Raw genomic sequence first — 56326 nt, forward strand, 5'->3', positions numbered from 1 at the left:
TACCAAAATTTTAAGAAATATCTGATGCAACAGATTTTTACACAGAAATTAAGATAATTATGTTTTACTATTTAAAGAATCGAATTTTTAACTGTTCAATTTTAGGAATCTTTTTCTATTTTTAAAATCCATTTTATAATTTAATTTTATGAATTCTAATCATTTTTTAATTTATATCAAATATTTTACTTTTTCATATCATATTTTCTTAGTATTATTAAATATTTTTTAATTTAGATATTTTTAGCAAATTATTATTTATTTTCGGTTTGTTTAAAGTGTATTATGAAAACTAGGATTATTAATAAAATTAAGTCAAAAATGAAATTGTATTTGGATGAAACTCAATTAGTAATATTGGATGAAACTCTAAGAAATATTCTTAAAGATTATGAATTGGTAGAAACTAAAAGTGAATTTACAATAAAAGAATCTAAGGAGAATTCTATTTTATTAATGAATTTTCTTGCATCTAAACATGTTGAGGGTTGTTCGGAGAGAACAATTAGCTATTATCATACAACAATTGCAAAAATGTTAGAATCTATTAATAAAAAAATTGAATATATAACAACCGATGATTTAAGAAAGTATCTTGCTGACTATAGAAAAGTTAATGGAGCATCTAAAACCACAGTTGATAATGTTAGAAGAGTTCTTTCAAGCTTTTTTAGTTGGCTTGAGGATGAGGATTATATTTTAAAAAATCCTGTTCGCAGAATTCATAAAATAAAAACTAAAAAAGTTGTTAAAGAAGTTATAAGTGATGAAAATTTTGAAATTTTAAGGGATTCCTGTACCAATATAAGGGATCTTGCAATGATTGAACTTTTAGCATCAACTGGTATACGTGTAGGTGAACTTGTAAATCTAAATATTGATGACGTTCTGTTTAATGAAAGAGAATGTGTCGTATTGGGCAAGGGGGACTCTGAAAGGATTGTTTACTTTGACGCTAAAACAAAAATTCACTTGTTAAAATATTTGGAGTCAAGAAAAGACAGTAATTCTGCACTTTTCGTATCTTTTAAAAAACCATATAAAAGACTTGGGATTAATGGGGTTGAGCGAAGAATCAGGGAACTTGGTATTGATGCAAATATTAAAAAAGTCCATCCTCATAAATTTAGAAGGACGATGGCAACCAATGCAATTGATAAGGGAATGCCTATAGAACAGGTTCAAAGACTTTTAGGTCATGTGCAGATTGATACTACTATGCAATATGCAATGGTCAATCAGAGTAATGTAAAAATAGCTCATAGGAAATTTATTGGATAGAAAATCAATTTTTGATGCAATATAATAAAATTTTGATTAATTCTTTGGTTTGAACATTTTTTACCAATTTTTATTATTTGTAAACTTAATTCAAGTTTTTTGATTTTTGCAAAATAAAATAGGTATGTATTTATACATTAATGAATATAATAATAAGCATCGACTTATTGATTTAAATAAGTTTGATAAACAAAATTATTTGGATTTTTGTTTGATTTTTTTTTACATTCAGGTCTAATTAAGAAAGCTTATTTAAAGAGGTAAGTTGAATAAAATTAGGTGATATTATGGCAACTTTTAAAGGTTTTGCAATGAAAAGACTAAATGAAACTGGTTGGGTTGAAAAAGAAGTTCCTGAATGTGGACCACTCGATGCTATTATCAAACCTACATGTGTATCTCCATGTACTTCAGATATTCATACTGTATGGGAAGGAGCAATTGGGGACCGTAAAGACATGGTTTTAGGACATGAAGCTGTAGGTGAAGTCGTTGAAGTTGGTAATTTAGTACAAAACTTCAAACCAGGGGATAAAGTAATTGTACCGGCTATTACTCCTGACTGGGATGATGAAGCTGCACAAAGAGGTTTCCCATCACAAACCACCGAACCGTTAGGTGGATGGAAATTCTCAAACTTTAAAGATGGTGTTTTCGGTGAAAGATTCCATGTGAATTTAGCAGATGCAAACTTAGCACATTTGCCTGATGGTTTGTCTGATGAAGGAGCTTGTATGCTGGTGGATATGTGGTCTACAGGTATGATGGGTTCTGAAAACGCCAACATTCCATTAGGTGGAAGCGTACTTGTCATAGGAATTGGAGCTGTAGGTCTTTCATCTATTGCAGGATCAAAGCTATTGGGTGCTGGAAGAATATTGGCAGCAGGAACAAGACCAATTTCTGTAAAAGTGGCAAAAGAATACGGTGCTACTGACATAATCAACTATAGGGAAGGTGCAATTGACGAGCAAGTAAGGGAACTGACTGATGGTGTAGGAGTTGACTCCGTTATCATCGCAGGAGGTAACCTTGAAAACACATGGAAAGAGGCAATTGCAAGTGCAAAAGCAGGAGGAACAGTTTCTAATGTAAATTACTTAAGCGGAGCAGATAATGTTTTAATACCTCGTGTAGAATGGGGTTGCGGTATGTCTAACATAACCATTACCAATGGACTATGTCCTGGTGGCCGTGTTAGAATGGAAAGACTGGCAGACCTTGCTTTATACGGTAGGCAAGATCCAGAGCTTTTAGTCACTCACAGATTTGACGGTTTAGAGAAAATTGAAGACGCTCTTTATTTAATGAAGGATAAACCAAAAGATTTAATCAAACCTGTTGTAAGACTTGATTTGGACTGAATCAGTTCTAGAAAGGCAAAATAATCTATTTATTTGCCATTTTCTTTTTTTTAAGTGATGGCGAATATTACGGAGGAGATAGGAAAATAGATGATGATTCTATTAATAAAACCGTAGTCGCGTTTAAACAGATTATGACATTCTTTTAATTGGGATTGGATGTAAAATCCCATGTGGAGGACTTAAAATAATTTTTAAGAGAGTAATAAAATGATTATTGTTCAAGCAAAAGCTATTCCTAAGGATGAAACAAGCAAAAATGAGATAATTGGATTTGCACAGGATCTGATTGAAAAATCAAGAGAAGAAGCAGGCAATGTAGATTATAATCTCCTGGTCAATACAGATGACGATACGCTGCTGTTTGTCGAGCAATGGGATTCTATCGAAATTCTAAACAATCACCTGAAAACAGAACACTTTATAAAATTCGGTGAAAACATAGGGGATTTGGTTGCAGAGGATTTAAAAATCAGTGTGTTTGATGCAAATCCGACATCTCTTTAAAAACGTCTTTTAAATGGAGATTTGAAATCTCCAATTCTATTTTTTAAAATTTAAAAAAAGCGGATAAGTGAAATCTCATTTTTAAGTTAACTAACCGTTCAATATATATATTAATTAAAAACATAACTTAAATCACTTACAACTTAATTTTAATTAAATGCAGGTTTGATAATATGGTTCGATTTTCACAAACTCTTGATGATGGCCAATCAAAGAATGGGGAAAAACATTACGAACAGGCAGGGAGGGATTCCTATTACATGAGGGACAACAGACGACCTCCTGAAGACAATAGCAGATTCTATAGTCAGCCTCCAAGACCTCCTCAGATTCAAAAACCTATTTATCAGGAAGATAATTTCTACTCACAGCCTCAAAGAGATGAAGTTATTTATGAAAGGCCAGTAATTGAAAAGGAACCTGTCAGACCCGACTATTCAAAACCTGAATTAGATTTTCCAAAGGACCAGAACATTCAGTTCGGTGTTGAATACTCTCCAAATTCAAAACCTCCCGTAATAGGTAGAAACCACACGATCAGATCAAATTCAATTATCTACAATGATGTGGTTATCGGAGATAATTTCAGAACCGGCCATAATGTGGTTATCCGTGAAAATACTAATATTGGCGATGATGTTTTAATTGGAACCAATACAGTTATTGAGGGCGACGTGATAATCGGAAACGATGTTAGCATTCAGTCTAATGTATACATTCCGACCAATTCCGTAATTGAAGATAATGTGTTTATCGGACCATGCGCCTGTTTTACCAATGATAAATATCCTGTCAGAATTAATTATGAACTTCAAGGACCTAAAATAAGGCGTGGAGCTTCAATAGGAGGCAACACAACATTTTTATCTAATGTTGAGATAGGTGAAGGGTCTATTGTTGCAGCAGGAGCTATCGTAATACATTCAGTTCCTCCCTTCTATCTGGCTATCGGAACACCTGCCCGTATCAAACCCCTTCCGGATTACCTGAAGGTTCCAAATAAATTTTAGATAATGGAGACTTGTTTTATGGCTAAGTATAAATGCAATATTTGCGGTTATGTTTTTGATGAAAATGATATTGAAGAAGGATTGAACATTCCTGACGGAACTAAATTTGAAGATTTGCCCTCTTCATTTAAATGTCCGAAATGCAGAATGCCGAAATCAATGTTTCAGAGAATAGATTAGTTTTATATATTACATCATGTAAACTATTAATTATTAAATTTTTAGGAGATTGTTAGAAAATGGCAAAATTTAAATGTAAAGTCTGCGGATATGTGACTGACGAATTTGAAGAACTTCCTGAGGATTATAAATGTCCTATGTGCGGCGCAAGCGCTGACATGTTCGAAAAAATTGAGTAGGTGTTGCAAATGGCTTTTTTATGTAAAGTATGTGGATTTGTTCTTGAAGAAGACGAATTGCCGGAAGATTACGTTTGTCCGGTCTGCGGAGTGCCTGCAGCAAACTTTGAAGAACAGTAAGTTCTTCCTTTTTTATTTATTTTTCTAAAAATTCATTATTTTTAAATTCAGCACTGATTTTAGGGTATTTCTCAAATATTTTTAAAATATCTCTGTTTTCTTTTGATACTACACTGTAGATGACCCTGTCTGAATAATCTTTATTTGTGACTTCTAGATTGTTGTTTCTGACTTCACCATCTACTGTTTTTATATCGCTGTATTCAAAAATAAGATTATATATGCCATATTCTTCGATTTCAAGTATTTCAGCCTCGCCGATAGCTTCCATAACCGATTTTGAATATGCTCTTACAAGCCCTCCTGCACCAAGTTTAATTCCGCCAAAGTATCTTGTAACAACAGCGGTTACATTGTGAAGTTCATTTTTCCTTAAAACATTTATCATAGGCTTTCCGGCTGTTCCTCCAGGTTCGCCATCATCATCAAAGCCTTCCCCGTCACTTACAATATATGCGGTGCAGTTATGCGTCGCGTCGCTGTATTGCTTATTTAATTTCTGAATTACCTTTTTTGATTCGGCTTTTGTTTTTGTTGGAACCAGAGAACAGATAAATTGGGATTTTTTAATGTTGGTTTCACTTTGTATTGCTTTTCTAATTGTTTTCATTGTATCAATATCTATTTATATTATTGTAGACATATTAGTTTTAGTTAATTTTTTTTAAAGGTGATATTTTGTCTAGTAGATCTGCTAAGGTTTTAGTAATTTTCATTGTGGCTATTGTGGCTTTCTGCTTTGCCTGTGTTTTTGCTTCTATGACCGGACCGATATCAATTTTACCTAATGAAAGTGATTCTGGAAGCATATTGGACAATATTTCAACCATTAACAGTGATGATAATGATAATGTAGAAACCTACAGTTATCAGGACTATAAGGATACTTCATCACGCCAGGCATCCTCTTCAGAGGACTCTGATGTGGAAACTATTGTTGATGATTCAGGAGATAATGCTGATGAGTCTGGTGAGGAGTCCAACAGTAAGGAGCCGGCAAATCCGAATCCCGGCAACCAGACATGATGATTTAGAAGTCCAACAGCTTTTCAACATCAAGTATTACGGAGTTGATTGATAGATTAAACAGTCTCTCTCCGTATTCTTCATCTACATAAACGCCGTTTTCCTCAATATCGCAAGCCCCTTCCTCAATATTCGGGTCATCACTGCGCGCCTGCTTAAAGCCATAGAGGCCGACCTCTTCGTATTTATCGATATTTGCCTGATTTTTGACTTCATCTTCATTGACGATGCCTAAAACTTTAGCCATTGACAACTCGCCGCTTCCTCCGTGAGGGCCTTCAGATGAGATTACCTTGTTGTTGAATATGATGACTAAATCGGTTTTATCTTCAATATCCCATAATTCAGTCATTAATGGAATATTTCCTCCATGGGCATTGACGATAACCACTTTTTCTATATTTAAAAATTTTTTAGCATTGTTAAGTGTGTCGATAACGTTTTCCTTTAATGTTTCAAGGGAAACATGCACTCCGTGGTCAATTGTATCTAATTCGTAAGCAGGAAATATTATTCCTAAAAACTTTGCTCCTGTCTGGAGGGAAGATTGAAATGCAATATGGGCTCCGATTTTTGCATCAATATCAATTGGAAGTGCGGGGCCGTGGTTTTCCAAATGGGAACCCAGAGCTATGATGCCTATTTTATGAACTGTCGGATTTTGGATGTTTCCAGCTCTATATCTTAATTCAGCCATATTATCACTTCATAATTCAAAGTTCCATATATCATCGCCGACATAATGTTTGGTTTCAACCGCCTTTCCGGAATCATTTTCAACCATTTCCTCACCGCTGATTAAACTTATTCCAATAGCCAGAGGTTTTCCGTGGGTTTCATCAATAATTAAAACAATGTCTCCTGATTCAACCCCTTCTGAAGCATCTACAATGCCGGGACTCATTATATCGGCGCCATTGCTTACAAATCTGATTGCTCCCATGTCTACTGTTACGGTTTTTGCATCAATTTCATTGGCCAGCGCCGCCTTAAGTGTTGGAAATGGTTTTTCATTAATTAATATGATGTATGGTTCACCATCTACTAAAATAAATGAATGGGGTTCTGCTTCAAGTATTTCCACATTTTTCTTTCCCTGAAGTAAGTTGCCGTATTCTCCCAGTTCATCTCGTATTTCTTTTATTTTCTTTTTTTTCAAGAAATTTCTTTTTTTAATCTTTACGACCATATTAATCCCAGTTAGTGTTTTGTTAAATAATGTTTATTATTTAAAATAAATAAACTTATTTATTTAATCTGATTTTTATTATGGAATATTTATTATTTCTTGAAAAAACATATTTGCAGTCTATATCCTCTCCAAAATCAGCCATAAGTAATGGAGGATCTTTTATGATATATTTCATTATTGTGCTTGCGTTTTTATCCCTTAGCATTCTGATTGAAAAATCGATAATCTCAAGTTCCTTTTCACTGAATCTGTTTTGGGGAATTACTGTGAGGTAATATCTGTGGAGGGTTCTGTGATAATAGGCCTCTTTTCTTAAAAACAGCTGTTTTTTTAATATTAGCTCTTCTGTTATTTCTTTAAAATGTTTTGGTTTTATTCCCTTTTTGGACTTGATGTATGTTTCTCTGGTGAGCAGTTCTCCGTAAAGTTCATAATGGTTAAAGTCAACTGAATATAATATGCTGCAAAGAACGGTTTTTCCCAGATTTGATTTTGTGTAGCATTCAGACAGTATATACATTATTAAGTCAATATATTTTTCACGGTTAAGTGTCATGATTTTTGCCTGTGATGGTTGGATAATGTTATTTTTAGCGTTATTTATTTTTAAGCAATGTCTAAGAGCATTTGAAAATTAATTTAAATAATTTTTTTGCTAATAATCGGTATTGCTGTTATTTTTCTATTCTCTTTACCTAAAATAAAGTAACATTTATATAGTAGGTTAATTATAATTAATAGTATTAGTTTTAATTAGGTTTTGTCTTATCTTAACTTGATTATATTATGTCTAATAATGAGTATATTACTCAATTCATATTAAAAACTAAAAATTGTAATAATATAAGGTGATATAATGAGCGGACAAAATGTTCAAAGACCACTTGACGCATTAGGAAAATCTGTGGATACTCCTGTTTTAATCAAACTTAAAGGAGATCGTGAATTTAGAGGTATACTTAAGAGCTTTGATTTGCACATGAATTTAGTTCTTAATGATGCAGAAGAGTTACAAGACGGAGAGGTTACTAGAAGACTCGGTGTTGTGCTCATTAGAGGAGATAATATTGTTTATATCTCACCGTAAATATTATTCGATACTTTGAGATTATATTTTTCACGAAAAAATTAAGGAGGTGTATCAATGTCAAAAGGAACTCCATCAATGGGTAAAAAGAATAAAAAAACCCATATCAGATGTAGGAGATGTGGTAGAAACACTTACCACGTACGTAAAAAAGTCTGTGCTTCTTGCGGATTTGGTAAATCTAAAAAAATCAGGAGATACAGTTGGCAAAATAAAAAACCAACTACCAGACAAAGATTAGTATAAATGTTATATTAATTACTTAAATTATTTGAGATAATAAACGCATATTATCTCATAAATCAAACTATTTTTAATCTAATTGCTTTTCACTTAAATTAGGATTTTGCAGATATATTTATCTAATTAAATGAACAATAAATATCTTTAGTTATTCACATGTTCATCTGAATAACGTTCGAGTTTTTTTTAGCTTTATGGAAGTGAAAAAATGTTTGATTTGTCAAAGGACAGGATGGAATCAATAGAAACAATTAAGAAAATTACTGATTATGACGATTATAATGTCTATTCCATTGAAATAAAATATGACTATAATATTGATAATGTAACTCCTGTTATCGAAGGAAACCCCGACAGTCAGCAACTGATGGAACTTGCATTTGCAGATGCTCTTCCAGGAGTAGATGTCGAATTTGAAGCGCCCGATTACGGATGTTCAGCCTTTACAATGCCTAATGATGAAAAATTTTTATTTGGAAGAAACTACGATTTCGCATTTGATTCATCAGCAATGCTGGTGAGGTGCACACCCAAGAAAGGATATAAATCAATAGGATTTGCTGCATTAAGTCATATTTATGATAATGATCCTGAAATAAGCATGAAAACAAAGGCTTCATGCTTGATTGCACCATATATCTGCTTAGACGGAATCAATGAAAAGGGACTTGGAATAGCGGTACTGACAGAAACAAGCGAACCAACCGTTCAAAAAACGGGAAAACCTGTTCTGTTAACAACAGTCCTAATCAGATTAATTTTGGATAATGCATCAACAACAGAAGATGCAGTTGAATTAATCAGACAGTATGATGTTTTTGCTTCAAGCGGAAGGGATTATCATTTCTACATAACAGATAAAACCGGTGATGGCATGGTAGTGGAATTTGACCCGGAAAAAGAAGAAAGGCCAATGGTCGTAACTAAATTTAAGGCGGCAACAAATTTCTATGGAATGCATATTGATAAAGTAAAACCGAACAGAATAAATGGGATATATGGAAAAGGAAAAGAAAGATATGACTCCATAATGGATATAATAGATAATGGCGGAAATGGAATGGCTGACACCTGGAAAGCATTAAAAGCATCAGCACAAGATCCAAATCCTGAGGATATTACAAGCAATACCCAATGGTCCATTGCATATGATTTGGACAAACTGGAATGTGAAATGACACTGAGAAGACACTGGGATGATATATTAAAGTTTAAATTAGATGAATAACCGCTTTATATTTCAGTTTATATTGATATTTGCAATATTCCACTTCTGTTCTAGCAGATATTGTTGCCATATCCTGAACATGGAGTATCTGAAATATTAAAGATGGTTATTGACGGATTTAACCATTTCATGATTAATCCATCTGCAAATCAAAAAATCAGATAAACAAGTCTGTTACCTGACCCAGAAGTGATTCAAAGTTTACGCCACGGTCCTGAAAGTCAGGCTGTTTTGATGAAACCAACATTGCATCGTGGGTAATGTTTCCTGCAAATTCAACTGCTTCTGCAAGGTTTTTACCTACCATAACTGCCGCTAAAAGCGCACTTGCATACAAGTCTCCGGTACCGTGCAGCATATATGGCAAAAATTCGTTTGACGCTTCAACAATGCCCATGTCTTTTCCACCAACGAAATTGCGGATAATGCCGTCTTCACGTTGGATACCTTTCAGCACAACATATTTTGCTCCACGGTCTAAAAGGGCATTTACAATGCGATGCGCTTCTGCATCATCAATATTTGCACCGCCCCATTTCTCACCAATCGGTTCGCCTAAAATAATGGCTGCTTCTGTAAGGTTGGGAGTAAGTATGTCCGCTTCACATGCAAGGTCTGCCATGGCCTGACATAATTCATCATTGTAAGTCGGGTATACTTCTCCGTGGTCTGCCATAACCGGATCTACGATTTTAAGAGCATGGGGATATGTTTTATAAACGCTTTTGATTACATCAACCTGTTCTTTGGAACCTAAAAATCCTGAATAAATCGCATCTGCATCAACACCGATTTCTTTCCAGGTATTTAAGTAATCGTTAAGTATTTCTGTGGTGTCGTGCATGTACCAGTTAGGGTATGCAGTATGATTGGAAAATAAGCCTGTCGGAACCGGGCAAACATCACAGCCTGCAGCTGAAAGTACTGGAATGGCAATACCAAGTGAACATTTGCCGTATCCACACAAATCGTGAATAGCTACTACACGAGGAATATAGTCATCTTTTCTATTATATAAAATTATTTCATCTTTTTTAATATTTTTGTTTTCCTTATTCATTTTTTACCTCTAGTAAACTATTATCTAGTGTTAATATTCATATTAATGTAATTTATAATTTTTGTCCGATGGTTATCTAAAAACATTGGTCTGATTTATTTCAGATAACTTTAATAAGTAGGGTTATAAATAAATTTTTAAGAAGCATTATGGCAGTTTTAAATGATATGGCCTGATGAAATGACCTGTGTGGGAGATGATAATATGGTTTATCCGCAATTTTCAAATTATATTACAATAACAAGCAAAAAAACTAATGAATCTCTAAAACTGAATCAGAAAAGAGTAAAAATCAGAGAAAATGAAAACGGATTAATGGCTATAAGCTATATCGGACAGGTATTTGAAATGATGGATTTGGAGAATTTCTTTGCAGATATGCTTTCTTTTGAAAAATTAATTATGGATATTGGAAAAACAGGGGAGTTTACAGTCAGTTTTAGAGGAATAATCGATGGTAACGGGAAGAATTTCCCTCAAAATTTAGACCATAAAATTATTCTATTGCAGGAACCGACTTGTCTGGATTCAAGAATCAACGTTCAGGAAACCGGATTTTCAAAATTTAAGAAACGGGAATAAACATCTATTTAAAGTTCATCTTCAACAGCTTCCCATAAATCAACAGCCCAACCCTGAGCACCATCAATTACCATATCAAGGAGCCTTACTTTGCCGTCTCTAAAGCGGAATAGCCTGTAGTCCTGCTGAGGTTTTTTAGCGCTGCCTTCCTTGTTGCAATCAAGATATAGTCCTTCACCATATTCTTCTTCAAAGTCTCCTGCTTTAACAAACTCTCCAACAAGTGAAAATCCATTTTTAACGCTTTTATCCAGCTGTTCAACGGTTTTCAACCATCCTCCCTGAGACCTAAATTTTATCTCAGGGTCAATTTTTGTTATTTCTTCTTGCCAATTTAAAATCATAGCTATCAAATCCTTGTTTTTATTTTATATTGGAATTTATAAATAAATAAGAAAAGTGCAAGAGAGCATTTGAAAATAAATGTTGTAGGTTAGTTATATATAAGTAAAAATTCATAACTAATTATTGTATTAATTAATTTGGGCTGGTTTATGAATTTATATGAAAAATTTGGTATAAAAACTGATAATGAACATTTATATGATATTGCATTTACTCATGGTTCCTACTCCACCAATCATAATCTGGATTATAATTATGAACGTTTGGAGTTCCTGGGAGATTCTGTTTTAGGTGTAATAGTTTCGGAATATTTGTATAAGTTGTATCCTCACTATGAGGAAGGTAAATTAACAAAACTGCGGGCAAACTATGTCTGTCAAGTTGCATTAATCCATTATTCTCATGAATTGGGGCTGGATGAATATCTTAAAATAGCCAGTGTTGAATCGAATTTAACAAAAAATGAGATATTGTCCATAACTGCAGATATCTTCGAATCATTTTTAGGAGCAATATTCCTTGATCAGGGATGGGATTTTGCAAAGCAGTTTGTGGCAAATTCCATTTTTAAATATATTGACGAGCATAAGATATTCTTCGCAGATTATAAATCTGCAATGAAAGAATACGGAGATGTTAAAGAGTTGGATATTTCCTATAAAATTTTAGAGGAATACGGAGTGCCTCACGACAAAACATTCATCATAGCAATCATGATTGATGATGTGGAAATGGGTGTTGGAAAAGGTAAAAATAAAAAAGAAGCAGAACAAGCAGCTGCAAAAATAGCTATTGAAAAATTAAATATTAAGGTGTTTTAAATGAATAAGGAATCTGTCGGTATTGTTGAAACTGAATATCTTAGTATATCAGACCCAATCAGATTAGATAGTGGAGAAACACTTGAAGAGATTACTGTTGCTTATGAAACTTATGGGGAACTCAATAAAGAAAAATCCAATGCCATTTTAATTTGCCATGCTCTGACCGGTGATGCTCATGCTGCAGGATGGCACGAGGGAGATAAAAAACCCGGATGGTGGGAAATGGTAATCGGCCCTGGAAAAGCGTTGGATAGTGAAAAATACTTTATAATATGTTCTAATGTACTTGGGGGATGTAAGGGAACAACAGGTCCAAGTTCAATCAATCCCAAAACAGGTAAGGAGTACGGTCTTGATTTTCCGGTAATTACAATTAATGACATGGTTAAAGTTCAAAAAGAGTTAGTTGCTTCTTTTGGAATTAATCAGTTGTTTGCGGTTATCGGAGGGTCTATGGGTGGAATGCAGGTTCTTGAATGGATGGTATCCTACCCGTCAATGATGAAAAAGGCAATACCTATAGCTACAGCAGCAAGGTCTTCACCTCAGCAGATAGCCTTTAATGCGGTAGGCCGTCAGTCTATATTTTCAGACCCTGAATGGAACAACGGAAATTACTATGAAACCGGAGAAATCCCTAGAAACGGTCTGTCTCTGGCACGTATGATTGCTCATATTACCTATTTAAGCGATGAATCAATGGATATTAAATTTGGACGCGGCCTTCAGGACAAGGATGAAATAAGCTATGACTTTACACTTGATTTTCAAGTTGAAAGCTATTTAAAACATCAGGGCGAAACTTTTGTAAAACGTTTTGATGCGAATAGCTATCTGTTCATAACAAAAGCAGTTGATTTGTTTGACCTTTCCATTAATGACTCTTTAATTGATGGATTTAAAGGCATTGAATCCAAAATTAAAATTATTTCTGTTGATTCAGATTGGCTATATCCAACCGAGCAGAGTATGGACATTGTAACTGCCCTTAATGCTAACAATGTTGAGGTATCCTTTTCAGAAATAAAGTCCAACTATGGTCATGATGCCTTTTTACTTGAAAGAGGACAACTCAATTATATTTTCTCCAATTTCTTATCAGAAAATGTTGTTGGGGATTTGATGATGGAAAAAGTCGCCACAATTAAGGAAAATTCAAATGTTGTAGAAGCGGCTAAACTAATGCTGGACAAGCATGTAACTCATATTCCGGTTGTTACTGACAGTTGCCAACTTATCGGAATTGTTACAAGCTGGGATCTGTCTAAATCCATTGCGACAAAATCCAATCATCTAAAGGACATAATGACAAAAGATGTCCATTACTGTAATGCAGATGATCCTATTGAGGAAATCTCACGTAAAATGCGTAAGTTTGACATATCCTGTCTTCCTGTAGTTAATGAAGACATGAAGGTTGTAGGCATTATTACAACCGATCAGATTAGTAATTTAATAAGTTAAATTACTTCTTTTTTTATTATTTCAATTTTTTGGAGTCGTTTATTATTTCTCGTAAATCTAAGTTTATTGATGGCGCTAAAAAGGCTATTCCAATCACATTTGGATATATTCCAATGGGGATTGGCTATGCTGCTATAGCTATTAAGGCAGGTATGACTCCTCTGCAGACAGTTTCAATGTCTTTTTTAGTTTATGCAGGTGCAGGTCAAATCATTGCCGCTTCAATGGTTTTAGGCGGAGCCAGTGTGATTGCAATTGTTTTAACTAACTTTGTAGTAAATTTAAGGTATTTTGTAATGTCAACATGTGTTTTAAATAAAGTTGAGAAATCAAGTTTGCCTTTAAATATCCTGTCTGCTCATTTGACTGTTGATGAATCCTTTGCAATGTTTTCATTAAGCGAAGATTCAAGCATATGGATTTATCTGGGAATTGCACTAACAGCATGGCTTTCATGGTGTTTGGGGGCAGGAATAGGTGTGGTTATATTGGATATGCTTCCTGTTATCGTTACAAATAGTTTTAATATTTCCCTTTATGCATTATTTGTTGCAATTCTGATTCCTGCCATAAAGGAAAGCAAACAGATTGCACTTTTAGTTGCAGTAACTGCAGTTTTAAATGTGGTCTTATCACAATTTCTGGGAAACTGGTCACTGATTGTTTCAACACTTCTTGGTGCGGCAGCTGGAATGCATATTGTCGATGATGGATATCTGCTTTCAGGTGATGCCTAATGAATTATGTGGATCTGGTTGTTTTAGGCTGTGCTATTGTAACATTTGTTCCAAGGTTAATTCCGGCTTTGTTTATCGATAAACTTAATTTCTCACCAAAAGTTGAGAAGTTCTTAAATTTAATCCCGTATACGGCTCTTGCAGCTTTAATATGTCCGGGAGTACTGACTGTTGATAATCAGTTGTGGTATATTGGATTGATTGGAGCTGTTGTGGCTGCAGGACTTGCCTGGAAGAAAGTTCCCCTTGGGGCTATTGTAATTTTAACTGTGGCTGTTTTGATAATGGTTTATTCAATTGTTCCATTTTTCTAATTTTTAAGATTCCAAGTAAAACAGATAAAAGGATGCTTGCTTAAACATCCTTGAGGCTAAAGTAAATATATGAGATGGCTATTCCAAATAGAAAGGTTATGGCTATTGCAAGTAATGGTGTGGTTATTCTGCAGGGATATTGGGATACTGTGTTTGAACTAACAATATATGAAGCCATCCACGGCAAATATGGACCCCAACTGCAACTATAACTTAATAAGTTTGCAAGGATTAACACTGATCCAGCAATCATCGATGGAACAATATTTTTCATAATCATTGATAGGAATATAAAAGGGGTCATCACTAAAGAGAGCAAAAATCCGCCAAATAACATTTCACCAAGATAATGCAGTGCCATATTTAAGGTTAGGCCGACTCCACCTCCTAAAAAACCGAAGATGAGAGTTCCTATAAAAGTAACGCCAAACAATAATAATGTCCAAATTAGGAATACTATATATTTTCCAATCAAATACTCAAAGTCAGATATTGGGCTTGTTAATACCAATTTTAAGGTGTGTTCGTTGTATTCTCTGCCTATTAAATAAGAAATAATGATGCATAGGATAAATACTGCAAATAAACCTGTCATATATAGATTTGTTTCAATGAACATTTCTGAAAACTTTAAAATAAAGCTTGGAGTGTCTGATCTCATTTCTAAAACTCCCATATACATTAGAAAGGGAGGTATAAGTCCGCTTAATAAACTTAAAAAGAACAGTTTTGAATTTTTTAGTTTTATAAATTCAGTTTGAATAAAAATTAACATTAAAATCACCTATAACCTAAGATCTTTTTTTGTTAAATAAAGATATGATAAACTTAAACCTACAATGAAAGTTGCTGAAATAATAAAAAAGACAATAAACGGATCAGTTGTATAATTAGCTATTTCCCCTGCAGATGCGATAGCCGGAAGAGTCCATGGCCAGTATATTGCTTGACTGTGGCCATATGCGATTATATTTCCAAATGTTAAAATTGCAGCAGCAATCATTGCCGGAACCATATTCTTCATCAGCATTGAAATAAATATCAGTGGGCTCATAACTAGGAATAATAAAAACCCTCCAAATATCATTTCACTAAAATACTTTAAAATCAAATCAACACTTATTCCAACTGTTCCAGTAATATATGAAAGCAATAATGAAGCTATAAAGCATACGGTACATAATATTAAAATCCAAATTAAAAATGCAACTGATTTACCCAGCAAATATTTAGCTCTTGAAATCGGAGTAGGTAAAACTGATTTTATTGTATGTTCACTGAACTCGCGGCTAAAGAGATAAGCTACTGCAATTGTTATAAGAAGAACTCCGAAAATACATAGCATATATAAATTTGTTTGACTTGAAAGGAGTGCAAAAGTAATAGGCTCTCCATAATCCAGCCTTCCGGATAATCCTAAATGAACAAGTAAAGCTGGAGTTATTGAAGCAAGCAGGCTTAATAAAAATATTTTGGAATTTTTCAATTTAAAAAACTCCATTCTAACAAAGTTAAGCATAAATTTCACCGTATCTTTCTTTTTTCTCAATCAATTTTGTGAAGTATTCTTCTAGACTTTCTTCAGATATGGACACTTCATTTACTTTAATTCCAGATTTTACAAAAGCTTCGTTAAAATCAGACCTTAAATCTAGATTAGTAAATAAGCTGATTCTATTTGAAATGGAATCAACTGAATAGTCAATGCCTTCTTTCAAGTCTAACTTCTTCATTATATGATAAGCCGAATCAATGTCTGAAACTTCAAATTCAACATGTTTATCTAATTTTTCATGCAGTTGGTTCATGGATACTTCTTCAATTAATAATCCATCATCCATTACTCCAATAACATCTGCAATAGCTTCAATTTCACTTAAAATATGGCTTGAAATCAGTATTGTAGTTTCATATTCTTCAGACAATCTTTTTAGTAGTTTCCTTATTTCTTTGATTCCTATGGGATCTAAACCGTTAATCGGTTCATCAAGAATTAAAATCTCTGGATTATGCATAATAGCTGCAGCTATGCCTAATCTTTGTTTCATGCCCAATGAAAAGTTTTTAAATTTTTTGTCTTTTGCATGAGATAGAGAAACAATTTCTAATGCCCTGTTTATGTCTTCTTTTTTGTAGTTTCCTCTAAGTTTTGCAAAGACTTTCAAATTATCGAATGCAGACAGATTTTCATAAAATCCTGGTGTTTCGATAATGGAACCGATTTTTGAATAAATTTCCTTTGGATCTTGTTTGTAATGCTTGCCAAAGAAAAATATCTCGCCATCACTAGGTTTTGCAAGATTTAAAAGCATACACATTGTAGTAGTTTTTCCAGCTCCATTTTTCCCAAGTAATCCGTAGATTTTTCCTTTTTCAATTTTCAGGTCTAGAGAATTTACTGCATACTGTTTTCCAAATTTTTTTCTAAGTCTTTTTGTCTCAATTATATATTCAACCATTTTAATAACCTCTAACTGATAAAAGATAGCTTTAAATTAAGAATTCAAATATTAAAATAGGTTTTATATAATTATTTATGCGCATAATAATTTTTTTTTAAACCTGTGCAATATATCATTATCATCTTGTTAAGTATTGTTTACAAAAGTTATAAATACATTGCATATGTTAATCATTATTTACATAGTATATAAATCTTTCTATCAACAATTTTTTAATAAATCCTTAATAAAATTACATTTAATTTTAAATAATTAATTAGTAGTCTATTTAATAATTAAATAATAATCTATAATTAATATTTATTTAAACTAATGTTGTTAATACTGTTTTTAATGATTTTATTTAATATTATTAAATAAATAAAAAATAGTAACCTTTATATATTAGGTAATATAACATTAACATAAGTAATAATGTTTTAACATAATTGCTTAGATACTTAAATACATTTAATTAAATTAAATTAATTTGTGGATTATTATGAGAACCATGATTAAATATTTAAGACAAGAGCTCAAATTGAGCCAAAAGGAACTTGGGGATAAAGTTGGTGTTACTCGGCAAACCATTAATGCACTTGAAAATGGCAGGTATAATCCATCTTTATTTTTGGCTTATGAAATAACCCAAGTGTTCAATAAAATGTTATTCAAAGCAGACAGAGAACAATACTTTGTCATGGAAGACATATTTATTTTTGACGATGATTATTATTAGGGAGATAAGAATATGATTTTAGATATATATAAAGATGCATTTGAATATTCGGCAAAAGACTGGAAAACATTAATATTATTGGGTTTAATGTGTCTACTTAGTTTTTTATTGGTGCCTGCTTTTTTAATTGCAGGATATAACTACAGAGTTATTAACAATGCAGTACACGGCATTATTAATGGAAATGATCCCTTGCCTGAATTCGATGAGCTAATAGAAATGTTTATTGATGGAGTAAAAGTATTTATTATTCAAGTTGTTTATCTGATTGTTCCTGCAATTATTTTTATTGTATTTGTAACTATTGCAGGAGCTTTATCCGGTATTTTGGCCTCAGCAGTAATGATTATTGGAAGTTTAATTACTTTTATTATGGGAATCATTGCATGTTTAATGGCTCAAATGGCAATAAGCCACATGGCATATAATGAATGCGCATTTTCAAAAGCATTTGCATTAGGTGAAATAAAAAAAGTAATTGATGAAATAGGATGGTTAAAATGCATTATGACCTATGCCGGATTGATAATTATAACTGTATTGATATATTCTGCCATTACTGCAATTATATGGATAATATTTACAATATTTGGAATTTCAGGTGCTATTTTAGGCGTTAATGCAGGAGGAATATTTATTTTCGGAGCATTAATTAATTCATTAGTTACAATGTTTATTGTTGGTCCTTATTTGTCAATATTTAATGCAAGGTCTCTTGGATTACTATATACTATGCAGATATAAGGTGGGATTATGGTAAGTATAACAGATTGTATTGGCGAAGGGTTGAAATATCCTTTCAACGACATAAAAAAACTTTTAGGTTTTGGAGTATTGTTCGCATTAGCTAATTTGATATCATTAGCCATTAGTATAAAGGCTGTTGATGTGCTAAGAGCTTTTGGACAATTGAATCATTACGGAAGTTTCATGTTTAATGTATCCAGGTTGCCTTCTGGGGATGTCAATATGCTAATCGGATTATCCATTGTTAGCTTTATAATATTGCTTCTTATTATGGGATATGAATGGAGTATTGTTAAGTTTTCAATCGATAAAAGGAACGATTTGCCAGGACTTTTTAATGTATTGGAATTATTCGGAAATGGAATAAGGTATTTCATCGTAACTTTAGCATATAATATTGTCCCAATTGCAATGCTTATTATGGGTTTGGAATTCATTAATGAGCCATATGGAATATGTCTCGTCTTAATTTCATTATTATTGTTCATAATAGTCTATTTTATTCTTATTATGGCATTAAATAATATGATTGCACATGATAAGTTTAAAAAAGCATTTGATTTCAGCGAAATAATTGGAAATATCTCTAATCTTGGATGGATAAAATATGTCGGTATAATTGTATTCACATTTATTGTATATCTTATTATAATTGCTGCTGTAAGCTTTATACTGTCTTTTGCAGCTGTATTTATTGCAGGATTTATTAATAATCAAGTTATAGTAGTGTCAGCTATTTTAACAACTATCAATGGTTTACTTGTATCTTCATATCTCGGTGCATTCTACAATAGAGTATTTGGATCAATTTATAGAGAATCACTTAAATAATTAGAATGTTTCTAACATTCTCCTTTTTTTATTTTTAAGCATGCAGTGATTTTTCATTCTATTTTTTCATTTTTACCGGTTTTAAAATCCTTTTTTAATAGCATGGTTCAAAATCATGACTCATTTTTAATTTGCAAATTTAAAAAATAAACATTCAGTGAAAAAATCACTTTTTAGCATTTATATTCACTATCGCTTTTCAGATAATCTTTAAAACATTTCAAAACATGGCATTAAGTTTAGATGACTGGGATTTTCTAATTAACTGACAATCCCCATTTATTTGCATATTGTCATATGCATCTCAGGTGTGATTATTGGAATAGTCGGTGCTGTTATCGTTAGTCAATTTAATGGGAAATATTAAGTATCATTGAAATGTTAATTAATCATAAGGTGAAACTAATGAATTTTGAAAATCAGAAATTCTGCCAATCATGTGCAATGCCATTGGATAATGATGAACTTTTTGCAACCGATGCAGATGGAAGTAAAAACGAAGACTATTGTATTTACTGTTATAAGGATGGTGAATTTACATCGGATATGTCTATGGAAGAAATGATGGATTTCTGCATAGATAAAATGGTCGAAGTCCACCCGGAAATGGATAAAGAAGATGCAACAGCAATGATGCGTGAAGCGTTTCCAAAATTAAAAAGATGGGCAAAAGATTAGCTGTTTAAAGTCTGTTTTTCACATATTCTATTCGTGAAAATCTAAAATATATTGTATACTTTTTTATTTATTAAAACCTTAAATTTTAACTAACAAAAAATTCTAATAGATTAAACAAGGATAAAAATTATAGGATAATTCTGATAATATGTGTTCAATAGCAGGTCTACAGGGAAATGTAAAAGCAGGCAATATAGTTAAAATGTTAAAATCCTCCAAAAACAGAGGACCTGATTCCTCAGGAATTTATTTGGATAAATGTTATAATGACATTAATTTGGAGGAATTTAAAGATGATGATACTTACCCCATTGCTTTTGGTCATAATTTACTTTCTGTTTATGATTCGAATGACAGATTTTCAAAATCACAGCCAATAGCCAATGATAATCTTGTTCTGGTTTTTAATGGAGAAATTTACAACTTCCAGACTATGAGAAATTTCCTAAAAAGAGTAGGGGTGGAATCTCAAATTACATCAGACGGCGAAGCACTGTTGTATTTGATAGATTTTTATGCTAAAAAATTGGATTTGCTAAAAGCAACACAAGCAGCAATCAGATTAATTGATGGGGATTACGGATTTGCTGTATGGGACGGGGAAAACTTAGCTATTGCACGTGATCAATTAGGTGTTAAACCATTATTTTATGGTGAGAATGATGAATTCAGAGGATTTGCATCAACAAAACAGTCATTAAAAGAAGTTGGAATAACTGAAATTAACACATTAAAACCTGAACACATCCTTTTCAACTGGCAGGATATAGCTCCTGCCCAGCCGATTTATGAAAAAATCTTTGAAGGGGACGTAGCTAAAATAGACAAGATGTTAAGATTAAGTGTTCTTAAAAGAATTGAAGGATTGCGGGAGGTTGGTGTAATATTCTCCGGAGGCCTTGACAGCTCCTATCTGGCATTATTACTCAAAGAAATATCTGATAATGTGCCTTTAAAAATTAAACTTTATGCAGTAGGCGTTGAAGGGTCTCACGACGTTGAAGCTGCAGTATACGCTTCAAAATTCTTGAATTTGGATTTAGAGATTTGCAGCCTTACAGAAGAATTGGTGCGCAAAGCACTGCCTGATGTAGTCAAGGCAATTGATGATGATAATCTGATGAAGGTCGGAGTTGGTCTTACAACTTACTTTGCAACAGAAATGGTGGCTCGTGATGGCATAAAGGTAGCTATTTCAGGTCAGGGTGCCGATGAGCTGTTTGGAGGATATAAAAGATATCTGCAAAGCTTTGTTGAGGGAACACTAAATTATGATTTGAGATGCGACATGTCTAATATGTATCATGTTAACTTAGAAAGAGACGATGCATGCTCTATGCTTAATGGAGTTGAATTGAGACTGCCATTTTTAGATAAAACTCTTGTCGAACTTGTTTTAAACATTCCTGATAATAAGAAAATTGTTTCAATGCATGATGACATGAGAAAAAGCATTTTAAGAAAATTGGCTTTTGAAGAAGGTCTTGATTATGAAATTGCATATAGGCCTAAAAAAGCGGCTCAATACGGAACAGGCATCGATAAGATTTTGCGAAAAAAGATTTTAAAAGATACTGATATTTCCCAATATTTATTTTAAAATCGGACACTTCAAACAGTATGATTCATCTTAGATATTAAATCCAGTTCTAAACAGGTTACTAAAACAATTTTTAAAATTCAAAAAAATATTAAGATAATTGGTTCTAATGCTAAAAAAGTATGAAACTAAGTTCAAGTTATTCTTATGTTAAGAAAAAAATTTTTCATGTCAAAAAGAAAGTGACAAGTTATGTTAAAAATTCGTAGGATTAGTAGCCTTCAAATTTATCGGATAATTAGCTGATTTTTGAAACTTTTTTCATATTAGATTTATTTTTGATATTCTTAATTACTTTGCATATTCAATAAATTATTTTTCCCGTTAATCTTGAGGAGAGTTTATTCAGTGATGATATATTTGTTGAAATGGAAGATAGTGGTTGTTATTGTAGTTTGGCTCTAATTTAGTTGTAGGCTTTAGGTCTGTCTTCAATACGTCCAATATAAAGGCAATTGTTTTCTACTTTAAAGCATATTCGATATTTGCCTTTTCTTGCTCTTTTATATTTTGGATACTTTTTTACTTTTCCCCAGCGAATATCATTAGGGTTTTCCATTATTTCCTCTAGTTTTTCATAAATCATTTTGTAAACTTTTGGGTTTTTCTTTTTATAGTATTTTAACTGGTTAAAAGCAGATCTTTTGAATTCAATTTCCATAATTAATCATCCAAATATGCATCAAGTTCTGATAGTGAGGAAAATCTGATTCCTTCTCCGTTTTCAAATTCTTTGTCTGCTTCAACTAAATCCTTAATTGCCTGGTATTCATCATAATCGTCAAGGACTTTAGAGATGATGTCATTGAATGAATCGTTCTTGTGACCTATATCTGCTAGTCTTTCATGATTTATTAAACTGACTCTGATAACTTTTGTTTGCATTTTTTTATCACCGGTTATATTTTTTATTATTTGAATTATATAAAAGTTGTCAACAAAGTTTACAATGTAGATAATATCAACAAGGTTAACATATGATCCATGGTAATTTTAGAAAGGACACAAATTAAAAAATGGCTTTATAGAAATCCTTATTTTTATTGAATTTGTGTTAATCTGTAAATGTTATAAATTGTATTTTTGAGTTTTGTTTCTTTATTTGGTGGTTTTAAGCTTATGCTTCGATTAGTTCTGTTGAATATTCTTTTTATTACATTTAATGTTGATTCTGCATTGTTTCTTCTGGAATATATGTTGTCGGAAAGTTCTAATAAATCAGTTATTTGCCGGTATGTGTTTCTTGTGTAGATTTTATGGATAAAATTGTGAATGATGATGGTTGTGTGAAGCTATGCTTTGAAATGGATTGAATGCTTGTTTAACACTATTTTTGAGTAGTCAAATGTATATTTAATGAATTTTAACAGTTTGTTTGGTTTTATCTCTTTGTCAATTTCTTTATTTTTTTTGAGTGCGGACTTTTCAAAACCAAAATCCGAAAGAGTTAATTGTTTTGAAAACAAACTACTAACTGAAGAATAGGTATTTTTGCAGTTCATAATAATATTTATTATCTGTTTTACGATATATATAACTATATATTGTTTTTTTTTCCAATTGATGTGAAATTTCAAGTGTAAAAATAAAAATACTAAATTTAAAGTTATTTATCGAAAATTAAAGTAAAAATAGAAAAGAAAAAAATGTTTTGAAAAATTTTTTGTAAAATCAAATAGGATTTCTACTAATCCAATTATTTAAATCATCAGATTAAAAAGTTTATATTTTGGTAAAAGGAGGTAGTTATTATGGTTAAATTAAATCCAGAATTTATTAAGGAAGAATTATTTAAAAAATATCATGAACTTGATTCTTATTTGGAGATAGAGAATTTAGATGTGCTTCGTAGAGAATTATGTTCATTTAGAAAAAATGACAAATTTATTTTTGTTTCTAAAAAATTTAATGAAAGAAATAATATTTATCGTTTTAGGAATAAAATTAAAATTTGTTCGGATGCTGATGATATTTTTGGTACTTTTAGTTTAGTTACTTCAAACTCTAAATTAGACGTAATTCATGTAGAGGCAATTTTTGGGATTATTGAATATAGTTGTGCTGCTGAACTTCAAAGAAAGTTATCAATGGATGAAAAAGAAAAAATTTATTATTGTGATTTAGTTTATAAATTAAGCTGCGGTCAGGAAAATTTTTTACAAGTTACTGATTATGATTTTGTTAATAAAAATTTTTTCAAAAAACTTAAGGATATCAGATGGGGAAATAATGCAAAGGATTTGCATAAAAAGATTACTAATGGATTATGGCTTTTTATTTGTTCGGATTTAGATACTGGGCCTGGAGTTGGTAATTCTTTTTCTGCTTCTTCTAAATATTTTGCTTGTTGTAGAGCATTAACTCATAATCGTTCGGAGATTTCGGTCGAAGATGTCGTTCAGTCATGGTTATTTACCTTAAAATTATTTTCAATGGATTTGCGTCCATTAATCAAGGATTTTCCATTAGAAAATAATTTGCCACAATCTATTGATGAAAAAAACACTGAACCACAAATTAATGAAGGTGATGTTCATAAAAATAATCCTTCATTAATAAGAAAAGTATTCGCGGCAGTAGTGTCTGTTGTACTTATGGTATTGATTCTTCTTGCAATAAGTATAGTATTTTTATTAATTGTAGGTGATTTTGACTATCATGTATTGCCAAGATCTGCTGGTTTGTTATGTCTTGCAATATGGGTTGCATTAACAAAAAAATTCTATGACTACCTAATTCAAAAACTATCAAAATAAAAACAGTTAATTTACAATAACTAAAAATAGTTTCCAGACAAGAATTAATCCTATAAATTAATAAATGTATTTAAGCATATATTTACAAAATATATTATTATATTTAGGAGTTTATTATTATGACAATCGAAAAAGATGCAGAAGACATTATAAAAAAATTTTCAGAAATTTTAGAAGATATTCCTGACTCAGATGAAACATGGTATATTACTGATAATTTAAATTTAACTCGTGATGATGGATCTCAAGAAAAAGATCCTGAAAAAATATTGAGAAATGCTAGGATTGATAAAGAAGGAAATCTCATAGTTAAAAAAGCAGATTGGACTGGTTAGAGGGGTTTAAATGAGAATTAACTTAGTTCTAGAACTTTTAGATAGTCCTGGACAATTAGTTAAAGCGTTGGCGCCGGTAAGTACTTTAGGTGCTAATTTAGTGACTGTTATCCACAAAAGGGACTATAAAAATGAAAATGGCATGGTTCCTGTTCAACTTACTATTGAAGGAGAACATGAAGAACTTAAAAATGTTGTAAATAGATTTGAGGAATTAGGTTTTACAATAATCGAAATTGATGGTGTTGTTAAAAAAGAAAAAATCACTACAATACTTTTCGGCCACATAGTTGATCGGGATTTAAGAGACACAATGGATAGAATTAACGAACTTGATGGTGTCGTGATTAGTGCATTTGACATTAAATTAAATGGCGAAGAAAAATCCACTGCATTAATTAATATTGAAGCTGATGTTGGTTTAAAACAGAAAGTATTTGACAGAATTGCAGAAATTGCAGGGGAAAAGGAATTATTAGTGATTAATGAAGTTTAAGTGATGATTATTATGGATGAATGCAAAGTCATTATCATGGGTTTTGGTTCTGTAGGCCAAGGTGTAGCTAACGCACTTTCCATGAAAAAGGATTTAATTAAAGATAAAACTGGAATTGGTATTAAAGTAGTTGCTGCAGCCGATTCATCTTCATCTGCAATCTCACAAGATGGTTTGGATGAAGCGTTACTTGTAAAAACTAAAAAGGAAGAAGGAAAATTATCATCATATCCGGAATTCGGGTCTGATAAAAATGGTGAGGATGTTTTAGATGCAGTTGAATATGATTGTCTTATTGAAGCAACTCCAACAAATATTGTAGATGCACAGCCTGCACTTTCACTAACTCTTAAAGCATTTAAACAGGGAAAAGATGTGGTAACATCTAATAAAGGACATTTGGCTCTTAAATTTAAAGAAGTAGTTGGTGCTGCTGAAGAAGCCGGTGTGGAATTTAAATATGAAGCCAGTGTCGGTGGATCAATGCCTATTATTAATTTTACAAAAGATACATTATCATCATGTGAAATTAAATCAATAAAAGGTATTTTAAACGGCACCACCAATTATATTCTCTCAAGAATGACCTCTGAAGGTTCTGAATATGAAGTTATTCTTAAGGAGTCACAGGATTTGGGAATTGCAGAAACCGACCCTACCCAGGATGTTGAAGGTATTGATGCTGCATGTAAAACAGTAATTCTTGCCAACTCCCTTTTGGGAATTGATGCAACTTATAGCGATGTTAAAGTTGAAGGTATTTCAAATATTAATTCACAGGCTATTGAACTGGCTAAAAAAGATGATTATTTGATAAAATTGATAGCTGAAGTGTCTCCTGATAATTTGCAGGTATCTCCACGTTTGATCAAGAGGGGAAGTTCCTATGATGTAAGCGGAACTTTAAATATGGCTACAATCAAAACCGATTTGGCTGATGAAGTATCTGTAATCGGACTTGGAGCGGGATCACTTGAAACCGCTTCTGCAATGTTGACTGATTTAATTAGTATTTTAAAAAATAAAAGCTAATTGAATTTTTTATTTTTTTATTCTTTTAGATAACATGAAATATGTAATTTTTATTCCAGACGGGTCTAGCGACCTTCCGCTAGATGAAATTGATGGTCAAACTCCACTAAAAGTAGCTAGGACTCCAAATATTGATAAATTGGCTAAAGAAGGTTATGGTGGATTAACTAATAATGTTCCTGAAGGTTTCACTCCAGGTTCAGATGTTGCCAATATGAGTATCTTCGGATATAATCCTGCAGATTTCTATACTGGCAGGGGACCTCTTGAAGCAGGCAGCGTTGGGATTAAAACCACTCCATGTGATGTGATATTTAGATGCAACACCATTTTCGAAAAAGACGGTAAAATGGAAAATTTCAATGCAGGCCACATCACAACACAAGAAGCAGATGTGCTGATGAATGGATTAAATGATTATTTTCAGGAAAAATATCCTGACTTTAAAGGGAAATTCTATACTGGAATTAGTTATAGGCATCTATTTGTGTATTCCTGTGATAATATTGAGGATGCGGAAATTCTGGCCAATATAAAAACAGTTCCTCCTCATGATATTTCAGGCGAGAATCTTTTGGATAATCTTTTCGGAGATTGTGAACTTGCCCGTGAAATCCAAAGCATCATGCTTGAGTCAAAGGAATTTTTAGAAACTCAGGAAGTTAATCAAAAAAGGGAAATTCCTGCAAATATGGTATGGCTATGGGGTCAGGGCGTAACTCCAAAATTACCTAACTTCAAAGAGACCTATGGTCTTGATGCGGCAGTAATTACTGGGGTGGATCTCCTTAAAGGAATTGGAGCGTTTGCAGGTATGGAAATCATTGATGTGCCTGGGGCTACAGGATTTTTTGACACTGATTATGAGGCAAAAGGAAAATACGGAATCGATGCATTAAAAAGAAATGATGTATTATTTATCCATATAGAATCTCCTGATGAAGCAGGACACGCCCAGTTACTTGATGAGAAAGTAAAAGCTATTGAACAGATTGATAAATTCATTGTAGGACCAATTTTAGACAGTCTGAAAGGTCAAGACTACAGGGCGGCGATATTGCCTGATCATCCAACTCCGATTGATGTTGGAACACATACCCGTGATGATGTGCCGATGATTATCTATGCATCAGATATGCCTGGAGATGACTGTGGGGCATTCAATGAAAAAGATGTTCTTGAAGGTTCTATTGCTAAAAAGGAAGGTTATAAATTAATACAAAGATTGATTGATGGAGATTTTTAAATGAAAGTATTGCTTGTAAATGGAAGTCCGCATAAAGAAGGATGTACTTATACTGCATTATCCGAAGTCGCAAAAACCTTAAATGACTATGATATTGAAACTGAAATTTTTTGGATTAAAACAAAACCGATAACTGGATGTATTGCCTGTTTAAAATGCGGAGAACTGGGTCAATGTGCATTTGATGGTGATGTTGTCAATGAATTTGTCAAAAAAGCATATGATGCCGATGCATTTGTATTTGGTTCACCGGTTTATTATGCAAGCGCAAACGGGTCAATGGTTTCATTTTTGGATAGGGCATTTTACTCAAACTCCCATGGAAAAGGAGCAGAAGCATTCAAACATAAACCTGGTGCTGTTATCTGTTCTGCAAGAAGAGGAGGTACAACTGCAACTTACGACCAGCTAATCAAATACTTGGGAATTTCACAAATGCCTGTTATTTCATCTTTTTATTGGAATATGGTTCACGGAAACACTCCTGAAGAAGTACTTCAGGATGAAGAAGGATTAGGTACAATGAGGCAATTAGCACACAACATGGCATTTTTCTTGCAATGTCTTGAAGCAGGAGCTAGAGAAGGTTTAGCTGTAATGGAAGAACCGAAGCCTCGCACAAACTTTATAAGATAAAATTATGAATGTATTTAAAACTCCTGAAAATTACCTTTACTCAAATAGGGCATTGCTAGTACTGTTTATTCCTCTGTTGATACAGTATGCTCTGGATTTCTGTGTAGGATTAGCCGATTCCATAATGGTTTCATCATTAGGTGAAGCTGCAATTTCAGGAGTTTCCTTAGTTGATTTTTTAATCCAGTTACTTATTTTTTCATTTTCTGCTCTTGCAACAGGCGGAGCCGTTGTGGCAGGCCAATATTTAGGTAATAATCAGGTTGATAAAGCTCAAAATGCATCGACACAACTTGTTTGGTTTTCATCAATTTTTTCATGTATGCTGATGATTTTTGTCATTATTTTAAGGCAGTTTCTAATAGCTTTTTTATTTGGCCAAATTGAAGCTGATGTTTGGCAAAATGTTGATAAATATTTATGTATTGTAGCATTGTCAATTCCTTTTATAGCTATTTTCAATGTAGGAGCAGCCATTTTTAGAATAACTAACAATGCGTCCTTACCAATGAAAATACTTGTTATTTGTGATGTGTTGAATATTATCGGCAATGCTGTTTGTATTTATTATTTGGGCTGGGATGTAAGGGGAGTTGCAGTTCCAACAGTAATTGCAAGGGCTCTTTCTGCAGTCCTGATAATGTACTTTGCTGTTGATGAGGATTATAAATTACACATCAAAAGGACACTGAGGCACAAATTCGATTTCAAAATTCTTAAAAAGGTTCTGCAGGTGGGTATTCCCTATGGAATTGAAAATGGCCTATTCCAATTAGGAAGAATTTTAGTCCTGAGTTTGGTTTCAACATTTGGAACAATGGCAATAGCTGCAAATTCGGTCGGATATACAATAGGGATATTTTCCGTTTTGCCGGGCTTTGCAATTAACCTGGGCCTAACTGCAGTTATTTCAAAATGCGTTGGTGCAAACGATTATGAGCAGGTCAGATATTATAATAAAAAATGTCTGATGATTGCATTTATTTCACATATAATCTGCAATGCAGTTATATTTGCCATATTGCCGTTTATACTGGGCATTTATAATCTGTCTCCTCAAACTGCAGCCATGACTGCACAAATGATTATCTGGCATGGCATATTTGCCATTATTATATGGCCTCTTGCTTTTACTCTTCCTGCCACTTTTAGAGGGGCTGGAGATTCAAAATCAGTAATGTATATAAGTTTAATAGTAATGTTTACATGCAGAATAGCTCTTTCATATATTATCGCAGACTGGATGGGTGTTGGCGTATTTGGAACATGGATTGCAATGTTTATTGACTGGTATGTAAGGGCGGGAATTTATATTTATAGATATTTTTCAGATAAATGGACAGAATACAGGGTGATTTAATTGGATGGTGTAATATATAAAAACACACACTATTTTAGTAAAAAGCAGTTAAAGGATTTGTTCTTGTCTGTTGAATGGTCTTCAGGCCATTTTCCAGATAAATTGGTAATTGCAATGAAAAACTTCGATATAGTTTTCTCAGCATGGGTTGGGGAAGAACTTGTAGGTCTGGTATGTGCAATGGATGACGGAATAATGAATGCTTATGTTCATTATTTACTTGTAAAACCTGATTACCAGCTAAAGGGTATTGGAAAAGAACTAGTTAAAAGAATTACAGAGCATTATAAGGATTATATGCGTATTGTTGTTGTTGCATATGATGATGAAGTTAAATTCTACGAATATTGTGGATTTGAAAAGGCAGAGGATGCGAGTGCGATGTTTATAACTAAATTATGGACTTAGGTGATTAAATGGTATTGTTTAGAGGAGATATTAAATGTAAAAGTCTGCAAAGACGCACATCCATTAGTGTGATACTGCCTGCAGACAATATCCATTTTCTCCAGGATAGTGAGGAAATAGTTCCGCAGCCATATAAAACGCTGTATCTGCTTCATGGACTGTACGGCAGCGATGATATATTCCTTGCAAATACTTCTATTCAAAAATTTGCAGAAGACTGGGGAATAGCTATTGTAATTCCATGTGGGGAAAATAGCTTTTATGTGGATAACGAAAATGCCCATGCTTATTACGGAGAGTATGTAGGTCAGGAATTGCTTGACATTACAAGAAATATTTTTCCGCTTTCCTCTAAAAGGGAAGATACTTTTATTGCAGGTTTTTCAATGGGAGGTTATGGAGCCATTAGAAATGGCTTAAAATATTCTAAAAACTTTTCAAAAATTGGAATGGTCTCAGCAGCACTGATAACTGATGATATTGTCAATTATACAGATGATAATAATGTTTTAAGGTCAAGTTCATTTTATGAATCTTGTTTTGGTAATTTGGATAAAGTTAAAAACTCAGATAAAGATCCAAAATATCTGCTTGAAAATTGCGATGATATTCCAGATATATTCATGGCTTGCGGTGTTGATGATTTTTTATATGGCAGGAATGTTGACTTTTATGAATTTTTAAAGTCTAGAAATATTGATGTTGAATTTATTCAGGATTCAGGAGAACATACTTGGGATTTTTGTGATAAGTATGTTAAAGAGTTTATTAAAAGATTATAGGTGATTTTTGATATGTCCGGTATGCTGTGATAAATTAGATGAAGACGGTTATTGCAGTGAATGTATGTTATTTGCAGTCAATCAGTAATGATATATGCCCTAAATGTGGTGGCGAACTGGTTAAATACATTTTTTGCTTTAGCTGTAATTTTTCTGATGAAGATGATGAAAGCAGCACTGACTGGGATGATGGCTATTCAGACAGTTCCGATTTATATTCCTATGATGATGAATATTACGATTCAATGGTTAATAATGGGGTGGAAATATGTCTAAAATGCACTTTTTGGTCTGCAAGTCATTATGGTGCAAATCATGGAATGGTTTGCAGAAAATGCCGGATTTCTGACGGTCCGGATGATTCCTGCGAATAGTTCATCCAATCGCATCATTATGCAAACTATGATGATTCAGGCCAATACCAGTTTAATGAAACAATCCGTGAAATCTCAAATAAACTGAGCCTTTGGAAACATTATGGATAATTTTCTAATCTGCGTAAAATTTAAATTTTTATATATCATGAGAAACTAACATTATACTATAAATTTTATTTATGGAGAGGATTTTTCTGACAAAGTATATTATTATAACTGGTGGGGTAGTTAGTTCCATAGGTAAAGGTATTACCTCCGCATCTATGGGAAGAATTTTAAGATCATATGGTTTAAATGTTTCAGCTATTAAAATAGACCCTTATTTAAATTGGGATTCAGGAACACTCAATCCGTATCAGCATGGTGAAGTATTTGTAACTAATGACGGTATGGAAACTGATTTGGATCTCGGTCACTACGAAAGATTTTTGGATGTTGAACTTAAAGGATTAGCCAACATTACTACAGGTAAAGTTTACGAATCCGTCATTGCCAAAGAAAGAGAAGGCGGATACTTGGGTGAATGTGTACAGGTTATTCCGCATATTACCAACCGTATCAAAGAAATGATTAGGGAAACTTCTGAAAGTGCCGATTATGATGTGGTTTTAGTTGAACTTGGAGGTACTGTCGGAGATATTGAAAGCCAACCTTTCCTTGAAGCATTAAGACAACTTAGAAACGAAGAAGGTCGCGAAAATGTTATGTTCGTCCATGTTACATTTATCCCCTACCTGAATGCAGCTGGAGAATTCAAAACAAAACCAACACAGCACTCTACAAAAGAATTGAGAAGTGTCGGTATCAACCCTGATGTTATAGTATGCAGATCACAAGAGCCAATCGACGATGGTCTGAGAGGAAAAATCGCTCATTTTTGTGACGTGGACTTTGAAGCAGTTGTAAATACTCCCGATGCAGATACAATTTATGAAGTTCCTTTGGTTTTGGAAGAACATAACATCGGTGAGCTAATCGTTAAAAGAATAGGATTGGATATTGAACCTGATTCTTCAAAACTTGATGAATGGGGAGAAGTTGTAAAATCCCTAAAAATCAAGGAGCCTAAAGTCACCATAGGTATTATAGGCAAATATGTCGAACTTGAAGATTCATATATCAGCATTAGAGAATCATTACTTCATGCAGCTGCAAGCATTGGAGTTAAAGCCAAAATCAAATATTTAAGTTCTGATGTTGAAGAATTGGACAAAAATGCTATGGGCGAATTTGACGGTATTTTAATTCCGGGAGGATTCGGTGAACGTGGTTTTGAAGGCAAATTAGATGCAATTGATTATGCAATTGAAAATAACGTGCCTTTATTTGGAATCTGCCTTGGAATGCAGTCTATGGTAACTCAATTTGCAAGAAGAAACGGCTATCCTGATGCAAATAGTTCTGAATTTGACGATAACTTGAAGTTCCCTGTTATTGATATGATGGAGGAACAAAAGAAAATTAAGAACATGGGCGGAACCATGCGTTTGGGATCTTATGATTGCAAAATCATTGAAGGAACTAAAACCTATGACGCCTATGGTGAAGTTGACATAGAAGAGCGTCACAGACACAGATATGAATTTAACAATGAATTCAGAGATGAATTGCAGGAAAAAGGTTTGATAGTTTCAGGTACAAGTCATAATGACTTTTTAGTAGAAATTATTGAATTGCCAAATCATCCATGGGCTATTGGTTGTCAATTCCATCCGGAATTTAAATCAAGGCCGAACAGGCCTCACCCATTATTCAAATCATTTTTAGAAGCTGTTCATGAGTATTCTAAAAATTAATTTTTTCTTTTTTATATTTAATTTCATATTCTAAAATCAATTTTACATACTTATTTTCTACTTAATTAATATTATTTAATGTTAAATAATATAATCATGATTATTAATGCTATATTTTTAATTCAAATAATAATAACAATACTGTTTTCCATTTCAGCTTCAATTTATGATATTAAAAAGAATATTGTACCTAACAGATTGAATTATGCTTTATTGTTTTTTGGACTGGTTTCGAATCTGATTTTGTCACTGGTTACAACTAACATTAAATTTATTTTAGCTTCATTAATTTCAATGGTAATCACTTATATTGTAACATATATGTTGTGGAAATTGAATATATGGGGTGGTGGTGATGTAAAACTATTTACTGCCATTGCTGCAGTAATACCATTTGGAATTAATATCAACTTTTTGAATATTTTTCCCCAACTTTCCATATATCCATTTTCATTTAGTGTTGTAATTAACAGCATTTTAGTTTCATTTCCCTTTTTGGTGATTTTCGTTGCTCATTTGGTTTGTGAAAATGAATTATTCGATGATAATGTCGATTTTTTAGTTAACATCTTTAATATTGAAGGTTTGAAATATATTAAAAACTCAATTCTAAATAAACTGGTGAAGGTTGAAGATTTAAAGGAGGGAATGATTGTCAATGATTGCTATTTTAATAATGAAGATATTGTTGTTCTTTTAGACGAAATAAACGGAAATTTAAAAGTCTATAATTCTAAGAGTAATGATTTTAAATACTACTTTAAGTCGCAAAGTGCAGGGGGAATAACCGACAGGGAAGTTTGGCAGCTTAAAATTATGAATGCGCAAAATCTAATTTCAGATGATATTTCAATTAAAATAGCTTTTCCCTTTACTCCTGCGATATCTCTCGGACTGTTGATAGCAATATTTTACGGTGATATGATGATGATATTTGCAAAAAATGTGTTTCTGGTGGTAAGATGATTAGAGAAGATTGCGGACAAATCTCCCTTGAATATATTTTAATTTTTACTGTTTTTCTGATTATTCTAATGGTTTTTACACTGCCTTTAGCTGAGGAATCGGTTAAAAACACATTGGATGTTTCAGATTACCTAAACGCAAAGTCGGATTTGTCAAAAATAGCTCAGGCTATAAAACAGGTTTATGGTGAAGGCCAGGGCTCAAGACACACAATCCGTCTTGATGATTCAAAAAGAATCAAGATAAACATTAAAAATAGCCATTTATCAACAAACTTTAAATTTAGGGATAATTCAAAAAAAGAAATTAGGGAATCTGTATCATCAAATATTAAAGAAACGTCCTTAACATTAAACAAGGGTGAAAATACATTAATTGTTGAATGGCCAGTAAATAGCAAAAACATGCGGATTTATTCAGTTTAATGGTTGATTATACAAAATTATTTTAACCATTATATTTTTAATATATAGTATTAATAATTAATAGGTGAATTTATGGATATATTAATTACAGTCATTTACCTCATTTTGTTTATTGTGATGATGGTATTTGTATTTTCAATTGGTATGTTAAAGCAGTATATGCCAAAAAGGGAAGTGGTTTTAGTACTTGTCGTTGCTTTTTTAATTGGTTCGATTGGAGGAGCATTCTTCCTGGATCCGATTTATGACGAACTTCCGAGTGTGATAAGTGCAATTGAAAAGACAATGCCCAATAACGAAGAAACTTTATATCTGGATTTGTCCTCTTCAGTAAATATTAATGAGTTGAAAAATAAGCTGAATTCAACTGACGGCTTTAAATCATTTGACGAGAAATCAATTACAATTCCGATGTGGTCGTTTAATGAGCGGGAACATGATTACTTTGATAGAATCGTCGGAAATATTGACTCTCATTATAAAAGCCATTATATAAACTCTTCAGAAATTCAGATAACTCTTGAAGAGAATTACACATCTGCTCAGGCTTTGAAATCTTTTTCAGACTGGTATAAATTAGTTTATGGAGGCACCATATCCTATGCTCAGGTTCATGCAGTGCTGGTAGTTGATTCATCAGCACTGGACAGGTTTGAAGAGATTTTACTTGAAGACGGTATTGTTGCTTCAAAAATTGAAGGTCCGATTCAGGACAGTATCAATAATACTAATTCCTCAATGTTGTCCAATATTGAATTCACATTAATATGTGGAGGAGTAGGTGTTGTTGTTGCGCTTATGGGAATCTATATTGATTCTGTTGTTCCAAAATATAGGAAATTCAGGAAAGTATTAAGAGAAAAACGAAAACGGTAATTTCATGAATGTTGCAATTTTATTTTCAGGTGGAAAGGACAGCACTATGGCTTTATATAGTGCTTTAGAGAGGAAAGAAGATGTTAAATATCTTCTTTCTATGAAATCCAGAAATGATGAATCTTACATGTTTCATGTTCCCAATATTCATCTAACTGATTTACTGTCACAGGCACTCGATATTCCGATAATTTCTGCTGAAACTAATGGGATTAAAGAAGAGGAACTTAAAGATTTAAAACTGGCATTTGAAAAACTTAAAAGTTTGGGTGTTGAAGCCATATACACGGGTGCACTTTATTCACAATATCAAAAATCAAGAATTGAAAAATTATGTGATGATGTTGGACTGAAGGCCATTTCTCCTTACTGGCATGTTGATGAATTGGAGTATATGAGAAAAATTGTCTCTTTAGGTTTCAAGATAATAATTTGCGGAGTCGCGGCATGGGGCTTGGATGAATCTTGGCTTGGAAGGGTTATTGATGATGAAGCCATTGACGAGCTAATAAAAATTCATGATAAATATTACGTGGATTTGGCTTTTGAAGGAGGCGAAGCCGAAACATTGGCTATTGACGGACCTATTTTCAAAAAAAGAATCAAAATTCTAAAAGATAAAAAAGAGTGGCATCTTGACAGTGGCGTGTATATTATCGAAGATGCTGTTTTAGAAGAAAAATGAGATTATAACTCAATTTCATCTAAAAATTCATTTATTTTTTCCACATAACCTTCTAAATCGCTTTCATTAATAATTATTTTATCTGAAAGGGATATGACATCTCCAATTCCGAAATCCAATTCCATCTGATCTCTTGATTTAAATTCACCGTAGTCAGCAGAGTCATCTTCTCTCATTCTATTTTTTAACCTTTCAAATCTTAAAGTCGGATTTGCAAAAATTGATAAGATAATGAAATCTTCGAAGTTTTCCTTAAACATGTCTACTTCATGAGGGCTTCTAATGCCTTCAACAATAATTTTGCTTTTAAGACCTTCGTCCTGCAGTCTTTTAATTTTTTTAATTGTTAGTTCAGAAACTATGTACTGTCCAAATTCAGCCCTTAAATTTTGGGCAGTTTCTTTAGAAGTTTCTCCTCTTTTTTTAGCTTCTTCACGTATAATGTCTCCCATACTTACAATAATTGCTCCTCTTTCAATAGCAATTTCAGAAACTAAACTTTTTCCAGACCCAGGTAAACCAGATATTCCCATCACTTGCATTGTTTCACTCTTTTATTCTAATTTGCTCTAAAGATTCTTTAAGGTTTTCGGCATTGTCAAAGTCATTAACCAGATCAATTAATACCAGTTTGTCCTGAGTTTTTAAATCATCGGCAATTTTTGTCATAAAGGGTATTGCTCTTACAATATTGTCCATAACTGAAACATCAGACATTTTGGAAGTTCTTGAAAGGGGATTCAAATCGATAGTGATTATATTTTTGCCGCTTTGCTTTAAGATTTCGGCACGGTCTCCATCTTCAAGAGGGATTAATATTGTGTCGGCTGAGTAAATTCCTGTTTTGCTGGCTGTTGCCCTGTTGTTTTCAATATCGCTGATGTATTCTATTTCATCATCAAGACCGCCAAGTATATTCTCATATCCATGGTCTTTGTATAGCTGGGTAATTATTTTAACTCTGCTGTCAGTTCTGTAAAATAAGTTAATTTCAATTTTCGCATTAATGGCATTTGCAAACTCAATTATTTCATCAATGGCCAGTGCAGTTGCATTTCCATTAACTGAAATTACAGGCTTTTCTGATAAAAGCAGTGCTGCAACGGCAACATACATTGCCCTTTTTGCAGGATATGTTGTTTTCTCACCGATTAGATAGTCATAAGCTTCTCCTCTGCCATGTGCAATCAATGCTGAATCTGCTAAATAACCATCCTGTGAAGCTTTAACCATCTTTTCTCTTAAAAGTAATGATTCGTATCTGGGGTGTGATTTTGGTATCATATTTTAATCTCCTTATTTTAAATCAATATTCATTTGAGCTAAATATCCTAAAAATGTGGTTATTAGTATGGTTAATACTGTCATTGAAATGAGGTGTAGTGAGAAATCTCCAATCATATAATCATTTTTTTGGGGTAAAATGAAAAATATGTAATCAAAGATGATGTCTATTATGACAAATAATATTCCAACTAAAAAACCTTCAATAATCTCATTTTCATCAATAGTTCTGATGTACAATATTCCGAAAAATCCGGTTACTATTATCATAATTATAGGTACTACTACGTCTATATTGCGCAATGTTGCTGTAAAAATCGGATTAAATACTGATGTGAGTACATAATTTAAAAACCATATTAATATTCCAAAAATTATTGCTAATCTGATTTTCATAGTAAAACCCTAAAAATTAATTATAGTTTTTAATTTGATTTAAAAATCATATAAATTTTTCTAAGTTGATTTAAAGTGGCGGTTTTTATTTAAGTTAATAATCTTGAAAAAAAGGGGGGGGTGGATTAGATAGCTAATTAAAGTTTTAGCTATCTAATGGTTTGTTTTAACAAGTTTTTAGAGAAATGAATTTTTTTAAATTTGGCTGTTTAATTTATCTCTCAGGCTAAACACGTAGCCAATTATATTATTTGACAGTTGCCATATATAAACTTTATTGTATTTTAGAAAAATTCAAGTATACTTTATTAAAAAATATATATTATGGCCGTTATAACTCTTAAGTGAATGAACGGTTATAGCGAACATGAACAATATTTGAAAAATGCATTACTTGACTTGAATTGTTCAACTTCAAAACAAAAAGAAAAAAAATTATCACCTCATTATTTTGAAGATTTAAAAGAAGACTTATTGGTCAGATATGCGGATAAATCCTTAAAGGAGGTAATGAACTGCAGCACTTGTCAAACATCTTTTGGAGATGCATTAAAAATAACTACAAAAGAAAAAATTGACTTTCGCCTTAGGGAAAATAATTTTAAAAATCAGATAAATAATAACCTTAAACTGCTTCCGAAAATAGGTCTTAAAACCGAGGAAAACCTTAAGAACAAAGGATTTAAAACCATAAAAGACCTTCAGAATCATGACAGGTACGGCGATAGTGCATCGAAATTTTTAAATGAGATTGATGAGATGTCTTTTTGCGAAATAGTAAACCTGCTTGACAGTAACAGATACTCTAAAAAATGTAGGAGTAATCTAATTAAATGCATAAGCATGACAGATGTTGAAAACTTTAAGTTTATGGATATTGAAACAAAGGGACTTTCAAATGTTCCAATAATTCTAATAGGCATTGCAGAGATTAAAAATAATAAAATTATTGCATCACAGTATTTCCTAAGGGACTACACAGAAGAATTAAATATCATTGATGCTTATCAAAATCATTTAGATGATGATTCAGTTCATGTAACATTCAATGGAAAAAGTTTTGATGTACCCTTTATAAAAAATAGATGTGCCTATAATGGAATTGAATCTAAACTGGATTTGCCTCATTTAGATTTGATGTATTTTGCTAAAGATTTATGGAAAGATACGCTTCCGAACTGCCAACTTCAAACAATTGAAAGGGAAATTTTCGGAATTGAGCGTGAAGATGACGTTCCTGGCCAGTATATTCCAGGATATTATGACACTTATCTGTCCAAGAAAAATATAGGTCCGGTTGTTCCGATAATAGAGCATAACTGCCAGGATATTATTTCACTTGCAAGCTTTCTTGAGAAAATGTATGAGGATGTAAATTAAAATGGGCTTTTTTGATAGATTTAAAAAAAATGATGAAAAAGAGAAAAAAGTTAATCTTGATAATCTTGAAATTGATGAAGAAGAATTGCTTTTAAAGAAAATAGCCACAACAGACAAAGACAGGATTAAAAGAGCAGAAGCGGCAGACAAAATCACAAATCAGTTTGTCGCGCTCGATATGTCAAAAAATGTAAAAGACAGAGCTATCAGGTTAATTGCAATAAACAAGGTTAAGGATGAAGATTTATTAAGGGATGCTGCTGAAAACTCACAATTTTTCGATGTTAGAAGTTTTGCATGGGAAAGACTTGGGGAAAACAACAAATCCATTGCCGAAATTGTAATAAACATGAAGAAAAACGGCCATGTTGACGAAATATTTGATAAAATTGCTGATGAGGAAACTCTTAAATGGATTGCCGTTGAAGCCATTGATAAAAAATACAGAACAAAATCCCTAGAAAAGATCAATGATGAGAATATATTATATGACCTGGTTTTCGAATCAAAGGATAATTCCATTAAAAAATCAGCCATTTTAAAAGATTCATTTGCAGATGAAGATGTTTTAAAGAAAGTTGCATTGGAAGATAAGGATGAGGAAGTAAAAAAGGCAGCCATTAGAAAAATTAAAAATGAAGATTATCTGGTATTTATAGCCCAGAATGAAGACAATGCCAAAGTCAGGTCTTTAATATTTGATAAAATTGACAGTCCTGAAATTTTAAAGAAAATAGTTTTAAATTCTGAAAAATCCGATGTTAAAAGCGATATAATAAAAAAACTTGATGATGAAGAGTTTTTAGCAAAAATTGCCTATGAAGATAATGATAAAATTGTCAGAAGCGAGGCAGTTAAAAAAATAACCGATGATGAATCATTAATAAGAATAATTAATAATGAACAGGATAGCTTTGTTCGCCAAATTGCTGTGAAAAATCTGAATAATCCTCAGGAATTGATTAAAATAGTTTTAAATGATGATGACCAGTTTGTAAGAAATCATGCAATTTCAAATCCTGCTTTAGCCGATGAAAATGATTTTAAATATTTGGCTATTAATTCAAATCATGAAGATATAGCGGCACAGGCCTTAAGCCATATTAAAAAAGAAGAATCATTTATTGACATATTAAAAAATGCAAAACTTGTCAGCATTAGGAAATCTACATTGGACAATATTGCCGATTTGGAAACCTTGATTAGAATTGTTCTTGCAAACGAAGATGAAGAATTTTCTCTTAAGGCGCTAAATAAAATTAAAGCCGAAAAATGTCTGATGAAAATTTATGAGCAGGGCATTTCTGAAAATATCTCTGTTAGAGCCATTTCATTAATAAGAAATCAGGATTACCTGGGTCGTGTTGTTAAAAATGACTCTTCCTGGAGAGTCCGTGAAGCAGCCGCTAAAAAGATAGTAAGTAAAAAAATATTAAAGGAAGTTTCAAATAATGATGAAAATGAATATGTAAGAAATGTTGCTAAAAAGAGAATGAATCTATAAATAGAATTCAGGCTCTTTTCTTTTGCTGTTTGCACTTTCAAATTCTGGTTTTTTAGCTTCAAAAGCTTCTCCAGTGAAACTTCTTGCATTCTCTTCACAAATATAGATGCATGCTGTACATCTTGAACAGGAATCAAGGTCGATATCAACAGGATCATCATCAGGGATTGCCTTTTCAGGACAAACTGAAATACATTCATAGCAGAATACGCATTTGCTTTCATCACAGCTTACGACAAATGGAAGCTGTTTATAGTCGACGTATGGTGTGTTTCCTGGAATTTCACTTTGAAGGGATTCGCCTGATTCCACTTTTTCCATACATTTTTCTGCAAATTCACTAATTTTTTCTGTATCCTCATCATCAGGTCTTCCAACTGCTACACCATCAAATATGGAATGATGACTGACGGTAGAAGCAGCTGCAACAACATCAAAGTTATTTTCTTTAAGTATGTCCACTAACTCAAGCAATGCATCGCCTACATGTGCATTTCCATAATTTACAACAGCTATTGCTTTTGTATTGTTTCCGGTTAATTTTAATAATCTTTCTCTTGCGGTTTTCGGAATTCTTCCGGCAAAAACAGGCATTCCAACAATAACTATATCGTCCTGTGTAAATTCTTTTGATGCATTAAAAAACAATAAATCGCAAATTTCCTGTTTTTGTTTAAAGCTGCTTGCAAGTTCGCCTACTACTTTTCTGGTTGTCCCGGACGGGCTAAAAAATATTTTAGTTATCTTCATACTCTCACCTACTTTAATATTATATTTAAGTAGCACTTAATAATTTTGACTATCTGTCAGTTTATAAAATAGAAATTATTTAATATTATTAAATTTATAAAATTTATGTGGTGATACGATGGAATTAATGAAAGAGCTATCTTTAACACCGGGCGTATCCGGTTCAGAAGAAAAAATAGCTGAAATTATTACACGCGAATTAAAAGATGTTGTTGATAAAATTGAAACTGACAGTATGGGAAATTTAATTGCAACCAAAAAAGGTGAAAAAAAGGCACCTAGTGTAATGCTTGCATCCCATATGGATGAAATCGGATTAATGGTAAGATTCATTGATGATGACGGTTTTATTAAATTCTCAAACATCGGCGGAATTAACGATCAAATGTTAATGAACCAAACTGTAACTGTCCACTCCTCAATTGGAGAATCAATTGTAGGGGTTATTGGTTCAAAACCTCCTCATGTTACAACTCCTGAAGAAAGAAACAAAGTTGTAAAGGCTAAGGACATGTTTATTGATATTGGTGCAAAGGACAAAGAAGAAGCTGAAAAAATGATTAGAATTGGAGATAAAATCACTTTCAACTCTTTATTTGCAGAATATCCTAATAATCTGATTATGGGTAAGGCATTAGACAACCGTGTAGGTTGTTATGTAATGATGGAAGTTTTAAAAAGGGTAAATACAAGAGCTACTGTTTATGGTGTAGGTACTGTTCAGGAAGAAGTAGGTCTTAAAGGAGCTAAAACTTCTGCATTTAAGTTAAACCCCGATTTGGCTATTGCACTTGATGTAACTTTATCCGGTGACCATCCTGGTATTAAACCGGAAGAGGCGCCTGTAGTGATGGGTAAAGGTCCGGCTATTGTCCTGGCAGATGCAAGTGGAAGAGGTATTTTAACCCAGCAGTCTGTAAAAGACTTGCTTATTAATGCAGGAGATGAAAATGAAATTCCATATCAGTTAGAAGTAAGTGATGGCGGAACTACTGATGGAACTGCAATTCACCTGACTCGTGAAGGAATTCCAACTGGTGTTTTATCTGTTCCTACCCGTTATATACATACTCCTGTAAGCGTATGCAGTATGGATGATGTTGAAGCAACTATCCAGCTGATTACAGAAGCTATAAATAATTTGTAGATTTATATTTTTTTAAATAGAAACATATTCGATGAACAGGCGGTTAAAAGATATATTTAACTGCCTTATTTTTACTCCATTCAAAACCATTATCTAATCATTAAAGAGTTTTTACAGCATCTCCTTTTTTTAATCATAATAAATACAAAATCAATGTAGAATATGGGCTGTGATGGCTGGTATGATAATTCTCTTAAGTTGTGGCGCTTAAAAATTAGTTTGATGATAGCTATTTAAATCTATCATCTGATTTTTGTGATTTGGCTTTCTGGTGCTTTGTTTCAAACCAGCCTATTTTCAGCTCATCGATTGTATCTTCGTATAACTGGGGAACATAGGGTTTGATGTCCAGTAATGGTGTTCCGTCAAGGATATCTACATTTTCAACGTGTATAACATTTCCTTCAACTTTATTTACTTTTACAACACTCATTCCTATGCGGTTAGGTCTTTTTGGAGATCTTGTTGCAAATACTCCATGTGTATTGTTGTCCATAAAGGGCTTAACTTCAAGTTTGTAACCTTTAACTTTGTGGAGTAGATATATTAAGTGGATGTGTGAAAAATCTTCAAGATCTTTTAGCCCATCAATAAATTTATCTTTTATTTCAACTGTTCCTTTTATTCCTTTTGCTCCAGTCGGTTGGATTGGCATACCTTCAATTTCTTTAAATTCAGTATGAACTGTTCCAATAGATTCTAATTCGATATTCATAATTATTATTTTCCATATTTCATGCTAAAATATTTTTCTTTTACCAAATTTCGATATGAAGCAAATTAGGTAATCGATTCTATAATCCTTTTTTTCCTTAAAAACGAAACATTTATGTGCAATTCGATACAACTTATTATTGTAAATACATATGTGATATGAAATTTATTTTTTCATATTTTTTAATTATAGAAATATACAAGGAGATTATGAAATGCAACTTAGTGCAAGAAATCAATTAAAAGGAAAAGTAACTGGTGTGGATCTTGGTGCTGTAATGGCTAATATTAAAATTGAGGTCAGTGAACCAAATACAATTACTGCTGTTATTACTAAAGAATCTGCTGAAAAATTAGGTTTAAAAGAAGGTGACGACGTAGCAGCTATCATCAAATCTACTGAAGTCATCATCGGAAAATAAGTTTGGGATAACTGGGATTAATATCCCATTATTCCCAATAATATTAAAATTATAAATACAATCAGTCCTGCTTTTAATAATGTTTTTAAGTTTTTAACGATGGCGTAGATTATTAAAAACAAAATTATCAATCTTAAAATAAAAAGTAAGGAAATCATTTATCCTCCTGCAAGGATGGTTTTTGTTCCTTCATTAGAAATTTCTTCTTTTTTAAACTCAACATCGTATTTCACAGTTTCAATCACTTCAGTTAAAGCTTCAAGAGTTTCTTTTCTGTGATTGCCTAAAACTGCAACTAGGAATAACATGTCTCCGGTATCAAACTCGCCGATATAGTGGACAACTGATATTTCAACAACATTATGTTTTATTTTAGTGTTTTCAACGATTTTTTCAATTTCCGCTTTTGTTTTTTCCTTATCAGGGGTGGTCAATATTAACTTTTCAAGGTTCATATTTTCTTCTTTTCCTCTAACAAAACCTTCAAAAGTAAAAATTGCCCCGCAATAATCCATTTTAGTATTTTTCTTTAATTCTTCTACTAAATCAGCTATAGTAACTTTATCTTCATTTGATTCAATAACTCTTACAACCATTTTATTATCTCCATTTATATGTCATACTTTCATATATTAATAAATAATGTTATAATTCACTAATTTCTTTTATTGATAAATTTTTCATTCTCTCGGTACCGTTTATTTCATTAATGATTTTTGCAGCTGCGCCGGGAATCAAATCCTCCCAATCTCCGTCATTAAGCATTCTTCTTCTGACTTCTGTCCCGGATAAAAGAACTCTGTCAAAAAGGGGAGGCTGCTTTACTTCATATCCCTCTTCACAGAACAATTGTTTAACTAATTGATTTCCGGAATAGACAACTGAAAAGGGAGGGGTTAACATTTTAACGTGTGAAGCCCAGACAGCATTATAATTAATGTCCTGCATTGGTATGATGTAGTATTTGGATGGATCAACGCCGCTTTCAGCTAAGGACTGGCTGATCATAACAATACGTTCACCGGCAGTAAAAGGGTTTTTGGTGCTGTGGCTTAACTGGGCACTGCCGATACCAATTATAATCTCATCCACTTCTTCTAAAATTTTATTAATAACTTGCATATGTCCATTATGGATTGGCTGCATTCTTCCAATTAAAATTCCGCGAACTATTTTCATTATAATCACTTAAGGTTTTAAATTATCTAAACATCTGATTAAATCATCAGCAATTTTTTGTTTTTCGGCTAAATCAGCATTGATTGATGTTTCTACCAGCAGAGTATTAATTCCCTTATCTGCTATTGGCTGTGTAACTTTTTCAGGACTTGTGCCTTCATGAAATTGAAAATCAACAAGATTGGCCTCTTTAGTTATATTTGAGATATAAGAATTGATCTTGTCGCTTCTATTGGATATATTCAGTATAAAATTGGAATATTCATAATCCGGATTTATCTCGTGAATGTCAATTACAATAAATGGCTTGTCCTTGGCAATTTTCGGCACAATATATTTATTGGCTAATTCTTCACCGGCAGGTCTTGTATTTTCACGTGAAGTTATATTATCTTTGGTTTTTACATAATACACAACATATTTCTTTGTAAGGTTGTGTGTTCCATTTTCTGAAGTGATATTGTAAATCGTATTGTTTATAGCTTCATGAATTTCATGCTCTCTTGGATGAACACCTATTATGAGTCCAACAGTCTCGTTAGATGAAAGATTGCCTGCTTCAATTTTATAAACGGTTCCGTTGACATTTTTTCCGACAGTGGAAATATTATAAGTGTTTTCAGGACCCTTCATTACAGAATCACCTATGATGGCTAAATTAAATATTACAATAGCTATTAAAACTACCAGCAATATCTGGTACTGTACTTTTTTATTCATAAGCTAACCATAATTATTTTTTAGTAATTAAATATCTAACTAAACTTATATTAAAGACTTTTTACTTATAATATATTATTAATTTAAGGAGTTTTTCGATGAACGATAAAAATATAATTATTATTCTTATAATCGTTGCAATTATTGCTGTTGCAGGTTTTATTTTTGCTTTTGGATTATTTGACGGTAATGAAAATATGGAAACTACACCATTTAAAACAGATTTTATGGAGGGCAGTTTTGTAGGTAATGTAACTCTTGAAAATGATAAGGAAAAATTCATGCATTCCTATGAGGACAAAAAACATAAAATAACCTATAATATTTCAACTATTGACAATTCCTCAGCTTTGATGGAAATCTATGAGCTTCAGGGAGTTACAAATCCCGAACAAAGAAACTTCAATGGTAACGATTGGAATATCTACTTTACAAAAGCGGTTCCAACAACCAATTCAACCAACAATTCAGATGATAATTCTGACAATAATAATTCAATGAATATCATTATCTGCGAATCACAGGCTAAAAAACAGGGTTATTTAATTTATATTATCATTGACGGGTCTTCAGACATCAATTCAACCAATATCTACGGCGAGTCCTATACTGATTATGTGGAGCCTCTGCTTAAAAGCATTGTATTAAAGGAAAGTAAAAATGTTCCGCGTATCCATGAGGAATTCGGTCTTACTAAAGAGCAGTTCAAACATCAAATAGAACTTGTTAGGGAATATAAATCAGGAAACGCTTCAGCACTTCAGGGAAACCAATAATATGAGAATTACAGTTTTTCATGCAGATGAATGTGACAGAAAAAAATGCACATCTATAAAAATGGAAAAGTTAGGTAAATGCAGACTGGTTTACAATATAAATAAGATTCCCAGTGGTGCTATTGTTTTAAATCCATATGCTGAGAAAGCTGTATCATATGAAGACTACAGGTTTGTGCAAAGGAGAGGAGTAGTAGGTTTGGATTGTTCCTGGAACGAAGTGTCCAAATCCAAAAAATTCTTCTCTTTATCAAAGTATCACAGGTCACTTCCATTTTTAATAGCCACCAATCCTGTTAATTATGGAAAACCCTGCATTTTATCAACAGTTGAAGCAATAGCTGCCACATTATATATCACACGTTTTAAAGATGAGGCTCGTGATTTGCTTGACGGATTTAAATGGGGACATACTTTTCTAGAGTTAAATCATGACTTGCTTGAAGCGTATAGTGAAGCGGATACAAGCGCTGAGGTTGTTTGTGTGCAAAATGAGTTTTTAAAGGATTCGAAGTGATGAAATTATTAATTTAAGGATAATTTCCTTTTTTGTTTTTATTAATAAAATAAGAATTAATATTTTTTTTAAAGGCATATTTTCCTTATTTTAAGTTATATTTACTAAACATTTAAATACTATTAAATTAAAATAATTAATTAATAGTTATGAATAGCATAACAGTTTATTATTATTTATTTTCACGATTATAAGGAGGAGTTTTTAATGGCAAGATTTGAAGAGGCAGAAAACAGAATGTTCAATGTAAAAATCTGTTTAAAATGTAACGCTCGTAACCCTGCTGGTGCTACCACCTGTAGAAAATGTGGTTACAAAGGTTTAAGATTCAAAGCTAAAGAACCAAGAGGATAGACTTATTCTCTTATCTTTTTCTATTTACTTTTTTTTACAAACAATTAATTTAATATATTATTTTTTATAAAACTTATTTTAGGTATTCTTATGAACGATGTTGAAAATTATATTAGAGATATATTAAAAACTAGAAAAATACACTTTACTTTAATTGATCCTGATGAACAAACACCTGAAGAAGCCTTAGATATTGCAACACAAGCTATTGAAGGTGGAACTGACGGAATCATGATTGGAGGATCCACTGTTGATGGTGATGATGTAAATGATACCTGTAAAATATTATCTGAAAATATTGCAGTTCCAATTATTATTTTCCCTGGAAACATAAGTAGTGTAAGTAAATATGCTGACGCTATTTTTTATATGAGTTATGTAAACTCAAGAAATCCTTATTGGATTAACGGCGCTCAGGCATTAGCAGCACCAGCAGTTAAAGAATCTGGAATGGAAATATTGTCAATGCATTATATGGTTGTTTCTCCAGGAGGAACTGTCGGTTGGGTTGGAGATGCAAATTTAGTACCTAGAAACAAACCGAAAATCGCAGCAGCATATTCCATGTCTGCTGAACTATTTGGAATTAAATTTTTCTATCTTGAAGCAGGTTCCGGTGCAGAAGAACCTATTCCCCCTGAAATGGTTGGCTATGCTAAAATGGCTGGTCCAAAAAACATTCTTGTCGTAGGTGGAGGAATACGTGATGGTAAAGCAGCTTATATGGCGGCAAAAGCTGGCGGAGACATCATTGTAACAGGTACTGTTGTAGAAGAAGTTGATGATATAAAAGCCAAAATTCTTGAATTAACTGGCGCTATTAAAAAAGCTTCAATGGAGTAGTTTTCAACTGCTCTTCCTATACTTTTTTTTATTATATTAACATAATTTTAAGTAGTGATATTATGTTAAATTCATTATATGAAAAGGCCATCGCTAAAAGAGGATTTATTCATGATATCAGTTCGAAGGCTGATGTTGAATCTCAATTGGAATATAACTGGTTTAATAGGGATATTCTTGAAAGCAGTGCCGATTTTTCCATTGCCGCAGGTGATGGGAGTTTTAACAAAAAGAAATTTCTAACAACCAATTTCTGTGCTGTAGGGGCAGAATCCATTATTTATGATGGTGAAATTAAAAAAATTGATGATTCGGATATTTTTGATGTAGGTCATGTTTCTTTTTTAGATGAACTCCTAAGTAATTACATGGCTATTTACGAGCTTAAATGCGCACTTAGAACCATTAAAGATTATGATGTTGACTATTACATGTTTGACGGTTCACTTTTAGGAGACCTGCAAAATGCGTTTCCAAGAGGAGCCAAATTACCATCAAAACTTAAAGACAACATTGATGATGTGCTTTTAGGAGAATTTGAAAGAAGATTAAATCAAAAAAAGTTCGGACTGGTATTTCCAGATTTGATTTCCTCTTTAAAATTAATGGAGTTTCCTAAAGATGAAAGTTCAAATAAGATAGAAGAGTATAATCTACATCTGGCATCTATTGAAAAAATCATTCTTTTAAAAGAAATTCTGCAGTTCAGAAAAAGGATTATTTCAATTTCAAAATCATCATCAGATAATGAATTATTCGGTTGGAATATTCCGGATATTGCGTTTCTGGATAAATTCACCAAAAAACAGGGAATGTCATTGATTAAACATAGGAAAGTGTTTGATAAAGCAGCATTTCCATATTTCAATGATTTTTTCAAAGGATTGACATTTACAATTTTCTACATTCGCCTTCAGGATAACAAAAATGTTTTAAAGGTGGAACTGCCTTATAAGGCTTCTAGAGAAGAGGTATTTGAAATTATTAAAAAAATCAACACATTGTCAGTTCAGGGTTATCCGTATTTACTTAATAAGGCACACAATGATGTTGTAATTACAGACAAGAACATTAAGGAGCTGTTAAAAATAGCTAAAATTTATGAAACAACTAATAGGGAAGTGATGTCATGGTAGTTGGAATTTGTTATGGGGAAACTTCATTAACTGAAATAACATTCATTTCAGATAAAATGCCGAAAGTTGGCGAATATGTTACAATGGAATACGACGGTAAAAAAGTTTTAGGAATGATTGAAAACTTAATCAGGGGAAATGATTCTTTAAATGTGGACATTAACGATTTCAAAGCTATTCAAAAGATTTCAAGAATCGGAGCCGATGACAACTATATTAAAGGAAAGGTAAAGATTCTCGGTGATGTTAATGATAATCTAAGATTGCCAAGAACACCTGTGCTTCCGGGAACTGAAATCCGACTGGCTGACAAGGAAGTTTTAAATGAAATATTTAAAGTGAAAAACCCTATAAAATTAGGTTCCCTTGTAAACCAGAGTGATGTTGATGTTAATGTTGAGGCAAATCCGATTTTATCAAGACATTTGGCAATCTTGGCAATGACCGGCGCGGGAAAATCAAATACTGTATCAGTTTTAATAGACCAGCTATTGGGTTATAACGTTCCGGTTTTCGTTTTTGATATGCATGGGGAGTATAAGGACGCGGAGTTTCCAAATGGGGAGGTTAATGTAATAAAACCTAAAATAAATCCCCAATATATGGATATTTATGAAATTAAAAAACTGGTCCATATCGGCGGAAACAGTTTTATTCAGGAAAGACACTTTAGAAGAGCATTTAAAGAAGCTAAAAAAATGCTTTCTGATGGAGTTGCACCTTCTAATAACTTTTTACAAATAATGTATGATATTTTAGAAAAGGATTCACAAGTAGAAGGCTCTGATAAACAGATAGTTGATGTAATGAACAAAATCGATGATTCGATGGACAGGTATTCTAATATATTCGATAAGGATATCGGAAATATATTGTCCAATATCAAAAAGGCTCATGTTAATGTTTTAGATTTAAGCCAGGTTGATGAATATGTCGCAAGTGTTTTGGTAAGCCATATTTTGAGAAATTCACTTCAAAGAAGTAAGAATCTTGCACATACAGGAAATAAAGAGGACTTGCTTAATAATTCAGTATTTTTCATTTTAGAAGAGGCCCACATTTTAGCTCCAAATAAAAGGGACTCCGAATCTAAAAGATGGATTCAGAGAATTGCAAGGGAAGGCCGTAAATTCGGTTTGGGTCTGTGTCTTGTAAGCCAATCTCCAAAAACTGTTGATCATGATGCGTTGTCCCAAATGAATAACATGATTATCTTAAGACTTGTTGAACCTGAAGACCAAAGGCACGTTCAATCAGCCAGTGAAAGCCTCTCACAAGATTTAATCAATCAGCTTCCTTCATTAAATGTTGGGGAAGCTATTGTTTTGGGTTTGATGAGTAAGGTGCCGACTCTTGTTAAAATAGATATGTTTAAAGGCCGCCGCCATGGTGATGACATGGATATTATTTCATATTTCAAAGAGTCCGTAAAAAAAGAGGAAGAGGATTTAAAACAAAAGGAGCAAGAAACATTGGATATGGGATATGATTATTAGATTTCTATTGGAAAACAATTAAATATATAATAAAATAAATTACTATTCACTTAAATACTGTTTCAAGTGTTTAAATTGGTTATATACAAAAAATTAAAAAGGTAATATAATGAAATTTGCACATTTAGCAGATACTCATTTGGGTTATCGTCAGTTTGGTTTAATTGAACGTGAACAGGACTTTTATGAAGTATTTGAAAGGATTATTGATAGAATTATAGAAGAAAAAGTAGATTTTGTAATACATAGTGGAGACTTATTTGAAACTGCAAGACCATCTCCAAATGCACTTTTAGTTTTTCAGAAGGGTTTATTAAAATTGAAAGGTGCAGGCATTCCAATGTTTTCAATTGCAGGAAATCATGATTCAGTAATGCGTAAAAAATCTATTCCTCCACAGGTTATATTTAAAAAATTGGGATTGAAGGTAATCAGTCCGATTAATACTAATTATGTATTTGGAGATGTCTTCATCGGGGGATTGCCTTATTATCCGGCATCACAAAGCAAGGTTTTAAAATCCAAATTAGCAGAACTGTCTAAAAAAGCAGCTCATCATGAAAAATCCATTTTGGTATTGCATCAGGGCATTGATAAGTACTTCGGTTATCAGTATGAGTTGGAAATTGGTGATGTTCCCGATAACTTTGATTATTACGCTTTAGGCCATATCCATAAATATGTTCATGAAAGCTTTGGTAACGGAAAATTGGTTTATCCCGGATCTTCTGAAATCTGGAAAACCGATGAAATTAATGATTATAGGGAAAATGGAAAGGGATTTGTTATTGTAGATTTCGATGGACCAAAACCGTCAGTTAAAAGAATTAAAATTGATATTCCGCGTGAATTTATCATAAGATCACTTAACTACAATGACCTGGAAAGCGGTATTGCGGCCATTAAAGAAACAATAAAGGACTTTGATAAAAAACCTATCTTGGATTTAACAATCAAAGACGTTGAATCAGATACAAGCAATGTTTATGAAATTATCAATGATGAATTGGGAGACTTATCCTTAATGATTAGGCCTAGATTTATTATGGCCGGCGAAGAGCTAATTGAAGAAACAATTAAAAATGATTCCTTAGGTCCTAAAGAACTTTTAGAAGAACAATTAAAGAGTTATGGGGATGAAAATGTAACTCAATTGGCTATTGATTTATATGATTATTTATCCAAAGACAAACTTGATGAATCAGGTCAGTTAATTAAGCAATTCTTCAATGAATTTTATAGTAACGGGGAATTTAAAACCGGAGAGGCTGAAAATGAAACATCTCAGGAAGAACCAGAGGATGTTCAGACAACATTTAATGAGGTTTTAAAATGATTTTCACAAAATTAAGATTAAAAAACTTCAAATCTCATGAAGACACCACTATTAAATTTAATAAGGGCATCAGTGTCATTGTAGGTGAAAATGGTGCAGGTAAATCAACAATTTTAGAAGGTATTAGCTTTGCTTTATTCAAACAGCATACCGGTAAAAAAATTGGGGATTTAGTTAGAAATAATGCGGACTCCATGTTGGTCGAATTGGAATTTGATTCCAACGGAAGAAAATACAAAATAGTTCGTGAAAAAAAATCAAATTTGAAATCTGCAATTTACAAGAAAACTTCTCTTGACGGAGATTATGTTCACATTTGCAGCGGGGACAGAGAAGTAAATAATGAAATGCTTCAGATTTTAGACATTGATTCAGACCTGTTCTTAAATGCAATCTATATTCGCCAAGGTGAAATTGCAGAGTTAGTTGATAAAACTCCTGCTGAGAAAAAACAACTGATTGCTAAGTTATTAGGTATTGACTCTTTAGAAAAGTCATGGAAAAACCTGTTGCCTTTCATTAATGATTATGAAAATCAGCTTTCAGAACTTAAGGGCAAGCTTTACAATTCCGACAAGCTGTCTGAGGATTTAAGTAAAAAACGTGAAGAGTTATCCTCATTAAAACAGAGAGGCCTTGAACTTGAAGAGCAAATCGAAGATGTCAATCAGCTGCTTCAGGAGATTTCTGAAAGTAAAAGAAACATGGAACGAGAAAAGGAAATCTATGAAACCCAGGTAAATAATCTCAATAATGAAGAAAATGTATTGTCTAAACTTGAAGATGATAAACATTTGATTCAGGATAATTTGGATAAAATTAGAGATGCCGAAGAAAAAATGGACAGATTGGAAAAATATGTTTCTAAACTGGATGTTTATATCGATTTTGAAAAATCTGTAGTCAGCATTCAAAGCTTAAAAGAAAATGAAAAAGAAATCAACGATAAAATAGATTCAATAGCTAAACAAAAACAGATTGTTGCTGATAACAAAGAGGATTATAATAAATTCCTTGCTTCTGATGAGGAAATTGCCAAATATGATAATCAAAAAGTCAATCTTGAAAAGGAATTAGCATCTATGGCCAAACTTGAAAAAGATAAAAAAGATCTTTTAAAGGATATTGAAGATGAAAGAAATGACATCAATATTTTCTTCTCAAGAGCAAAAGACAAACTGGATGACTATGGATTAAATCAGGATATTTTAGCAGAAATTAATGATTTTGAAAATATTGAAGAATCTACAAATAATTTTATTGATGAGACTTCTGTAAAAATTAAAAATTTAACTGATGATATCGCTGTTAAAAATGAAGATATTGCTGTTTTTAGGCAGAATATTAAATCTAATGAAAAATCTCTAAAAGAATTAAATGATGCTGACAATCAGTGTCCTGTCTGCCAATCCGATATTGATGAGAATAAAAAATCAGAGTTAATAAGATATTATTCTGCCAATATTGGTGAGAATACTGATTTGATATCTGAATATGAAGAAAATGTCCGGTTACTCAATAAAAACAAGGAAAGTTTTGAAAATAAACATGAAAAACTCTCTGACTTGGTTAAACAGATTATTGAATATAAACATAAGTTCCAACATTTGCAAAATCAGCTAGTTAAACTGACTAAGATTGATGATGATCTTGAAGCCAAGGAATATATTAGCAATAAGTTAGGCGAACTGATTTTAATTATTGCAAATAAAAAAACAGACCGCGAATCTTATCAGGAATCTTATGATTCATATAATCAGGCTAAAGGAGCATTGGAGGTTTTAGGTAGTGAAACCGAAGCTCAATATAAATTAAAACAGGTTAAAAATGAGATTGACAATCATGTAACCAACATTAAACTTGCCATTGAACAGGACCCTCATTTAAGTGGAGATATCAGTACACAGGAGCTTAAAAATCGTCTTGAGGATTTAAAAGCAAAACATGAAGAGTTCAATCAGCTTAAAGGATTTGTTCAAAATAAAAATTCCTATTTGACCCAACTTGATTCTGTAAAAGAAGATATTGGAATGTCTATTAATCAGATTGACATATTTAAAAACAAGATTAATGCTTCTGTTTATGATAAGGAGAAATATGAGCAGATTATTTACCGTTCAGAGTTATATGAAAGAAGACATAATACCTTTAGCAATGAACTTTCTGAAATTAAAGGAAGAGCGCGCGAAGCAATAGCTCAGGTTAAGGAATTAAATAATAAACTTGAAACCATTGAAGAATTTAAACAGCAATATGATGATATTTCAGATTTTATTAACCTGCTTAGTCATTTCAGAAGTTTATACAGTAAAAATGGTATTCAAAAAGATTTAAGAAATATTTCAAGACCTTTAATTCAAAAGTATACCAAGGAATTCTTCAATGAATTTAACTTCAATTATTCTGATTTAACTCTTGATGATGAGTATGATGTGACTGTTTATGGTCCTGAAGGGGAATCATCAATGAGTATGGTCAGTGGCGGTGAGAAAATAGCTATCGCATTAGCTTTAAGACTTGGTATTACACAGGCTATGGCTAATGGTGAATTGGATACTATTTTATTGGATGAACCTACAATTCATCTGGACGCATCAAGAAGACACGAATTAATTAATCTATTAAGGGAAATCTCTTTACTGCCTCAAATGATTATTGTAACTCATGAGCCTCAACTTGAAAATGCGGCAGATAATTTGATTAAAGTTGAAAAAGAGAATGGTATTTCAAAAGTAATAATGTAATCACATTATTATCTTTTTTTTTTACATTGTTTTATCTGCGTCTTTAATAGAATCGATTATGCAATTAGCGTTCCATCCGACAATCATGGCTGCTTTTTCTTCCAGTTCAAGAGGGACCTCTTCCACATTTATCGGTCTGACTAGGATAATCGGAATTTCATATTTTTCACTTGCGCTTATCAAATCTTCAAATAGCTCTTTGTTGTCGTTGTAAAGACCGGATAATAAAATAATTCCATCAATTTTTTGATAAAATTCATCTCCGGCACTTTTATATGAACCTGATATGGATTCTTTCCATAAGAAATCAACTTTCGAATATAATTTCTCTGTAAATTGCATGTATTCCTTTGATTTATCTATTCCGTTGGTTATGATTAGATTATAAATTTTATCGTTTTTTTCATCTTCAAACATATTCGCACCTTGTTTTTATTTTAAGTTGTCTAGTATAAAATGATTTGTTTTACATAATATTTATTAATTTTAAAAATGTAAGTTAATTATATTGATTTGTTAAGGAATTATTTTTTATGAAAGCCGCAGTAATTGGATTAGGTGTAGAAGGAAAAAAAGCTGTAAACTCTCTTTTAAATCATGGATGGGAAGTTTATGCCACTGATTTGAATATCGATGTTGATTTGTCCGGTTTGGATTTGCCGTTATTATCAATGAATATGATTGAAGAAAAGCAAACAGTTTCAATTGTCGGCGAGGACATAACTGTTGATTTGGGTTTTACAAATCCTTATGCCATCGAACAGTGTGATGCAATAGCTATCAGTCCCAGCATGTACGGTGGGGAATTTGCAACAAGACTTCTTGAAAAATCAGATTTGTTAAGTGATGTTTTAGATAATCATAAGAATCTCTTCACTGTTGGAATTACCGGAACTAACGGTAAGACAACTACTGTGCATATGCTAAAGGAAATTTTAGAAAATGCCGGCAAAAAAGTTTTAGTCGGAGGCAATGGTGGAGGAGGATTTTCTGGCTATTATGATTTAATCCTTGAAGCTAATGAGGGGGAATATGACGTGCTGCTTGTTGAGGTATGCGATATGACTCTTGATTTTTGTAAGCACTGTTTTGATTTTGACATGATTGGCCTTACCAATATAGGTAATGATCATATGGATGTCCACAAAACCATAGCCAATTATAAGGATTCCCTGGTTAGATTTTTCTCAGATAAAACAATTTTCACTGCTTTTAATCAGGATTTCAATGCGGATTTCAAACAGTCAGCAGATAAAACAATACATTACTTTGAATATCAGGATGAATTAAAATTGTTCGGAAAATTTAACTTGCTTAATGCAGGTCTTGCAACAGCCATTTCAAGGGAATTGAAGGTATCTAAGGATGTTATAAAATCCACACTTGCCAATTTCAATGCTGTTGAAGGCAGACTGGATGTTTATAAGATTAATGATGCTTCAGTTTATGTTGGAAAAACAGATAATTCAGATGCCCTTGCTTCAATTTTATCAGAAAAAGATTTTTATGCATTATTCCTTGGCACACCCCGCCATAATGAAGTGCACAGGCTGGATATTCTGGATGTTGCAGTCAGGTACAATCCGGAAGTCATTGTTTTGTTCCCCGGATTAGATGACACATTGGATATTGCAATTTATAGGCTAAATTCACTGGGTTATAGTGGAAACGTC

At 32.5% G+C, this 56326-nt stretch carries 70 protein-coding genes (1 of these 70 cut by a window edge); 49 read left to right on the top strand and 21 right to left on the bottom strand.

Annotated elements, in window-relative coordinates; all coding sequences use genetic code 11:
- Positions 1–285 precede the first annotated feature (285 nt).
- The 7 genes from xerA (at position 286) to Q4Q16_RS04260 (ending at position 4641) form a co-directional block, all read left to right on the top strand.
- The gene (gene xerA, locus Q4Q16_RS04230; RefSeq protein ID WP_303346472.1) at positions 286–1281 is read left to right on the top strand and encodes a site-specific tyrosine recombinase/integron integrase; all 996 of its coding nucleotides are present in this window, start codon (positions 286–288) and stop codon (positions 1279–1281) included.
- 287 nt (positions 1282–1568) lie between these two features.
- Positions 1569–2645 carry an NAD(P)-dependent alcohol dehydrogenase gene (locus Q4Q16_RS04235; protein ID WP_303346473.1) on the top strand — a complete coding sequence of 359 codons (1077 nt, stop codon included), beginning with the start codon at positions 1569–1571 and terminating at the stop codon, positions 2643–2645.
- Between the two features lie 210 nt (positions 2646–2855).
- On the top strand, positions 2856–3152 hold the full coding sequence (locus Q4Q16_RS04240) for a putative quinol monooxygenase (RefSeq protein ID WP_303346474.1): 297 nt from the start codon (positions 2856–2858) through the stop codon (positions 3150–3152).
- 473 nt (positions 3153–3625) lie between these two features.
- Positions 3626–4162, top strand: a complete 537-nt coding sequence (locus tag Q4Q16_RS04245) for an acyltransferase (protein WP_303346561.1) — start codon at positions 3626–3628, stop codon at positions 4160–4162.
- A gap of 18 nt (positions 4163–4180) precedes the next feature.
- Entirely contained in the window at positions 4181–4342 is a 162-nt protein-coding gene (locus tag Q4Q16_RS04250) for a rubredoxin (protein ID WP_303346475.1), read from the top strand.
- Between the two features lie 59 nt (positions 4343–4401).
- Positions 4402–4521, top strand: coding sequence for a rubredoxin (locus Q4Q16_RS04255; protein WP_303346476.1), 120 nt, complete (start codon positions 4402–4404; stop codon positions 4519–4521).
- 9 nt (positions 4522–4530) lie between these two features.
- On the top strand, positions 4531–4641 hold the full coding sequence (locus Q4Q16_RS04260) for a rubredoxin-like domain-containing protein (protein WP_303346477.1): 111 nt from the start codon (positions 4531–4533) through the stop codon (positions 4639–4641).
- Between the two features lie 16 nt (positions 4642–4657).
- Here Q4Q16_RS04260 and Q4Q16_RS04265 read toward each other — a convergent pair whose 3' ends face one another.
- On the bottom strand, positions 4658–5251 hold the full coding sequence (locus Q4Q16_RS04265; protein WP_303346478.1) for a YigZ family protein: 594 nt from the start codon (positions 5249–5251) through the stop codon (positions 4658–4660).
- Between the two features lie 68 nt (positions 5252–5319).
- Between Q4Q16_RS04265 and Q4Q16_RS04270 the strand changes: the two genes are divergently transcribed.
- Positions 5320–5667, top strand: coding sequence for a hypothetical protein (locus Q4Q16_RS04270; RefSeq protein ID WP_303346479.1), 348 nt, complete (start codon positions 5320–5322; stop codon positions 5665–5667).
- A gap of 4 nt (positions 5668–5671) precedes the next feature.
- On the opposite strand, the gene arfB is transcribed toward Q4Q16_RS04270, so the two are convergent.
- From arfB to Q4Q16_RS04285, 3 genes are read right to left on the bottom strand one after another with little or no spacing between them, the layout of a single operon-like run.
- Complete coding sequence (arfB, locus tag Q4Q16_RS04275; protein ID WP_303346480.1) at positions 5672–6364, bottom strand: 2-amino-5-formylamino-6-ribosylaminopyrimidin-4(3H)-one 5'-monophosphate deformylase; 693 nt, start codon at positions 6362–6364, stop codon at positions 5672–5674.
- Positions 6365–6373: 9 nt separating this feature from the next.
- Positions 6374–6856 carry an RNA-binding protein gene (locus Q4Q16_RS04280; protein WP_303346481.1) on the bottom strand — a complete coding sequence of 161 codons (483 nt, stop codon included), beginning with the start codon at positions 6854–6856 and terminating at the stop codon, positions 6374–6376.
- A gap of 55 nt (positions 6857–6911) precedes the next feature.
- Positions 6912–7415 (bottom strand): type II toxin-antitoxin system antitoxin SocA domain-containing protein, encoded by a 504-nt coding sequence (locus Q4Q16_RS04285; protein WP_303346482.1) that lies wholly within the window; start codon positions 7413–7415, stop codon positions 6912–6914.
- 300 nt (positions 7416–7715) lie between these two features.
- Here Q4Q16_RS04285 and Q4Q16_RS04290 point away from each other — a divergent pair, with 300 nt between their 5' ends.
- The 3 genes from Q4Q16_RS04290 (at position 7716) to Q4Q16_RS04300 (ending at position 9417) form a co-directional block, all read left to right on the top strand.
- Positions 7716–7946, top strand: coding sequence for an LSm family protein (locus Q4Q16_RS04290; protein WP_303346483.1), 231 nt, complete (start codon positions 7716–7718; stop codon positions 7944–7946).
- 57 nt (positions 7947–8003) lie between these two features.
- The gene (locus Q4Q16_RS04295) at positions 8004–8192 is read left to right on the top strand and encodes a 50S ribosomal protein L37e (RefSeq protein ID WP_303346484.1); all 189 of its coding nucleotides are present in this window, start codon (positions 8004–8006) and stop codon (positions 8190–8192) included.
- 205 nt (positions 8193–8397) lie between these two features.
- The gene (locus tag Q4Q16_RS04300) at positions 8398–9417 is read left to right on the top strand and encodes a C45 family peptidase (protein ID WP_303346485.1); all 1020 of its coding nucleotides are present in this window, start codon (positions 8398–8400) and stop codon (positions 9415–9417) included.
- Between the two features lie 157 nt (positions 9418–9574).
- On the opposite strand, the gene Q4Q16_RS04305 is transcribed toward Q4Q16_RS04300, so the two are convergent.
- Positions 9575–10477, bottom strand: a complete 903-nt coding sequence (locus Q4Q16_RS04305) for a pyridoxal kinase (protein WP_303346486.1) — start codon at positions 10475–10477, stop codon at positions 9575–9577.
- 162 nt (positions 10478–10639) lie between these two features.
- Between Q4Q16_RS04305 and Q4Q16_RS04310 the strand changes: the two genes are divergently transcribed.
- Positions 10640–11059: a hypothetical protein gene (locus Q4Q16_RS04310; protein WP_303346487.1), complete on the top strand. Its 420-nt coding sequence runs from the start codon at positions 10640–10642 to the stop codon at positions 11057–11059.
- Between the two features lie 8 nt (positions 11060–11067).
- On the opposite strand, the gene Q4Q16_RS04315 is transcribed toward Q4Q16_RS04310, so the two are convergent.
- Positions 11068–11403: a hypothetical protein gene (locus Q4Q16_RS04315; RefSeq protein ID WP_303346488.1), complete on the bottom strand. Its 336-nt coding sequence runs from the start codon at positions 11401–11403 to the stop codon at positions 11068–11070.
- 150 nt (positions 11404–11553) lie between these two features.
- Between Q4Q16_RS04315 and rnc the strand changes: the two genes are divergently transcribed.
- From rnc to Q4Q16_RS04335, 4 genes are read left to right on the top strand one after another with little or no spacing between them, the layout of a single operon-like run.
- Positions 11554–12225: a ribonuclease III gene (gene rnc / locus Q4Q16_RS04320; RefSeq protein ID WP_303346489.1), complete on the top strand. Its 672-nt coding sequence runs from the start codon at positions 11554–11556 to the stop codon at positions 12223–12225.
- Positions 12226–13692: a homoserine O-acetyltransferase gene (locus Q4Q16_RS04325; RefSeq protein ID WP_303346490.1), complete on the top strand. Its 1467-nt coding sequence runs from the start codon at positions 12226–12228 to the stop codon at positions 13690–13692.
- A 29-nt stretch (positions 13693–13721) separates the two neighbouring features.
- Complete coding sequence (locus Q4Q16_RS04330) at positions 13722–14429, top strand: AzlC family ABC transporter permease (protein WP_303346491.1); 708 nt, start codon at positions 13722–13724, stop codon at positions 14427–14429.
- The gene (locus Q4Q16_RS04335; RefSeq protein WP_303346492.1) at positions 14429–14743 is read left to right on the top strand and encodes an AzlD domain-containing protein; all 315 of its coding nucleotides are present in this window, start codon (positions 14429–14431) and stop codon (positions 14741–14743) included. The genes Q4Q16_RS04330 and Q4Q16_RS04335 overlap by 1 nt, the downstream gene beginning before the upstream one ends.
- Positions 14744–14783: 40 nt before the next feature.
- Here the strand turns inward: Q4Q16_RS04335 and Q4Q16_RS04340 are convergent, their stop codons facing one another.
- Genes Q4Q16_RS04340 through Q4Q16_RS04350 form a run of 3 tightly spaced genes read right to left on the bottom strand, consistent with a single transcriptional unit; the run spans position 14784 to position 17202 of the window.
- On the bottom strand, positions 14784–15518 hold the full coding sequence (locus Q4Q16_RS04340) for an ABC transporter permease (RefSeq protein WP_303346493.1): 735 nt from the start codon (positions 15516–15518) through the stop codon (positions 14784–14786).
- 9 nt (positions 15519–15527) lie between these two features.
- Complete coding sequence (locus Q4Q16_RS04345; protein WP_303346494.1) at positions 15528–16262, bottom strand: ABC transporter permease; 735 nt, start codon at positions 16260–16262, stop codon at positions 15528–15530.
- The gene (locus Q4Q16_RS04350; protein WP_303346495.1) at positions 16255–17202 is read right to left on the bottom strand and encodes an ABC transporter ATP-binding protein; all 948 of its coding nucleotides are present in this window, start codon (positions 17200–17202) and stop codon (positions 16255–16257) included. The genes Q4Q16_RS04345 and Q4Q16_RS04350 overlap by 8 nt, the downstream gene beginning before the upstream one ends.
- 484 nt (positions 17203–17686) lie before the next feature.
- Here Q4Q16_RS04350 and Q4Q16_RS04355 point away from each other — a divergent pair, with 484 nt between their 5' ends.
- The 5 genes from Q4Q16_RS04355 to Q4Q16_RS04375 all read left to right on the top strand — a co-directional run bounded on the left by Q4Q16_RS04355 (position 17687) and on the right by Q4Q16_RS04375 (position 21779).
- Positions 17687–17923, top strand: coding sequence for a helix-turn-helix transcriptional regulator (locus Q4Q16_RS04355; RefSeq protein ID WP_303346496.1), 237 nt, complete (start codon positions 17687–17689; stop codon positions 17921–17923).
- Positions 17924–17935: 12 nt separating this feature from the next.
- Positions 17936–18667: a DUF4013 domain-containing protein gene (locus Q4Q16_RS04360; protein ID WP_303346497.1), complete on the top strand. Its 732-nt coding sequence runs from the start codon at positions 17936–17938 to the stop codon at positions 18665–18667.
- 9 nt (positions 18668–18676) lie between these two features.
- Positions 18677–19501: a DUF4013 domain-containing protein gene (locus tag Q4Q16_RS04365; protein ID WP_303346498.1), complete on the top strand. Its 825-nt coding sequence runs from the start codon at positions 18677–18679 to the stop codon at positions 19499–19501.
- A 405-nt stretch (positions 19502–19906) separates the two neighbouring features.
- Positions 19907–20179, top strand: coding sequence for a zinc ribbon domain-containing protein (locus Q4Q16_RS04370; protein WP_303346499.1), 273 nt, complete (start codon positions 19907–19909; stop codon positions 20177–20179).
- Positions 20180–20327: 148 nt separating this feature from the next.
- On the top strand, positions 20328–21779 hold the full coding sequence (locus Q4Q16_RS04375; protein ID WP_303346500.1) for an asparagine synthase-related protein: 1452 nt from the start codon (positions 20328–20330) through the stop codon (positions 21777–21779).
- 406 nt (positions 21780–22185) lie between these two features.
- On the opposite strand, the gene Q4Q16_RS04380 is transcribed toward Q4Q16_RS04375, so the two are convergent.
- Positions 22186–22440 (bottom strand): type II toxin-antitoxin system RelE/ParE family toxin, encoded by a 255-nt coding sequence (locus tag Q4Q16_RS04380; protein ID WP_303346501.1) that lies wholly within the window; start codon positions 22438–22440, stop codon positions 22186–22188.
- 2 nt (positions 22441–22442) lie between these two features.
- On the bottom strand, positions 22443–22664 hold the full coding sequence (locus tag Q4Q16_RS04385; RefSeq protein WP_303346502.1) for a hypothetical protein: 222 nt from the start codon (positions 22662–22664) through the stop codon (positions 22443–22445).
- An 866-nt stretch (positions 22665–23530) separates the two neighbouring features.
- Here Q4Q16_RS04385 and Q4Q16_RS04390 point away from each other — a divergent pair.
- The 15 genes from Q4Q16_RS04390 (at position 23531) to Q4Q16_RS04460 (ending at position 35955) form a co-directional block, all read left to right on the top strand.
- Positions 23531–24535: a hypothetical protein gene (locus tag Q4Q16_RS04390; protein ID WP_303346503.1), complete on the top strand. Its 1005-nt coding sequence runs from the start codon at positions 23531–23533 to the stop codon at positions 24533–24535.
- 119 nt (positions 24536–24654) lie between these two features.
- A complete protein-coding gene (gatC, locus tag Q4Q16_RS04395; RefSeq protein ID WP_303346504.1) occupies positions 24655–24870 on the top strand; it encodes an Asp-tRNA(Asn) amidotransferase subunit GatC in 216 nt (71 codons plus the stop codon).
- A 10-nt stretch (positions 24871–24880) separates the two neighbouring features.
- Positions 24881–25366, top strand: a complete 486-nt coding sequence (locus Q4Q16_RS04400; RefSeq protein WP_303346505.1) for an amino acid-binding protein — start codon at positions 24881–24883, stop codon at positions 25364–25366.
- Positions 25367–25378: 12 nt separating this feature from the next.
- Positions 25379–26398, top strand: coding sequence for a homoserine dehydrogenase (locus Q4Q16_RS04405; RefSeq protein WP_303346506.1), 1020 nt, complete (start codon positions 25379–25381; stop codon positions 26396–26398).
- Positions 26399–26432: 34 nt separating this feature from the next.
- Positions 26433–27644 carry a cofactor-independent phosphoglycerate mutase gene (locus tag Q4Q16_RS04410; protein ID WP_303346507.1) on the top strand — a complete coding sequence of 404 codons (1212 nt, stop codon included), beginning with the start codon at positions 26433–26435 and terminating at the stop codon, positions 27642–27644.
- Positions 27645–28280 (top strand): flavodoxin family protein, encoded by a 636-nt coding sequence (locus tag Q4Q16_RS04415; protein WP_303346508.1) that lies wholly within the window; start codon positions 27645–27647, stop codon positions 28278–28280.
- Position 28281: 1 nt separating this feature from the next.
- A complete protein-coding gene (locus tag Q4Q16_RS04420; RefSeq protein ID WP_368660210.1) occupies positions 28282–29640 on the top strand; it encodes an MATE family efflux transporter in 1359 nt (452 codons plus the stop codon).
- Positions 29641–30048: a GNAT family N-acetyltransferase gene (locus tag Q4Q16_RS04425; RefSeq protein ID WP_303346510.1), complete on the top strand. Its 408-nt coding sequence runs from the start codon at positions 29641–29643 to the stop codon at positions 30046–30048.
- 8 nt (positions 30049–30056) lie between these two features.
- Positions 30057–30830: an alpha/beta hydrolase family protein gene (locus Q4Q16_RS04430; protein ID WP_303346511.1), complete on the top strand. Its 774-nt coding sequence runs from the start codon at positions 30057–30059 to the stop codon at positions 30828–30830.
- A gap of 38 nt (positions 30831–30868) precedes the next feature.
- A complete protein-coding gene (locus Q4Q16_RS04435; RefSeq protein WP_303346512.1) occupies positions 30869–31204 on the top strand; it encodes a hypothetical protein in 336 nt (111 codons plus the stop codon).
- Between the two features lie 182 nt (positions 31205–31386).
- Complete coding sequence (locus tag Q4Q16_RS04440; protein WP_303346513.1) at positions 31387–33003, top strand: CTP synthase; 1617 nt, start codon at positions 31387–31389, stop codon at positions 33001–33003.
- Between the two features lie 96 nt (positions 33004–33099).
- Complete coding sequence (locus tag Q4Q16_RS04445) at positions 33100–33969, top strand: prepilin peptidase (protein ID WP_303346514.1); 870 nt, start codon at positions 33100–33102, stop codon at positions 33967–33969.
- Positions 33966–34394, top strand: coding sequence for a class III signal peptide-containing protein (locus Q4Q16_RS04450; RefSeq protein WP_303346515.1), 429 nt, complete (start codon positions 33966–33968; stop codon positions 34392–34394). Before Q4Q16_RS04445 ends, Q4Q16_RS04450 begins: the two co-directional genes overlap by 4 nt.
- Before the next feature lie 72 nt (positions 34395–34466).
- Complete coding sequence (locus Q4Q16_RS04455) at positions 34467–35270, top strand: hypothetical protein (protein ID WP_303346516.1); 804 nt, start codon at positions 34467–34469, stop codon at positions 35268–35270.
- 4 nt (positions 35271–35274) lie between these two features.
- A complete protein-coding gene (locus Q4Q16_RS04460) occupies positions 35275–35955 on the top strand; it encodes a TIGR00289 family protein (protein ID WP_303346517.1) in 681 nt (226 codons plus the stop codon).
- Between the two features lie 2 nt (positions 35956–35957).
- On the opposite strand, the gene Q4Q16_RS04465 is transcribed toward Q4Q16_RS04460, so the two are convergent.
- Genes Q4Q16_RS04465 through Q4Q16_RS04475 form a run of 3 tightly spaced genes read right to left on the bottom strand, consistent with a single transcriptional unit; the run spans position 35958 to position 37635 of the window.
- Positions 35958–36497 carry a nucleoside monophosphate kinase gene (locus Q4Q16_RS04465; RefSeq protein WP_303346518.1) on the bottom strand — a complete coding sequence of 180 codons (540 nt, stop codon included), beginning with the start codon at positions 36495–36497 and terminating at the stop codon, positions 35958–35960.
- A gap of 4 nt (positions 36498–36501) precedes the next feature.
- Complete coding sequence (locus Q4Q16_RS04470) at positions 36502–37239, bottom strand: phosphopantothenate/pantothenate synthetase (protein ID WP_303346519.1); 738 nt, start codon at positions 37237–37239, stop codon at positions 36502–36504.
- A gap of 12 nt (positions 37240–37251) precedes the next feature.
- The gene (locus tag Q4Q16_RS04475) at positions 37252–37635 is read right to left on the bottom strand and encodes a hypothetical protein (RefSeq protein ID WP_303346520.1); all 384 of its coding nucleotides are present in this window, start codon (positions 37633–37635) and stop codon (positions 37252–37254) included.
- A 348-nt stretch (positions 37636–37983) separates the two neighbouring features.
- On the opposite strand from Q4Q16_RS04475, the gene Q4Q16_RS04480 reads away from it, so the two are divergent.
- Together Q4Q16_RS04480 and Q4Q16_RS04485 are read left to right on the top strand one after the other, a co-directional pair.
- The gene (locus tag Q4Q16_RS04480) at positions 37984–39015 is read left to right on the top strand and encodes a ribonuclease H-like domain-containing protein (RefSeq protein ID WP_303346521.1); all 1032 of its coding nucleotides are present in this window, start codon (positions 37984–37986) and stop codon (positions 39013–39015) included.
- Position 39016: 1 nt separating this feature from the next.
- A complete protein-coding gene (locus Q4Q16_RS04485; protein WP_303346522.1) occupies positions 39017–40519 on the top strand; it encodes a flagellar protein in 1503 nt (500 codons plus the stop codon).
- Here the strand turns inward: Q4Q16_RS04485 and Q4Q16_RS04490 are convergent.
- The gene (locus Q4Q16_RS04490; RefSeq protein WP_303346523.1) at positions 40514–41269 is read right to left on the bottom strand and encodes a 4Fe-4S binding protein; all 756 of its coding nucleotides are present in this window, start codon (positions 41267–41269) and stop codon (positions 40514–40516) included. The genes Q4Q16_RS04485 and Q4Q16_RS04490 overlap by 6 nt on opposite strands.
- Positions 41270–41387: 118 nt before the next feature.
- Here Q4Q16_RS04490 and Q4Q16_RS04495 point away from each other — a divergent pair, with 118 nt between their 5' ends.
- Positions 41388–42416, top strand: coding sequence for a M42 family metallopeptidase (locus Q4Q16_RS04495; protein ID WP_303346524.1), 1029 nt, complete (start codon positions 41388–41390; stop codon positions 42414–42416).
- 229 nt (positions 42417–42645) lie between these two features.
- Here the strand turns inward: Q4Q16_RS04495 and tsaA are convergent, their stop codons facing one another.
- Positions 42646–43131, bottom strand: a complete 486-nt coding sequence (tsaA, locus tag Q4Q16_RS04500; protein WP_303346525.1) for a tRNA (N6-threonylcarbamoyladenosine(37)-N6)-methyltransferase TrmO — start codon at positions 43129–43131, stop codon at positions 42646–42648.
- A gap of 214 nt (positions 43132–43345) precedes the next feature.
- Between tsaA and Q4Q16_RS04505 the strand changes: the two genes are divergently transcribed.
- Positions 43346–43552, top strand: a complete 207-nt coding sequence (locus tag Q4Q16_RS04505; protein WP_303346526.1) for a molybdopterin-binding protein — start codon at positions 43346–43348, stop codon at positions 43550–43552.
- A gap of 17 nt (positions 43553–43569) precedes the next feature.
- On the opposite strand, the gene Q4Q16_RS04510 is transcribed toward Q4Q16_RS04505, so the two are convergent.
- From Q4Q16_RS04510 to Q4Q16_RS04525, 4 genes are read right to left on the bottom strand one after another with little or no spacing between them, the layout of a single operon-like run.
- Positions 43570–43710 (bottom strand): hypothetical protein, encoded by a 141-nt coding sequence (locus tag Q4Q16_RS04510; protein ID WP_303346527.1) that lies wholly within the window; start codon positions 43708–43710, stop codon positions 43570–43572.
- Positions 43711–44148 carry a molybdenum cofactor biosynthesis protein MoaE gene (locus Q4Q16_RS04515; protein WP_303346528.1) on the bottom strand — a complete coding sequence of 146 codons (438 nt, stop codon included), beginning with the start codon at positions 44146–44148 and terminating at the stop codon, positions 43711–43713. It abuts the gene before it with no gap.
- A gap of 49 nt (positions 44149–44197) precedes the next feature.
- Entirely contained in the window at positions 44198–44731 is a 534-nt protein-coding gene (locus tag Q4Q16_RS04520; protein WP_303346529.1) for a nicotinamide-nucleotide adenylyltransferase, read from the bottom strand.
- Positions 44732–44740: 9 nt separating this feature from the next.
- Positions 44741–45451 (bottom strand): hypothetical protein, encoded by a 711-nt coding sequence (locus tag Q4Q16_RS04525; protein WP_303346530.1) that lies wholly within the window; start codon positions 45449–45451, stop codon positions 44741–44743.
- A gap of 98 nt (positions 45452–45549) precedes the next feature.
- Between Q4Q16_RS04525 and Q4Q16_RS04530 the strand changes: the two genes are divergently transcribed.
- The 8 genes from Q4Q16_RS04530 to Q4Q16_RS04565 all read left to right on the top strand — a co-directional run bounded on the left by Q4Q16_RS04530 (position 45550) and on the right by Q4Q16_RS04565 (position 54653).
- On the top strand, positions 45550–46227 hold the full coding sequence (locus tag Q4Q16_RS04530) for a hypothetical protein (RefSeq protein WP_303346531.1): 678 nt from the start codon (positions 45550–45552) through the stop codon (positions 46225–46227).
- Position 46228: 1 nt separating this feature from the next.
- Entirely contained in the window at positions 46229–46744 is a 516-nt protein-coding gene (locus Q4Q16_RS04535) for a DUF367 family protein (RefSeq protein ID WP_303346532.1), read from the top strand.
- 207 nt (positions 46745–46951) lie between these two features.
- The gene (locus Q4Q16_RS04540; RefSeq protein WP_048812436.1) at positions 46952–47098 is read left to right on the top strand and encodes a 50S ribosomal protein L40e; all 147 of its coding nucleotides are present in this window, start codon (positions 46952–46954) and stop codon (positions 47096–47098) included.
- Between the two features lie 90 nt (positions 47099–47188).
- Entirely contained in the window at positions 47189–47941 is a 753-nt protein-coding gene (locus Q4Q16_RS04545) for a geranylgeranylglyceryl/heptaprenylglyceryl phosphate synthase (RefSeq protein WP_303346533.1), read from the top strand.
- 62 nt (positions 47942–48003) lie between these two features.
- Positions 48004–49077 (top strand): DNA double-strand break repair nuclease NurA, encoded by a 1074-nt coding sequence (locus Q4Q16_RS04550; RefSeq protein ID WP_303346534.1) that lies wholly within the window; start codon positions 48004–48006, stop codon positions 49075–49077.
- The gene (locus Q4Q16_RS04555; protein ID WP_303346535.1) at positions 49071–50573 is read left to right on the top strand and encodes an ATP-binding protein; all 1503 of its coding nucleotides are present in this window, start codon (positions 49071–49073) and stop codon (positions 50571–50573) included. The genes Q4Q16_RS04550 and Q4Q16_RS04555 overlap by 7 nt, the downstream gene beginning before the upstream one ends.
- Positions 50574–50682: 109 nt before the next feature.
- Positions 50683–51909 (top strand): DNA repair exonuclease, encoded by a 1227-nt coding sequence (locus tag Q4Q16_RS04560; protein ID WP_303346536.1) that lies wholly within the window; start codon positions 50683–50685, stop codon positions 51907–51909.
- Positions 51906–54653, top strand: coding sequence for an SMC family ATPase (locus tag Q4Q16_RS04565; RefSeq protein WP_303346537.1), 2748 nt, complete (start codon positions 51906–51908; stop codon positions 54651–54653). The genes Q4Q16_RS04560 and Q4Q16_RS04565 overlap by 4 nt, the downstream gene beginning before the upstream one ends.
- A 21-nt stretch (positions 54654–54674) precedes the next feature.
- On the opposite strand, the gene Q4Q16_RS04570 is transcribed toward Q4Q16_RS04565, so the two are convergent.
- Positions 54675–55070: a nuclease gene (locus tag Q4Q16_RS04570; RefSeq protein WP_303346538.1), complete on the bottom strand. Its 396-nt coding sequence runs from the start codon at positions 55068–55070 to the stop codon at positions 54675–54677.
- A gap of 116 nt (positions 55071–55186) precedes the next feature.
- Here Q4Q16_RS04570 and Q4Q16_RS04575 point away from each other — a divergent pair, with 116 nt between their 5' ends.
- Positions 55187–56326, top strand: the 5' portion of a protein-coding gene (locus Q4Q16_RS04575; RefSeq protein ID WP_303346539.1) for a Mur ligase family protein. It continues 141 nt past the right edge of the window; 1140 of the gene's 1281 nt are visible here — the first part of the coding sequence; it begins with the start codon at positions 55187–55189; its stop codon lies beyond the right edge, outside the window.

This window comes from Methanobrevibacter sp. (assembly GCF_030539875.1).
In the GTDB taxonomy this organism is placed as follows: domain Archaea; phylum Methanobacteriota; class Methanobacteria; order Methanobacteriales; family Methanobacteriaceae; genus Methanocatella.

Bases quoted from the DNA above. Each gene is read 5' to 3' on its own strand.
- Q4Q16_RS04415 (WP_303346508.1), top strand. From the start codon at position 27,645: ATGAAAGTATTGCTTGTAAATGGAAGTCCGCATAAAGAAGGATGTACT.
- Q4Q16_RS04385 (WP_303346502.1), bottom strand. From the start codon at position 22,664: ATGCAAACAAAAGTTATCAGAGTCAGTTTAATAAATCATGAAAGACTA.
- Q4Q16_RS04345 (WP_303346494.1), bottom strand. From the start codon at position 16,262: ATGCTTAACTTTGTTAGAATGGAGTTTTTTAAATTGAAAAATTCCAAA.
- Q4Q16_RS04355 (WP_303346496.1), top strand. From the start codon at position 17,687: ATGAGAACCATGATTAAATATTTAAGACAAGAGCTCAAATTGAGCCAA.
- Q4Q16_RS04450 (WP_303346515.1), top strand. From the start codon at position 33,966: ATGATTAGAGAAGATTGCGGACAAATCTCCCTTGAATATATTTTAATT.
- Q4Q16_RS04300 (WP_303346485.1), top strand. From the start codon at position 8,398: ATGTTTGATTTGTCAAAGGACAGGATGGAATCAATAGAAACAATTAAG.
- Q4Q16_RS04445 (WP_303346514.1), top strand. From the start codon at position 33,100: ATGATTATTAATGCTATATTTTTAATTCAAATAATAATAACAATACTG.
- Q4Q16_RS04375 (WP_303346500.1), top strand. From the start codon at position 20,328: ATGTGTTCAATAGCAGGTCTACAGGGAAATGTAAAAGCAGGCAATATA.
- Q4Q16_RS04435 (WP_303346512.1), top strand. From the start codon at position 30,869: ATGAAGACGGTTATTGCAGTGAATGTATGTTATTTGCAGTCAATCAGT.
- Q4Q16_RS04440 (WP_303346513.1), top strand. From the start codon at position 31,387: ATGGAGAGGATTTTTCTGACAAAGTATATTATTATAACTGGTGGGGTA.
- Q4Q16_RS04235 (WP_303346473.1), top strand. From the start codon at position 1,569: ATGGCAACTTTTAAAGGTTTTGCAATGAAAAGACTAAATGAAACTGGT.
- Q4Q16_RS04400 (WP_303346505.1), top strand. From the start codon at position 24,881: ATGAGAATTAACTTAGTTCTAGAACTTTTAGATAGTCCTGGACAATTA.
- Q4Q16_RS04285 (WP_303346482.1), bottom strand. From the start codon at position 7,415: ATGACACTTAACCGTGAAAAATATATTGACTTAATAATGTATATACTG.
- Q4Q16_RS04475 (WP_303346520.1), bottom strand. From the start codon at position 37,635: ATGAAAATCAGATTAGCAATAATTTTTGGAATATTAATATGGTTTTTA.
- Q4Q16_RS04305 (WP_303346486.1), bottom strand. From the start codon at position 10,477: ATGAATAAGGAAAACAAAAATATTAAAAAAGATGAAATAATTTTATAT.
- Q4Q16_RS04520 (WP_303346529.1), bottom strand. From the start codon at position 44,731: ATGAAAATAGTTCGCGGAATTTTAATTGGAAGAATGCAGCCAATCCAT.
- Q4Q16_RS04570 (WP_303346538.1), bottom strand. From the start codon at position 55,070: ATGTTTGAAGATGAAAAAAACGATAAAATTTATAATCTAATCATAACC.
- Q4Q16_RS04560 (WP_303346536.1), top strand. From the start codon at position 50,683: ATGAAATTTGCACATTTAGCAGATACTCATTTGGGTTATCGTCAGTTT.
- Q4Q16_RS04495 (WP_303346524.1), top strand. From the start codon at position 41,388: ATGGAATTAATGAAAGAGCTATCTTTAACACCGGGCGTATCCGGTTCA.
- rnc (WP_303346489.1), top strand. From the start codon at position 11,554: ATGAATTTATATGAAAAATTTGGTATAAAAACTGATAATGAACATTTA.
- Q4Q16_RS04255 (WP_303346476.1), top strand. From the start codon at position 4,402: ATGGCAAAATTTAAATGTAAAGTCTGCGGATATGTGACTGACGAATTT.
- Q4Q16_RS04515 (WP_303346528.1), bottom strand. From the start codon at position 44,148: ATGGTTGTAAGAGTTATTGAATCAAATGAAGATAAAGTTACTATAGCT.
- Q4Q16_RS04540 (WP_048812436.1), top strand. From the start codon at position 46,952: ATGGCAAGATTTGAAGAGGCAGAAAACAGAATGTTCAATGTAAAAATC.
- Q4Q16_RS04510 (WP_303346527.1), bottom strand. From the start codon at position 43,710: ATGATTTCCTTACTTTTTATTTTAAGATTGATAATTTTGTTTTTAATA.
- Q4Q16_RS04470 (WP_303346519.1), bottom strand. From the start codon at position 37,239: ATGATACCAAAATCACACCCCAGATACGAATCATTACTTTTAAGAGAA.
- arfB (WP_303346480.1), bottom strand. From the start codon at position 6,364: ATGGCTGAATTAAGATATAGAGCTGGAAACATCCAAAATCCGACAGTT.
- Q4Q16_RS04250 (WP_303346475.1), top strand. From the start codon at position 4,181: ATGGCTAAGTATAAATGCAATATTTGCGGTTATGTTTTTGATGAAAAT.
- Q4Q16_RS04370 (WP_303346499.1), top strand. From the start codon at position 19,907: ATGAATTTTGAAAATCAGAAATTCTGCCAATCATGTGCAATGCCATTG.
- Q4Q16_RS04550 (WP_303346534.1), top strand. From the start codon at position 48,004: ATGTTAAATTCATTATATGAAAAGGCCATCGCTAAAAGAGGATTTATT.
- Q4Q16_RS04460 (WP_303346517.1), top strand. From the start codon at position 35,275: ATGAATGTTGCAATTTTATTTTCAGGTGGAAAGGACAGCACTATGGCT.
- gatC (WP_303346504.1), top strand. From the start codon at position 24,655: ATGACAATCGAAAAAGATGCAGAAGACATTATAAAAAAATTTTCAGAA.
- Q4Q16_RS04465 (WP_303346518.1), bottom strand. From the start codon at position 36,497: ATGCAAGTGATGGGAATATCTGGTTTACCTGGGTCTGGAAAAAGTTTA.
- Q4Q16_RS04565 (WP_303346537.1), top strand. From the start codon at position 51,906: ATGATTTTCACAAAATTAAGATTAAAAAACTTCAAATCTCATGAAGAC.
- Q4Q16_RS04310 (WP_303346487.1), top strand. From the start codon at position 10,640: ATGATATGGCCTGATGAAATGACCTGTGTGGGAGATGATAATATGGTT.
- xerA (WP_303346472.1), top strand. From the start codon at position 286: ATGAAAACTAGGATTATTAATAAAATTAAGTCAAAAATGAAATTGTAT.
- Q4Q16_RS04555 (WP_303346535.1), top strand. From the start codon at position 49,071: ATGGTAGTTGGAATTTGTTATGGGGAAACTTCATTAACTGAAATAACA.
- Q4Q16_RS04525 (WP_303346530.1), bottom strand. From the start codon at position 45,451: ATGAATAAAAAAGTACAGTACCAGATATTGCTGGTAGTTTTAATAGCT.
- Q4Q16_RS04340 (WP_303346493.1), bottom strand. From the start codon at position 15,518: ATGTTAATTTTTATTCAAACTGAATTTATAAAACTAAAAAATTCAAAA.
- Q4Q16_RS04325 (WP_303346490.1), top strand. From the start codon at position 12,226: ATGAATAAGGAATCTGTCGGTATTGTTGAAACTGAATATCTTAGTATA.
- Q4Q16_RS04530 (WP_303346531.1), top strand. From the start codon at position 45,550: ATGAACGATAAAAATATAATTATTATTCTTATAATCGTTGCAATTATT.
- Q4Q16_RS04295 (WP_303346484.1), top strand. From the start codon at position 8,004: ATGTCAAAAGGAACTCCATCAATGGGTAAAAAGAATAAAAAAACCCAT.
- Q4Q16_RS04380 (WP_303346501.1), bottom strand. From the start codon at position 22,440: ATGGAAATTGAATTCAAAAGATCTGCTTTTAACCAGTTAAAATACTAT.
- Q4Q16_RS04535 (WP_303346532.1), top strand. From the start codon at position 46,229: ATGAGAATTACAGTTTTTCATGCAGATGAATGTGACAGAAAAAAATGC.
- Q4Q16_RS04360 (WP_303346497.1), top strand. From the start codon at position 17,936: ATGATTTTAGATATATATAAAGATGCATTTGAATATTCGGCAAAAGAC.
- Q4Q16_RS04350 (WP_303346495.1), bottom strand. From the start codon at position 17,202: ATGGTTGAATATATAATTGAGACAAAAAGACTTAGAAAAAAATTTGGA.
- Q4Q16_RS04545 (WP_303346533.1), top strand. From the start codon at position 47,189: ATGAACGATGTTGAAAATTATATTAGAGATATATTAAAAACTAGAAAA.
- Q4Q16_RS04430 (WP_303346511.1), top strand. From the start codon at position 30,057: ATGGTATTGTTTAGAGGAGATATTAAATGTAAAAGTCTGCAAAGACGC.
- Q4Q16_RS04265 (WP_303346478.1), bottom strand. From the start codon at position 5,251: ATGAAAACAATTAGAAAAGCAATACAAAGTGAAACCAACATTAAAAAA.
- Q4Q16_RS04335 (WP_303346492.1), top strand. From the start codon at position 14,429: ATGAATTATGTGGATCTGGTTGTTTTAGGCTGTGCTATTGTAACATTT.
- Q4Q16_RS04365 (WP_303346498.1), top strand. From the start codon at position 18,677: ATGGTAAGTATAACAGATTGTATTGGCGAAGGGTTGAAATATCCTTTC.
- Q4Q16_RS04240 (WP_303346474.1), top strand. From the start codon at position 2,856: ATGATTATTGTTCAAGCAAAAGCTATTCCTAAGGATGAAACAAGCAAA.
- Q4Q16_RS04405 (WP_303346506.1), top strand. From the start codon at position 25,379: ATGGATGAATGCAAAGTCATTATCATGGGTTTTGGTTCTGTAGGCCAA.
- Q4Q16_RS04485 (WP_303346522.1), top strand. From the start codon at position 39,017: ATGGGCTTTTTTGATAGATTTAAAAAAAATGATGAAAAAGAGAAAAAA.
- Q4Q16_RS04455 (WP_303346516.1), top strand. From the start codon at position 34,467: ATGGATATATTAATTACAGTCATTTACCTCATTTTGTTTATTGTGATG.
- Q4Q16_RS04260 (WP_303346477.1), top strand. From the start codon at position 4,531: ATGGCTTTTTTATGTAAAGTATGTGGATTTGTTCTTGAAGAAGACGAA.
- Q4Q16_RS04280 (WP_303346481.1), bottom strand. From the start codon at position 6,856: ATGGTCGTAAAGATTAAAAAAAGAAATTTCTTGAAAAAAAAGAAAATA.
- Q4Q16_RS04410 (WP_303346507.1), top strand. From the start codon at position 26,433: ATGAAATATGTAATTTTTATTCCAGACGGGTCTAGCGACCTTCCGCTA.
- Q4Q16_RS04505 (WP_303346526.1), top strand. From the start codon at position 43,346: ATGCAACTTAGTGCAAGAAATCAATTAAAAGGAAAAGTAACTGGTGTG.
- Q4Q16_RS04315 (WP_303346488.1), bottom strand. From the start codon at position 11,403: ATGATTTTAAATTGGCAAGAAGAAATAACAAAAATTGACCCTGAGATA.
- Q4Q16_RS04490 (WP_303346523.1), bottom strand. From the start codon at position 41,269: ATGAAGATAACTAAAATATTTTTTAGCCCGTCCGGGACAACCAGAAAA.
- Q4Q16_RS04390 (WP_303346503.1), top strand. From the start codon at position 23,531: ATGGTTAAATTAAATCCAGAATTTATTAAGGAAGAATTATTTAAAAAA.
- tsaA (WP_303346525.1), bottom strand. From the start codon at position 43,131: ATGAATATCGAATTAGAATCTATTGGAACAGTTCATACTGAATTTAAA.
- Q4Q16_RS04290 (WP_303346483.1), top strand. From the start codon at position 7,716: ATGAGCGGACAAAATGTTCAAAGACCACTTGACGCATTAGGAAAATCT.
- Q4Q16_RS04480 (WP_303346521.1), top strand. From the start codon at position 37,984: ATGAACGGTTATAGCGAACATGAACAATATTTGAAAAATGCATTACTT.